The following is a 56,970-nucleotide window of genomic DNA, read 5'->3' on the forward strand; positions in this document are numbered from 1 at the left end:
CCCCCGACCCCTCCCCGCAAGGGGGAGGGGAGCCAGGATCGCGCACTTATCGTCTGCGGCGAGGCACAGTTTCGCTGCAATATCAACCACATCAGCCGCTTCATTGCGAGCGAAGCGAAGCAATCCAGAGCTTCGTGCACTGGACTCTGGATTGCTTCGTCGCGGAGCCTGTGCTCGGACGGCGCGAAGCGCCGATCCGGGGGCTCCTCGCAATGACGGAGGGGTGGCGTCATGACCCCGCACATCCTCACCCGCTCGCTCGATCGCGGAGCGACGATCTTTCTGGTGCTGCTCGCTGCGATCGGAATCCTGCTGCCGCTGCTCAATCTGCTGACGCCGGAGTCGTCGGCGCTGCACGTGCCGACCTATCTGATCTCGCTGTTCGGCAAATACGTCTGCTACGCGCTGCTCGCGCTGTCGATCGACCTGATCTGGGGCTATTGCGGCATCCTCTCGCTCGGCCACGGCGCGTTCTTCGCGCTCGGCGGTTACGCGATGGGCATGTATCTGATGCGCCAGATCGGCACCCGCGGCGTCTATGCCAATCCGACCTTGCCGGACTTCATGGTGTTCCTGAACTGGAAGGAGCTGCCCTGGTACTGGTACGGCTTCGATATGTTCTGGTTCGCGGCGGTGATGGTGCTGCTGGTGCCGGGCCTGCTCGCCTTCTGCTTCGGGTGGCTGGCGTTCCGCTCCCGCGTCACCGGCGTGTATCTGTCGATCATCACCCAGGCGATGACCTATGCGCTGCTGCTGGCGTTCTTCCGCAACGATTTCGGTTTCGGCGGCAACAACGGCCTGACCGATTTCAAGGACATTCTCGGCTTCAACGTCCAGGCCGACGGCACCCGCGCGGCGCTGTTCATGCTGAGCTGTCTGGCGCTGGCGGTCGGATTCCTGATCTGCCGGGCGGTTGTCACCTCCAAGCTCGGCAAGGTGCTGATTGCGATCCGCGATGCCGAAAGCCGCACCCGGTTCCTCGGCTACCGCGTCGAGTCCTACAAGCTGTTCGTGTTCACGCTGTCGGCGTGCATGGCCGGCGTCGCGGGCGCGCTGTACGTCCCGCAGGTCGGCATCATCAACCCGAGCGAATTCGCCCCCGGCAATTCGATCGAGGCGGTGATCTGGGTCGCAGTCGGCGGTCGCGGCACGCTGGTGGGTGCCGCGCTGGGTGCGATCGTCGTCAACTACGCCAAGACGGTGTTCACCTCCGGGCCGCTGGCGCCGTATTGGCTGTTCATGCTCGGCGCCCTGTTCGTGGCGGTGACGCTGTTGCTGCCGAAGGGCATCGTCGGCACCGTCAATGCGTGGCTGGCCTCGCGCAAGCTGCCGCCGACCGACATCGCGGACAGCGCTGCGCGGGAAGACGGCGTGATCCAACCGAAGCCGGCGGAGTGACGTCATGAGCATGCTCGAAACCCGATCGACCTCGGCGATGCTGTATCTCGACGGCGTCCACGTCTCGTTCGATGGCTTCCACGCCATCAACAACCTGTCGCTGACGCTGGAGCCCGGCGAGATGCGGGCGATCATCGGCCCGAACGGCGCCGGCAAGACCACGATGATGGATATCATCACCGGCAAGACCAAGCCGGACAAAGGCGAGGTGGTGTTCGACGGCACCGTCGACCTCACCAAGCTCGACGAGACCGAGATCGCCAAGCTCGGCATCGGCCGCAAATTCCAGAAGCCGACGGTGTTCGAAAGCCAGACCATCGAAGACAATCTGCTTCTGGCCCTCAACGTCGATCACAGCGTCCGCGGCACGCTGTTCTGGCGGCGGAGCAGGGACGAGAGCGAGCGGATCGAGCGCGTGCTCGACATCATCCGCTTGCGCGACGCCCGCGACCGGCTGGCCGGCTCGCTGTCGCATGGCCAGAAGCAGTGGCTGGAGATCGGCATGCTGCTGGCGCAGGACCCCAAGGTGTTGCTGGTCGACGAACCGGTCGCCGGCATGACCGACGTCGAGACCCAGCAGACCGCGGAGCTGCTGCGCGAGATCAACAGCCACGACAAGACCGTGATGGTGGTCGAGCACGACATGACCTTCGTGCGCGAACTCGGCGTCAAGGTGACGTGCCTGCACGAAGGCACGGTGCTGGCCGAGGGCACGATCGACGACGTGTCCGCGAACGAGCGGGTCGTGGAAGTGTATCTGGGGCGGTGATGATGATTCTTGCTGGGTTGTTTCTCGCGCCGTCTCCCCACGCTGCACCGTCATCGCCCGCGCAGGCGGGCGACCCAGTATCCCAGGGAGTCGCGTGTTCACCGCAGCGCTGCGGCGTACTGGATCCCCCGCATGCGCGGGGGATGACGTCCGTGGGCGGGATGACGGCCGGGTAAAGTACGCCGGCTCTTGCTGAAGCTACATATTGAGGACGAGCCCATGCTCACCGTCGACAATATCAATTTGTACTACGGCGCCGCGCAGGCGCTCCGCGGGGTGTCGATCGCGGCGGAGCCGGGGAAGGTCACCTGCGTGCTCGGCCGCAACGGCGTCGGCAAGACTAGCCTGCTGCGTGCGCTGGTGGGGCAGCAGCCGATCTCGTCCGGCGCGATCACCTTCGACGGCACCGACATCTCGCATTTGAAGCCGTATGAGCGGGCGCGGCGTGGCATCTCGCTGGTGCCGCAGGGCCGCGAGATCTTTCCGCTGCTCACGGTCGAAGAAAACCTCAAGACCGGCTACGCGCCGCTGAAGCGCGCCGACAAGTCGATCCCCGACGATGTGTTCTCGCTGTTTCCGGTGCTGAACTCGATGCTCGGCCGCCGCGGCGGAGACCTTTCGGGCGGTCAGCAGCAGCAACTCGCGATCGGCCGCGCGCTGGTGATGCGGCCGAAGCTGCTGCTGCTCGACGAGCCGACCGAAGGCATCCAGCCGTCGATTATCAAGGACATCGGCCGGGCGATTTCGTATTTGCGCAATCTCGGCAACATCGCCATTGTGCTGGTCGAACAGTATCTCGATTTCGCCTGCGAACTCGGCGACAATTTCGCGGTGATGGATCGCGGCGCAGTTAAATACACCTGCGACCGCGCCAGCCTCGACCCCGCAGAGATCAGCCGGCAGATGGCGCTGTAGGACGGCTTTGAACAGACTTCGTCAGCAACGACCGGAGCGCATCTTCACCTCTCCCCGCCTGCGGGGAGAGGTCGGATCGTCGCGCAGTGGCGATCCGGGTGAGGGGGCGTCTCCGCATAGCCGAGGGGCCGTGACTCGCGTCGCCCCTCACCCCACCCCTCTCCCCGCGAGAGCGGGGCGAGGGAGCTCGCCGTGCTCGTGGCGAGGGAGTGAGTCCGGGGCGGGGCGAGGGAGCGCGCGGCCGGTGTGGCAGCGCCGCGGATACTCGGCATGATCGCGACCGATACCAGCCTCATCACCTCGCAGACCTTCGCCGCCAATCGGGCGGTCGGAGAAGTCGCCGTCGAGGTGCGGGCGGACGGCGGCGTCACCCGGCGTGGGCCGGTGCATGAAGCCGGATCGCTCCGGGTTCGCTTTCCATCGCCGGAACAGCAGGGGCTGTCGGCTGTGCTGGTGAACACCGCGGGCGGCGTCGCCGGTGGGGATCGCTTCAGCATCAGCCTCGACGTTCAGGCCGATGCGCGGCTGACGCTGACCACGGCGGCGGCCGAGAAGGTGTATCGCTCGCACGGCCCCGCCGCGCAGCTCGATATCACCCTCAAGGTCGCGAGTGGCGGCCATCTGGCGTGGCTGCCGCAGGAGACCATCCTGTTCGATCAGGCCCGCGCCGAGCGACGGATCGATATCGAGCTGGCGGACGATGCTTCGCTGCTGCTGTCCGAGATGGTGATCTTCGGCCGTTCGGCGATGGGCGAGACCATGCAGCACGGCCGCTTCGTCGACCGCTGGCGGATGCGGCGCGGCGGCAGATTGCTGTTCGCCGAAACCGTGCGGCTCGATGGCGAGATCGGTGCCCTCTTGGCACGCCCTGCAGTGGCCAAAGCCGGTGTCGCGATCGGCACCGCGCTGATCGTGCCGGGCGATGCGGCGCTGGTCGAACGGCTGCATGAGGCGGCCGATACGTTCGGCGCCGAGGTTGGGATTTCGGCGTGGAATGGGTTTGCAATGGCCCGGTTCTGCGCCCAAAATGCCGCGAAGCTGCGCGCCGACATGATGACCGTTCTCGGCCGCGCCGCCGGCCGCGCGCTGCCGCGGCTGTGGCTGAGTTGATCCCGCGTCACGTCCGAATTTCAGGCTCATTCGATCGAGTGCCTTCATGAACCTCTCCCCCCGCGAAAAGGACAAGCTGCTGGTTTCGATGGCAGCGATGGTCGCCCGCCGCCGGCTCGAGCGCGGCGTCAAGCTCAACCATCCCGAGGCCGTGGCGCTGATCACCGATTTCATCGTCGAGGGTGCGCGCGACGGCCGCAGCGTCGCCGAACTGATGCACGCCGGCGCGGAGGTGATCACCCGCGACCAGTGCATGGACGGCATAGCCGAAATGATTCACGACATCCAGGTTGAAGCCACATTCCCCGACGGCACCAAGCTCGTCACCGTGCACCAGCCGATCAGGTAGTGGCGATGTGCCGTCGTTTCGAAGGCTCTTTCGTTCGTCATTGCGAGGAGCGCAGCGACGAAGCAATCTAGGCCACGCGTGCGGCTCTGGATTGCTTCGCTTCGCTCGCAATGACGCCTGTTGTGGAGAATGACCATGATCCCCGGTGAACTGTTCATCGAAGACGGCGAGATCGAGCTCAACGCCGGGCGCGCCACGGTGACGCTGACGGTGGCCAACAGCGGCGACCGTCCGATCCAGGTCGGCTCGCACTATCATTTCTTCGAAACCAACCCGGCGCTGCAATTCGACCGCGACAAGGCCCGCGGCATGCGGCTCGACATCGCCGCCGGCACCGCGGTGCGCTTCGAACCCGGCCAGAGCCGCGACGTCCAGCTCGTCGCGCTCGCCGGCAGCCGCACGATCTACGGCTTCCGCGGCGACGTGATGGGCAAGCTGGACAAGGCTTGAGGCGACGGTCGGTAAGGACTACCTTCAATGTAAGGAGTTCGGGTGATGTCTTACAAGGCTTCGGCGATCGTCACTTCGAAGGGGCAGGTCACTTTGCCGGCCCCCATCCGCGAGCGGCTCGGCGTCACCGCCGGCGATCGCCTCGACTTTGATCTGTCGGCATCCGGCAAGCTGACCGTCACGGCGGTGAAGCGGCGCAGCATCTTCGAGAATTTCGACGAGGTGAAGCTGCCGCCGCGTCAGCGCCCGTACGCGCGCAAGGACCTCGACGACGCGATCACCGCGACGATCACTGAGAAGTTCCCTCGAAGGGGCAAGCGGCGATGATCGCGGTCGACACCAATGTCTTGCTGCGATTCTTCGAGGCGGATGACAACGTCGCCCAGACCGCGGCCGCGCGGGATGTAGTGCGGTCGCAAGGCAGTGTCTTCATCAACCCGGTGGTGCTGGTCGAGTTCGTCTGGGCGCTGCGTGCCTCGTTCGGGCTTGATCGCAAAGCAATCCATTCCCGGCTGCAGCGCATCCTGGCGGCCCCGGAGTTCGTGTTGCCGTTCGCCGCGTCCATCGAGCGCGCGGTCGAGCAATACGGAAAGGGACTTGCCGATTTCGCCGACTGCATGATCGGCGAGCTCAACCTCGCCTTCGGCTGCGATGCGACCATGACGTTCGACAAGAAAGCGGCCAGAACGCCGTCGTTCCGGCCGCTGAGGGCGGGGGCATGACCGATCTCGTGCTGGTGTCTCGCGCTGCCGACTTCGCCGCGCGAAAACATGCCGGGACGCGGCGCAAGGGCGCCGACAAGGAGCCTTACGTCAATCACCTCGCCGAGGTTGCGCTGCTGCTGACGGGTGCGACGGACGGCGCCGACGCGGCGCTGGTGGCCGCCGGCTGGCTGCACGACACCATCGAGGATACCGGCGTCACGCGCGACGATCTCGCCGAGCTGTTCAGCGAAGACGTCGCCGAGCTGGTCGTCGCCTGCACCGACGACAAGACGCTGCCGAAGGCCGAGCGCAAGCGGCTGCAGATCGAGCACGCGCCGCATCTGGCGCCGCGCGCCAAGATGATCAAGCTCGCGGACAAGATCAGCAATCTTCGCTCGCTGATCCTGTCGCCGCCGGACGATTGGGAACGCGACCGGCTGCTCGACTATCTCGATTGGGCCGAAAAGGTCGCGGCCGGCTGCCGCGGCGTCAACGATCACCTCGAACGTTTATTCGACGAAACCGCCGCGCGCGGGAGGGCCGTGTTGTGAGCACCAAGATTGCACGTTCCGTCTATGCCGACATGTTCGGCCCGACCACCGGCGACCGCGTTCGGCTCGCCGACACCGATCTGATCATCGAGGTCGAGAAAGACCTCACCACCTATGGCGAGGAGGTGAAGTTCGGTGGCGGCAAGGTGATCCGTGACGGCATGGGCCAGTCGCAGGTGACCAACGCAGAGGGCGCCGCCGACACCGTGATCACCAACGCGCTGATCGTCGACCATTGGGGCATCGTCAAAGCCGACGTCGCCATCACGGCCGGCCTGATCACCGCGATCGGCAAGGCCGGCAATCCGGACATTCAGCCGAATGTCGACATCATCATCGGTCCCGGCACCGACGTGATCGCCGGCGAAGGCAAGATCCTCACCGCCGGCGGCTTCGATAGCCACATCCATTTCATCTGCCCGCAGCAGATCGAACATGCGCTGATGAGCGGCGTCACCACGATGCTGGGCGGCGGCACCGGCCCGTCGCACGGCACCTTCGCGACGACCTGCACCCCGGGGCCGTGGCACATCGGCCGGATGATTCAGTCGTTCGATGCGTTTCCGGTCAATCTCGGCATCTCCGGCAAGGGCAACGCCGCGCTGCCCGGGCCGCTGAAGGAAATGATCGAAGGCGGGGCCTGCGCGCTCAAGCTGCACGAGGACTGGGGCACGACGCCGGCGGCGATCGACAATTGCCTCACTGTCGCGGACGAATACGACATCCAGGTGATGATCCACACCGACACGCTCAACGAGTCGGGTTTCGTGGAAGACACCGTGAAGGCGTTCAAGGGCCGCACCATTCACGCCTTCCACACCGAAGGCGCCGGCGGCGGCCACGCGCCGGACATCATCAAGGTCGCTTCGCTGCCCAACGTACTGCCGTCGTCGACCAATCCGACGCGGCCGTTCACGAAGAACACCATCGACGAGCATCTCGACATGCTGATGGTGTGCCACCATCTCGATCCATCGATCGCCGAGGATCTCGCCTTCGCCGAGAGCCGCATCCGCAAGGAGACGATCGCGGCCGAGGACATCCTGCACGACCTCGGCGCGCTGTCGATGATGTCGTCGGACAGTCAGGCGATGGGCCGGCTCGGCGAAGTGATCATCCGCACCTGGCAGACCGCCGACAAGATGAAGAAACAGCGCGGCGCGCTGCCGCAGGACAGCGCACGCAACGACAATTTTCGCGTCAAGCGCTACATCGCCAAGTACACGATCAATCCGGCGATCGCGCATGGCGTGTCGAAGCTGATCGGCTCGGTCGAAAAGGGCAAGATGGCAGACCTCGTGCTGTGGTCGCCGGCTTTCTTCGGCGTCAAGCCGGACTGCATCATCAAGGGCGGCAGCATCGTCGCGGCGCCGATGGGGGATCCCAACGCCTCGATCCCGACGCCGCAGCCGGTGCACTATCAGCCGATGTTCGGCGCCTTCGGCAAGGCGCTGACCGCGTCGTCGGTGGTGTTTACCTCGCAGGCCGCCGCTGCCGGCAATCTCGCCCGCGACCTCGGCATCGCCAAGAAGCTGGTCCCGATCAGCAACGTCCGCGGCGGCATCTCCAAAAAGAGCATGATCCACAACGACGCCACGCCGAAGCTCGAAGTCGATCCCGAGACCTACGAAGTCCGCGCCGACGGCGAACTCCTCACTTGCGCGCCCGCCGACGTGCTGCCGCTGGCGCAGCGCTACTTCATGTTCTGAGGGGCTTCTCGTTCGTCAACACCAGCCTGTTACGCGCAACCTCTCCGCCGGTCATTCCGGGGCGCCGCGAAGCGGCGAACCCGGAATCTCGATCCGCACAAACTTCGGGATTCCGGGTCTGCGCGCGTTCGCGCGCATCCCGGAATGACCGTCGCGTGGTGGCGCGTCGACGCGGTTGAGCCACCCCTTTGCATCCCCGACGCATCCGCCTAATGTCCCGCGCGCCGGCGCATGTCCGGCCTTGCAGATACAAACCGCCGGGAGGAATATTCGTGATCTATGTCGTCGCCACTTTGACCGTGAAGCCCGAAATGCGTGCCGAACTGATCGCCGCTGCCAAAGCCTGCATCGCCGAGACGCGCAAGGAGCCCGGCAACATCGCCTACGACCTGCACGAGAGCGTCACCGAACCTTCCAAGATGGTGTTCGTCGAGCAGTGGGAAAACGCCGAAGCGCTGGAGCCGCATCGCAAGGCCGAGCACATGAAGACGTTCGGTCGCGTCGCCGTCACCTGCTTCGCCGCGCCGCCCAAGATCGAGATCATCACGCCGGCGAACGTCGTGACCAGATAGGAGACACCATGATCCGCGCCACCGCCGTCCGCGGCCAGCATCGCTGGACCGACACCCCGGCCGACACCGTCGTGCTCGATTTCGACGATCGGCATCGCCGCCGCATGGCGATGACCGGGACGCGGGGACTGTCGTTCCTGCTCGATCTGGAGCAGGCGGTGGCGCTGCGCGGCGGCGACGCCCTGGTGCTGGAAGACGGGCGGCTGGTGGAAGTGGTCGCGGCTCCGGAGCCGCTGCTCGAGATCCGCGGTCATGATTCCTTGCACCTGGTGCGGCTCGCCTGGCATCTCGGCAACCGCCATTTGCCGACGCAGCTGATGGCCAAGGCGCTGCGCATCCGCCGCGACCACGTCATCGCCGACATGGTCCGCGGCCTCGGCGGCAAGGTGGTGGAGATCGAAGCGCCGTTCGATCCGGAAGGCGGCGCCTACGCACCGCCGCACGACAGCGGCGAGGCGGCGCACGCTCATAAAGATCATGGGCACCACCACGGTCACGGCCACCATGATCATGGCCATCATGGTCACGCGCATCACGACCACGATCATGCTGATGGCGGCTGCTGTGGGCATGATCATCATGGCCACGACCATCATGTCCATGACGAGCATTGCGGCCACTCGCACAAGCATGAGCACTGAGCCGGAGGCGTCGGCGCAGCCGCTGCCGCCGGAGCAGAGCGCCGCGCTGTTCCGGCTGATGACCTGGCTGTCGCCGGCGTTTCCGGTCGGCGCGTTCTCGTATTCCAGCGGCATCGAATGGGCGGTGGAGGCGGGCGACATCACCGACGCTGCGAGCTTGCGCGATTGGCTGAACGCGATGCTGCAGCATGGCGCCGGGTTCTGTGACGCGGTGCTGCTCAGCCACGCCTATCGCGCCACCGAGCGCAGCGACGATGCCGGCCTGTCCGCTGTCGCCGAACTCGCCGCGGCGTTCGTCACCTCGGCTGAGCGCCAGCTCGAGACGCTGTCGCAGGGCCGCGCCTTCATCGAGATCGCCCGCAAGGCCTGGGACAGCGACGGCCTCGGCCGTGCGGTGGCGGCATGCGGCGAGGCAATCGCCTATCCGGTCGCGGTCGGTCTCGTCAGCGCCTCGCATGGCGTGCCACTGCCGGCGACGCTGCACGGCTTCCTGCATGCGGTGACGTCGAACTGGATCTCGGCCGGCGCGCGGCTGATCCCGCTCGGCCAGACCGACAGCCAGCGCGTGCTCGCAGCATTGGAGCCCTCGGTGATCGCCACCGGCAGCCGCGCGCTTGCCGCTTCACTCGACGACCTCGGCAGCGCCACCTTCCGCGCCGACCTTGCCAGCCTCCGCCACGAGACGCAGTACACGCGGCTGTTTCGGTCGTAGGACCACGCTGTCATTCCGGGGCGCTTGCACAGCAAGCGAACCCGGAATCTCGAGGTTGTTTGCGTGTCATATTCCGGGTTCGCGCCTGGCGGCGCGCCCCGGAATGATGACGGACGGCGAGTGATCGGAACTACCCAACCATCCGGTCGCGTCCCGCCCAGAAGCCGGCGCGCAGGACTTTCTTGTCGATCTTGCCGACGCCGGTCATCGGCAACTCGGTGACGAACTGCACCTGTTTCGGCGCATGCGCCGAGCCCTTGCGGGTCTTGACCAGTTCGATCAGTTCACGCTCGTCGGGCTTGGTGCCGGGCTTGGCGACCACCACCGCGGTGACGGCTTCGCCCCATTTGTCGTCGGGCACGCCGACCACCGCGACCATCGCGACGTCCTGATGCGTCGACAACACGTCCTCGACCTCGCGCGGGAAGATGTTGAAGCCGCCGGACACGATCATGTCCTTCTTGCGGTCGAGAATATACATGTAGCCGCGGTCGTCCTGCTTGGCGATATCGCCGGTGTGCAGCCAGCCACTTTTCAGCGTTTCAGCGGTCTGCTCCGGGCGCTTCCAATATTCCGCCATCACATGGGGCGCGCGCACGCAGATCTCGCCGGCCTCGCCGAGCGGCACTTCCTGATCGTTCTCGTCGAGAATCCGGGCATCGCAGGCCGCGATCGGGAAGCCGCACGACAGGAACAGCTCCGGCTGCTTCGGATCATGATCGGCCTTGCGCAGCACCGACACCGGATAGCACTCGGTCTGGCCGTAGAGCTGCGAGAACACCGGGCCGATCCGCTCGATGCCTTCCACCAGCCGCGTCGGCGACATCGGCGAGGCGCCGTACAGCACCAGATCGAGCGACGACAGATCGGTCTTGGCGAGCGACGGATGATCGAGCAGCACATAGACCATCGTCGGCACGAACAGCGTGAAGTTGATCTTCTCGCGCTCGATCGTCTGCAGCACCGCTTCGGGATCGAACCCCTTCATCATGTGGATGGTGCCGCCGCGGATCAGCGACGGCAGCACCTTGGTGCCGGCGACGTGGCTGATCGGCGCGACGGTGAGATAGCGCGGATCGAACGGGATCTCGAAATCGGCCAGGATCGCATTGGCGAAACCGGCGTTCTCGCGATGGTGGCGCAGCGCACCCTTGGACTTGCCGGTGGTGCCGCCGGTGTAGTTCAGCACCGCGACGTCATCGAGCCGCGCAAAGTCGCGCGCCGTGGCGCTGCCGGCCTGATCCAGCGCGATCAGCAGATCAAGCCCGTAGTCGGCACGGCCGATGGTGAAGACGTGGCGCAGGCCGGTCGCCTCGGTGGCAAGCTGGCCGCCGCGCTCCAGGAAGGCCGCGGCGTCGACGATCAGCACCGCGGCTTCGGAGTCCTCGATCTGATCGAGCTGATCCTGGCGCGAGCCCAGCGGATGCAGCCAGGTGATAGCGAAGCGGCAGAGCTGCGCCGCGACGCCGGCGCACCAGGTCTCGGCACGATTGGCGGTGAGCAGCGCGACCCGCGTGCCGGGCTGCAGGTCGAGCCCCATGAACACCTTCTGGATGCTGCCGATCATGTCGGTGGCGCCGCGATAGCTCAAGCTGCCGCCGGGCCAGGCGAACGCGGTGCGCGACGGATAGCGCGCCAGCGCCCGCAACGTTTGCGTGCCTGCGGTCGGAAAAGCGTTGAGCTCGGCAGTCATGGCGTCGTGTCTCCCTTGTCTTTGTCATCGGCTGTTGGGCGTGCCAATGTTAGGCAACGACACTAGCACGGCAGACCAGTGCCGATGCAAACAGAGCAGGAGGAAACTGCCGTGAAATCATCCGACCGTCTGGCGCGCTTCGGCGATCGTCTCAGTTTGCCGCTGATTGCGGCACCAATGTTTCTAGTGTCGGGCGTCGATCTGGTGGCTGCGGCGTGTAGTAGCGGCGTGATCGGTTCGTTTCCCACGGTGAATTGCCGTACGACGGAACAACTCGGTGACTGGCTCGGCGAGATCAACCGCCGAATCGCGGCGCACGAGCAGGCGAGCGGCCGGCGCGCCGCACCGTGGTGCCCCAACCTGATCGTGCATCGCTCCAACGCGCGGCTCGGAGACGACCTGAAGCTGCTGCTGCAGCATCGGCCGGAGGTGGTGATCACCAGCGTCGGCTCGCCGCAACCGGTGATCGCACCGCTGCACGATGTCGGCGCGATGGTGCTGGCCGACGTTGCGAGCATTCGTCATGCCGAACGCGCGGCCGCCGCCGGCGTCGACGGCCTGGTGCTGCTCACCGCCGGCGCCGGCGGCCAGACCGGGTGGCTCAATCCGTTCGCCTTCGTGCGTGCGGTGCGGCAATTCTTCGACGGCGTGATCGTGCTCGCCGGCGGCATCAGCGACGGCGTCGCGCTGCGTGCCGCGACGACGCTCGGTTGCGATCTCGGCTACATGGGCACCAAGTTCATCGCCACCGAGGAGAGCCTCGCCGATCCGCGCTACAAGGCGATGCTGGTGGAGGCGAGCGCCGACGACATCCTGCTCACCAAAGCGTTCACCGGGCTGCAGACCAACATGCTGCGGCCCTCGATCGTCGCCGCCGGGCTCGATCCAGACGATCTGCCGGAGCGCGGCGGCATCGATATCGGCAAGGACATCGACGTCGGCGCACGCGAGGATCGGCCGAAGCGGTGGCGCGACATCTGGAGTGCAGGCCATTCGGCGTCGGGCATCGGCGCCATCGTGCCGATCGCCGAGCTGGTGGCGCAGACCAGGGCCGAATTCCGCAGCGCGGCGTAAGCTGCGCCGGCCATCGACGGTCGTGCGCCGCCGTGGCATGCTTCGGCGATAAACAAAAACACTCTCGGGAGACTACGCCATGAGGAGCTTTCGCGTCACCGATTTCGGCAAACCGCTGAGCGAAGACAACCGGCCGACGCCGGAATTGACCGGCACGCAGGTGCTGGTGCGCGTCAAGGCCGCTGGCATCTGCCACAGCGATCTGCACATCTGGGAAGGCGGCTACGAACTCGGTCACGGCCGCAAGCGGCTGTCGCTGCAGGATCGCGGCGTCGCGCTGCCGCTGACGATGGGGCACGAGACCGTCGGCGAAATCGTCGCCGCCGGTCCTGATGCCAAGGACGCCAAGATCGGCGAGGTCGCGCTGGTGTATCCGTGGATCGGCTGCGGCGAATGCGACGTCTGCAAGGCCGGCGACGAGAACATGTGCCTGAAACCGCGGTTTCTCGGCGTGTATTGCGACGGCGGCTATTCGGACGAACTGATCGTGCCGCATCCGCGCTATCTGCTCAGCCTCGATGGTCTCGATCCGGTCACCGCGGCGCCCTATGCATGCTCCGGCATCACCACCTACAGCGCGCTGAAGAAGCTCGACTTCTGCCTCGACAGCCCGATCGTGATCTTCGGCGCCGGCGGACTCGGACTGATGGCGCTAGAGCTGCTCAAAGCAATGGGCGGCAAGGGCGCCATCATGGTCGATATCGACGCAGCCAAGCGCGACGCGGCGCAGAAGGCCGGCGCGCTCGGCACCGTCGATGCTGCGGCCCCCGAGGCGCTGGCGCAGATCGCCGCCATCGCCAAAGGCCCGGTGCGCGGCGCGCTCGATCTGGTCGGCAATCCGCAGACCGCGCAGCTCGGCTTCGATTGTCTCACCAAGGGCGGCAAGCTGGTGATCGTCGGCCTGTTCGGCGGCGGCGCACCATGGGCGCTGCCTTTCATCCCGATGCGTGCTATCACCATCCAGGGCAGCTACGTCGGCAATCTTGCCGAGACGCAGGAATTGCTCGACCTTGTCCGCGCCAAGAAAGTGTCGCCGATCCCGGTCACCAAGGTGGCCTTGCCGCAAGCCTACGACGCGCTGCTCGATCTGCAGAAGGGCAAGCTGGTCGGCCGCGCGGTGCTGACGCCGTAGGCTCGAACATCGCCTCCGTCATTGCGAGGAGGCGAAGCCGACGAAGCAATCCAGTTCGGTGCACGCGGCTGGATTGCTTCGCTCCGCTCGCAATGACGGGGAGATGGCCTGCTATTTGTCGCCCGCCGCGATCCGCTCGGCTTCCGCGACATCCTCCGGCGTATTGGCGTTGAAGAACGGATCGAATGGCATCACCGGCCACTCCACCTCGGCGCGCCGATAGCGCGCGGTGAAGCGTTCGACCTTGCGAATGTCCTCGTCGACCAAGGCGGTTCGCAGCGCCTCGCGCAGTGCCACCGGCCACAGTGCGATCACCGGATGCAGGTGGCCGCCGGATGCCGCCACGGCAATCTCGGCATTCTGAGCGAGTCGGGCCTGATCGAGCCGGGCCACCAGATCGCGTGGCAGAAACGGACAATCACCCGGCACGGTCAACACGTGGTGCGCGTCCGGCTGCGCCTTCGCCGCCCAATCCATCGCTGCCAGCACACCGGCGAGCGGGCCGGGGAAGTCGTGCACCGTATCGGCGATCACCGGCAGGGCGAAGCGGCCAAACCGGCTCGGATCGCCATTGGCATTGAGCGCCAGCGCGCCGCACTGCGGCTGCAGGCGTTCGATCACATGAGCCAGCAGCGGCCGGCCGGCGATCGACCGCAGTGGTTTGTCGCCGCCGCCCATCCGGCGGGCAAGGCCGCCGGCCAGGATGACGGCGGGTGGTCGAACATCAGCCATTGCGCACTCCGCCACGTCGTCACTCGGCAATGCCCGTGGTTAGCTCACCATGGCGTGGCTCGGCAATAAGAACGAGGCCGAAGGCAATTGACCGCGCGCCGCGGCTTCGTCATCGTCCGCCACCATGGCCAAGACAGTTCTCGATCTCACCGGGCTGAAATGCCCGCTGCCGGTGCTCAAGACCCGCAAGGCGCTGGCGCGTTTGCAGCCCGGCGATGTGTTGGAAGTCCGCTGCACCGATCCGATGGCGCTGATCGATATTCCGGTGCTGATCGGCGAGACCGGCGATCGCATCACCTCGAGTGAACGCCGCGACGAGATGATCGTGTTCGTCATCGAAAAGCTGGCCAGTGCACCGGCTGTGGACGGCGAGCAGGACTGATAGCTCAGCCAAGGAACCATCACCGACCGGCATCATTGATCATCGTTCCATAGGGAGGAGATCATGGCCCGGAAATATTCCAAGAAGGCGTCCGCCAAGGTCGGCCGCGCGATGAAGAAGCGCAAGGCCGGCACGCTGAAGAGCGGCGGCTCCGGCAGGAAGGTCAAGAGCCGCAAACAAGCGATCGCGATCGGTCTGTCCGAAGCCCGCGCCGAAGGGGCGAAGGTGCCAAAGAAGAAAACCGGCAAGAAGGCTGCAAAGGCGTCGAGCAAGAAGGCCACTAAGTCCGGTCGTAAGACGACGAAGAAGACGACCAAGAGGACGACGAAGTCCAGCAGCACGCGGGCCGGGACGAAGAAGTCATCAGGCCGCAAGTCGTCGAAGTCATCCAGTACGCGAAAAACATCCAGCGCGCGAAAATCGTCCAGCCGCAGATCGTCGTCGCGCAAGTCTGCCAGGAAGAAGTCGTCGGACTGAACACGTACCACTCAAGCACGAGTCATTCCGGGGCGCCGCGCAGCGGCGAACCCGGAATCTGGAGATTCAGGGTACTGACGGTTCGGCAGCGCAGCTGCAAAATAACTTCGAGATTCCGGGTTCGCGAGCTGGCGCTCGCGCCCCGGAATGACGTGCGTGGGGCAAAGCTTCAAGGCGTCCTAAGCTATCAGAGCAGCATGACGCGCCGCTCGATCTAAGCCAACTCACCCCGCCTTGCGCTGCCTTGCGTTGGAGCGGCGGGCTTTGGTGGTGGTGCGGGAGGAGCGGGAGGCTTTGCGGCGGCTATGGGCCTTGCCGGTTTTGGTGCCGGATTTGCCGCCTTCGAGACTCTGCTTCAGCGCATCCATCAGGCTGACCACGTTGCTCTCTTTCTCCTCGGGTTCGGGGAGCTTGATCGACTTGCCGGAGGCCTTGCGCTTGACCAGCGCCTTCAGCGCGGTTTCGTATTCGTCCTTGAATGTCTTGGGATCGAAATGCGCCGCCTTGGTTTCGAGGATGTGGCCGGCGAGCTCGATCATGTCCTTGGAGATTTTCGGCGACTTGATGCCGTCGAAATACTCGCCCGCATCGCGCAGCTCGTAAGGGTAGCGCAGCGTGGTCGCCAGCAGGCCCTTGCCGAACGGCTCGATCGCCAGCACATGCTCGCGATTGGTGAGCACGATGCGGCCGAGCGCGACGCGGCCTTTGTCCTTCATCGCGTCGCGGATCACCGCGAAGGCATCGACGCCGGCCTTGCCGTCCGGAACGATGTAATACGGATGATTGAGGAAGCGTTGGTCGATTTCGTCGGCCGGCACGAAGCTGTCGATGTCGATGGTGTGGGTGCTCTCGATCTGCACCGCTTCGAGTTCGTCCTTTTCGATCTCGATGTACTTGCCCTTGCGCACCTCGTAGCCGCGGGCCTTCTGATCCTTTTCGACCACCTCGCCGGTGTCTTCGTCGATCATCTGCTGCTTCAGCCGATTGCCGGTTTCCGCATTGATCATGTGGAAGCGGGTCTTCTCGACGCTGGTCGTCGCCGGATACAGCGCCACCGGGCAGGTGACGAGGGACAGCTTCAGCGTGCCCTTCCAATAGGCGCGAGGCATGGGAATTCTCCGAGGGCTCGAGCAGTCGCGACCGGGCGGTCACGTCGATGCTATCATGGGTGGAACTTGAACGGGCATCCCGGGTTTTGGTTCCGACCAAGCCCAGCCTGTCGGCGGTGAGTAAGGAGCGACGGTGGCCAGCAACAAGCTCAGCATCTACCGCAAGAAACGCGACTTCGAGCAGACCGCGGAGCCGCGCGGCGACGCCAAGGTGGCGCCTTCGAAGCAGCGTCGGTTCGTGATCCAGAAGCACGATGCCACGCGTCTGCACTACGACCTGCGCCTGGAATATGGCGGCGTGTTCAAGTCATGGGCGGTGACCAAGGGACCGTCGCTCGATCCGCACGATAAGCGCCTCGCTGTCGAGGTCGAAGATCATCCGCTGGACTATGGTGACTTCGAAGGCACGATCCCGAAGGGCCAGTATGGCGGCGGCACCGTGCAGCTCTGGGATCGCGGCTATTGGGAGTGCGACGATCCCGAGCGAGGCTTCAAGACCGGCGACCTGAAGTTCACCCTGCATGGCGAGAAGCTGCATGGCAGCTGGGTGCTGGTGCGGATGCGGCACGACCGCAATGGCGGCAAGCGCACCAATTGGCTGCTGATCAAGCACCGCGATGATGACGCCCGCGAGGGCGACGCCAACACCGTGCTCGACGACGACCGCTCGGTCGCCTCGGGCCGCGCCATGGAGACGATCGCGGCGGGCAAGGGGAAGGCACCGAAGCCGTTCATGCTGCGCAAGGCGGCCGCGAAGGTGACGGCGGATGCGGTGTGGGATTCCAACACCGGGCTCGCGGCGGATCAGCGGGCGGAAGCCGGCGGTGCGAAGAAGGCGACGAAAGCCAAGCCGAAGACGCCTGCCAAAGCGAAACCTGCTAAGGCCGCAAAGCCGGCGGCGCGGAATAAGTCGGTCAGTCGTGGCAAGCGCGCGGCGATGCCGGATTTTGTGCCGCCGCAGCTTTGCACCTCGGTGGAACGGCCGCCCAGCGGCGAAGGCTGGGGCCACGAGATCAAGTTCGACGGCTACCGGATGCAGCTCCGGATCGAGCAGGGACAAGCCAAGCTGCTGACACGCAAGGGCCTCGACTGGACTGGCAAATTCAGCGCGATCGCGGAAGAAGCGGCGTCGCTGCCGGACGCGATCATCGACACCGAGGTGGTGGCGCTGGATTCGCACGGCCAGCCGGATTTCGCCGCGCTGCAGGCGGCGCTCTCCGACGGCGATACCGACAACCTGATCTGCTTCGCGTTCGATCTGCTGTATGCGGAGGGCGAGGATCTGCGCCGACTGCCGCTGTCGGAGCGCAAAGAGCGGCTCGCCGCTTTGCTGAAGGCCGCACGTGGCCGTCGCAAGGAAGGCCTGATCCGCTACGTCGAGCATTTTGAAACCGGCGGCGACGCCATTCTGCAGTCGGCCTGCAAGCTGTCGCTCGAAGGCATCGTCTCGAAGAAGCTCGATGCGCCGTATCGCTCCGGCCGCAGCGGCGGCTGGACCAAGGCGAAGTGCCGCGCCGGCCACGAGGTGGTGATCGGCGGCTGGAAGACCACAAACGGCAAATTCCGTTCGTTGCTGGTCGGCGTTCACCGCGGCGATGACCTCGCCTATGTGGGCATCGTCGGCACCGGGTTCGGCCAGGACGTCGTCAAGCGCATCCTGCCCGAGCTGAAGGCGCATGAAACGGGTAGCAATCCGTTCAGCGGCGCCAATGCGCCGAAGAAGACGCGCGAGATGCATTGGGTGACGCCGGAGCTGGTCGCGGAGATCGAGTTCGCCGGCTTCACCGGCGGCGGCATGGTGCGTCAGGCGGCTTTCAAGGGGCTGCGCGCCGACAAGCCGGCTGCGGAGGTCGAAGCCGAGGAGCCGCAGCAGGTCGAGCTCGCCGAGCCGAAGCCGAAGCGCGGCGCCCGCAAGGCCGCCAAGAAGCCTGCGAAGAAGACCGCCAAGAAGGCGGCTACCAAAGCCGCGGCGCCGCGGAAGGCCGATGCGGCACGGTCGGAAGTGATGGGCGTGGTGATCTCCAAGCCCGACAAGGAGCTGTGGCCGGAGAACGAGATCAGCGGCACCGTCACCAAGCGCGATCTGGCCGATTACTTCGCCGAAGTGGGCGACTGGCTGATCCCGCACATCAAGGGGCGGCCGTGTTCGATCGTGCGCGCGCCTGACGGTATCGGCGGCGAGCTGTTCTTTCAGCGGCACGCCATGCCGGGAATGTCGAACCTGATCGAACTGGCGAAGGTTTCCGGCGATCGCAAGCCCTATGTGCAGATCGATCGCCTCGAAGGCCTGATCGCCGTGGCGCAGATCGGCGGCGTCGAGTTGCATCCTTGGAACTGCGCGCCGAACCGCTACGACGTGCCGGGACGGCTGGTATTCGATCTCGATCCGGCGCCCGAGGTCGGGTTCGACGAGGTGATCATCGCCGCCAAGGAAATGAAGCAGCGCCTCGAAGCATTGGGGCTCGCGACGTTCTGCAAGACCACCGGCGGCAAGGGCTTGCACGTCGTGGTGCCGCTGAAGCCCGACGACAATGTCGACTGGAAGGCGGCCAAGACGTTTGCCCAGACGGTGTGTGCGCAGATGGCCGAGGACAGTCCCGAGCAATATCTGCTCAACATGTCGAAGCAGAAGCGCACGGGAAAGATATTCCTCGACTACTTGCGCAACGACCGGATGTCGACGGCGGTCGCTGTACTGTCGCCCCGAGCCCGCACCGGCGCCACCGTGTCGATGCCGGTGACGTGGTCGCAAGTGAAGGCCGGCCTCGACCCCAAGCGCTACACCATCGAGACAGTGCCCGCGTTGATGAAGCGAACCAAGGCGTGGGCCGACTACGACGAGGCGGCAGCCCCGCTGAAGCCGGCGATCAAGACGCTGACGTCGGGCGCATCATGAGCCCGGCGTGACGCGAGTCCGTACCGCTGACTCTGTGCCGCATACGTGGATGCCCGGGACGAGCCCGGGCATGACAGCGTCGATCGGCAGATCGAGGACAGGTTACGTCAGATCTTGCCGAGCAGCAGCAGGATCAGCAGGATCACGATCACCAGACCGAGGCCGCCGCCGCCGTAATATCCGGTGCCGTAGAACGGTCCGCCGCCCACGCCGGTGAAGCCGCCCAGCAAGGCGATGATCAGAATGATGAGGATGATTGTGCCGATGGACATTTCCGCTCTCCTTGTCGCGGCGGGTCGCCCGAGTGCTCCGCCTGCTGGGAGTGAGAACACGGCGTAACAACGAAGGTTCCGAAGCGGAAACTTGAGATATGGCGCGCCGCCCTGTTGTTTTCGCAATGCTCACTTAGATAGGGGAGTAATCAACCCACGCAGTGACGAGGACGCCCCAATGTCAGCTCCGCTTGTCGTATCGATCCCTCATCGCCTCGGCCGCGACGAAGCGCGCCGCCGGCTGCAGACCGGCCTCAGCCGCGCAGCGATCAACGTGCCGATCCTGAAGGTGGATGAGGAGACCTGGCGCGGCGACCAGATGCTGTTCCGCGTCCGTGCGCTGGGCCAGGTCGCGGCGGGTCATGTCGATGTCGCCGAAGATCACGTCCGGCTCGAAGTGCGTCTGCCGTGGCTGTTGCAGAAATTCGCCGATGCGGCGCGCGTCGTGATCCAGAAGCGCGGACACCTGATGCTCGAGAAGAAGTAACAAGTTTCGTGCGTCGCACCAAATTATGGCGCTGCAGCAAGTAGTTATCGGTAAATTGCATTAAGTTGTAAGTAACCGAATCTTGGAATGCTGGTCGTGCGGGTGAGGGAACCGATTTCCTGATCGGCACAAACCCCGTCAGGCCGTCCGGCTCCAGCTCCCGGGCGGCCTCGGTGTTTGTGGGAGGGCACGATTGTTCGCCGCTGCCGATGCCCGGATTCTTGCACAGTCTCTCCCCGAGTCATTCCGGGGCGCGCGCAGCGCGAACCCGGAATCTCGCAGCGAGCAGGGCTTTGCGGGCGTCGGTGCCCGCGGCAGATTCCGGGTTCGCTCGCTACGCGAGCGCCCCGGAATGACGAGGCAGGGCTGCGCTGACAGTCTGCAGACCACGCGGCCTGCTCAGCCGCGTCGGATTCGCTTCGTGCCTGTCAGGCGCGCACGATGCACGGCGACGGGGAGGTGGCGGAACAGGTCGCGGAGCTGCAGTTCGCCCGACGCGTTCTCGCCATCGCCGGTTTCGACCGCGTAGCCTTTGGTATCGATCGCGCCATCATACGCATCGGCGGTCGGCCAGTGCCGGCCATCATCGGACACCGCAGCGAGGCCCTTCGCCACGACGACGATCACTGCGTCGCTGCCGCGGGTGCGGGCGAACGCGACGATGCGGTCGCGGTGGGCGCCTTTCACGGCAAGCGGCCGATAGTCGCCGTCGGCGAACAGCTCGGCGTGGTCGCGTCGTAGCCGCAGCAGCCGATGCGTCCAGGCCAGCTTGACGCGGCCGTCGCTCCAATTTGTGGTGAGGGTTTCCCAGTCGGGCTGGTCGTGCAGTGACTCCAGCGCCGCAGAACGCGCGTCGAAATCCACCGGACGGCGGTTGTCGGGATCGACCAGCGAGAAATCCCAGAACTCGGTGCCCTGATAGAAATCCGGCACGCCGGGCATCATCGCCTTCAGCGACACCTGACCGAGCCCATTGAGTGCGCCGAGCAGCGACAGCCGGCGGTGCAGGGTCTCGACCGACTCCAGGAATGCACCCGACAGCGCCGGGTCGAGGATGCGGTCGATGAAGGTGCGCACGCCTTCCTCGTAAGCGAGGTTCGGATTGAGCCAGTTGGTTTCCTGCTTGCCCTCGCGAGCAGCCTTCAGCGCGAAACCCTGGAAGCGGTCGGCGAAATCCGGATCGGGCGTCAGCGGCCAGGCGCCGAGCAGCGCCTGATACAGCATGTATTCGAACGCGGGCGAGGGCGCGCGCATCTCGCCGTCGACGACGAGGTGCGGCGCGTTGAGCAGCTTCCATTTGCCGACGGCGCTGGCCCATTCGCCGGGGATTTCGGCGAGGGATAGCAGCCGCGCACGGGCGTCCTCGCCGCGCTTGGCGTCGTGCGTCATCGTCGCGGTCATGCCGTGCGGCCAATCCTGGGCGCGGCTCTGCATCGCGGCGTGGAATGCGGCGGTCGGCATCTCCGGCGCGGCCGGATCGCCGCCGACCTCGTTCAGCGCCAGCAGCCGGTGATAGCGATAGAACGCGGTGTCCTCGAGCGACTTCGCCATTGTCGGCCCGGTGAACTGCTGCACCTTGAGGGCGAAGCGGCGCACCCGCGGCTTGGAGTGTGGCGCGCGGCCCGGTTTCACCATGTCCATCGTCAGCACATCTTTGAGGAATTCGAAGATGCCGTCGTCGGCACCGAACCAGTCGGCCCGCGCCTTCGCGATGGTGTCTTCGATCAGCCGGCGGTCGAGCTGGGTTGGGCTGTTGCCGGTCAGATAGGTGCGATACACTGGGAAGTGCAGCACGTAGAGCTCGAACGCCTGTCGCAGATTGTCGGCGGAAAAATCGCGGGTCGAGTAGTGACCTGATGCGATCCGCGCCAGCAGCCGGGTGAGCACGGTGAACTCGCTCAGCAGCAACGTCTCCAGCACGCGGCGCTTGGCGGCCTTGAGCACTGGATCGAACGCCGGCGACAGATTGCTGGCCTGTCGCCAGGTCTCGTCGAGCGGCTTCAGGCCATTGCCGTCGAGCAGCACGCGGGTGATGACGTTGAGCCATTCATAGCCGGTGGTGCCGTGGACGCCGGCAAAATGATGCAGCGCTTCGCCTTCGCCGAGGATCTTCTCGATCACCGTGTAAAGCGGCGGGGCGCCAGCGCCTTGCGCCTCGCGGGCCAGCCGGCGGAGCCGCTGGAAGTACTGCGCCGGGTCGCGCAGGCCGTCGATGTGATCGAGCCGCAGACCCTGCAGCTGGCCGTCGGCCAGCAGCTTCTTCACCCGGCTGTGGATCGCCTCGAAGGTGCCGGCGTCTTCGACCCGCAAGCCGGCGAGGGTGTTGACGTCGAAGAACCGCCGGTAGTTGATCTCGCTCGACGCCAGTTGCCAATGGCCGAGCTTGTAGTGCTGGCGCTCCAGAAGGTTGTGCAGCGTCTGGATCTGCTGGGTGCGGCCTTCGCCGGCGCGGTAGGCATCGAGCCCGCGCGCGATCACGTCCGCGGCGCCGGAGATCGTCTGCAGCGCCGCCTTGAATTCGGGTGCTTCCTTGCGCGTCGGACGGCGCAATCCGGTGTAGCGCGCGGCAAGCTCGAGGATCGCGCGGCCGGCGTCGGTCTCGGCGGCGTCCGCCTCGCGCACGATGGTGCGCAGGATCTCGCTGTAGCGCTGCGGCGCGATCGGCAGCCGGTGTTCGTAGTACCAGGCCGAGAAGCTGCCGTCGGCAGGGTCATAGCGCAGCTCGATCTCGCCGCCTTCCAGCGCTTTGCCGTAGGACGAGCCGATGATCGGCAGCAGCACGCCGCCGCGGGCGCGGAACGGCAGCATCTCCCAATCGATGTCGAACGAGGCCGCATGCGGCGAGGCCGGGCCCCATTCCAGGACGTCGAGCCACCACGGGTTGTCGGCATAGTGCACGCCGACATGGTTGGGGACGAAGTCGAGGATCAAACCGATGTCATGCTGCTTCAGTGCCGCGCTGAGCCGGGCGAAGCCTTCTTCGCCGCCGAGCTCGGGATTGAGTTGGGTGTGATCGACGATGTCATAGCCGTGGGTCGATCCCTTGCGCGCCTTCATGAACGGCGACGCGTAGAGATGCGAAATCCCGAGGCGCTTCAGATAGGGGACGATTGCGGCGGCGTGGTGGAAACCGAAATCGGCGGTGAGTTGCAGACGGTAGGTGGCAGTCGGAATGACAGGAGGCATTTAGGATTGCTCGAGGCGCCAGGTCACCGCCCACGGCGGAATGATCCGGTTCCAATCGTCGCCCCACAGAATCGTTCCAACGTCTGCGCCGGCGGCGCCGGCCTCGCGCTCGCTGTCCGCCAGATTTGCCGCGAGCCGCAACGTCGATCCATCGCCGAGCCGCCACGTTGCGGTCAGCATCCCATCATCGGCAACCGCCGCTGTGCCGAACCGCGCACCCGCGAGCCGCGGCACGATCATGTTGCGGCGAATCTGCAGCAGCCGAGACACCAGAGCCAGCCGCTGCGCGCCGCCGCCGCCGTCGCGCTCCCGCCAATCGAGCACGGCGCTTTTGAACGTGTCCTCGCTCAGCGGATCGGGGACGTCATCGCCATACTTCTCGTAGGCGCCGGCGAACTCCTTGCGGCGGCCGGCACGAACCGCTTCGGCGAGTTCGCCGTGGAAGTCGCAGAAGAACGGGAACGGCGCTTGCGAGCCCCATTCCTCGCCCATGAAAAGCATCGGCACCATCGGCGCCAGCAGCGTAATCGCCAATGCTGCTTCGATCGCCGCGGGCTTGGCGAGGCTCTCCAGCCGGTCGCCGAGCGCGCGATTGCCGATCTGGTCGTGGTTCTGCAGGAAATTGACGAAGGCCAGCGGTGGCAGTTCGCCGCTCGGCTCGCCGCGCGGAGTGCCGCCGCGATGCGCCGAGGGTTCGCCCTGATACGCAAACCCGGAGCCGAGCGCGCGGCACAGATGATCGAGCGGCGCATCGGCATAATCGGAATAGTAGCCCTGGCGCTCACCGCTCAGCGCGACGTGCCAGGCGTGGTGATAATCGTCGTTCCACTGCGCCCGATACTGCCCGCGCGGCGGATCGGTGACGGGATCGAGCACGGCGGCGATATTGTCGTCGTTCTCCAGCACCAGATGGATGTGCCGGCCGGTCTCCGCCGCGAGCTTACCTGCCTCGCGGGACAATTCGTGCAGCATCGGAATCTCGCCCTGATCCGGGATCGCATGCACGGCGTCGAGCCGCAGCCCGTCGAACCTGTAGTCGCGCAGCCAGTGCAGCGCGTTCTCGATCGCGAACGTGCGGACTTCGGGAGCGTAGTAGTTGATCGCGTTACCCCAGGGCGTGTGCGAGTCCGAGAAGAAGCCCGGGGCATAGCCGCCGAGGTAATTCCCTTCCGGTCCGAAGTGGTTGTAGACCACATCGAGAAACACCATCAGGCCGCGCAGATGCGCTTCGTCGATCAGCGCCTTGAGATCCTCGGGGCGTCCGTAGGCGCTGTCGGGCGCGTACCACAGCACGCCGTCATAGCCCCAATTGCGCCGGCCCGGGAAATCCGCCAGCGGCATCAATTCCAGCGCGGTGATTCCGGTCGCGACCAGATGATCGAGCTTGTCGATCATGGCACGGAAGCTGCCCTCCGGCGTGAAGGTGCCGACATGGGTCTCTAGCAGCACGGTCTCGGCCCACGGCCTGCCGCGCCAATCGGCGGCGCGCCAGGCGTAGGCGCCGTGGTCGATCACTTCGCTGGGCCCGGCGATATCCTCGGGCTGAAACAGCGAGCCGGGATCAGGAACCTGGAGATCGCCGTCAAGCCGGAAGCGATAGCGCGCGCCCGCGCCGATTCCGCCAATCTCGGTTTTGTGCCAGCCCTTGTCGTCGCGCTGCATCGGATGCGGCGCGCCGTCCAGCATCACTTCCACTTTTTTCGCGTTGGGCGCCCACAGCCGGAATTCGGCGCCGTTCGCAGTGAGACGCGGACCGAAGCTGCGTCCGGTCATGCGATCGTCCCGGCGAAGGCGAGCACCGAGCGAGGCGGCGCCGCACTCGCACTGCCGCACTTCAGCGGCGCGACTTGCACGGTGTCCTTGGTAGTATCGAACAGCTGGTGCCAGACCGGATAGTCGCTGGTCTTCGGCAGGTGGAAATCGATCGCCTCAACGCCGGAGTTCAGCACGATGAAAATCGCATCGCCGCCGGGCTCGCTCGGGCTCAGCATGTAGGCGAGGAAGCGGCCGTCGGGAAACGCCCAGTCCTGCTCGGTCATCTCGGCGGCCGATGGCGTCAGCCACAACACGCCGTAGGAGCCGTCGGCGCGGCGACCGTCGAGCCAGCGCCGCGAGCGCAATTGCGGGAAGCGGCGGCGGATGTCGGTCATCAGGCCGACGAACTCCACCATGTCGTCTTCGGTGTTGGCGCCGTCCCAGCCGACCCAGCCGATGTCGTTGTCCTGGCAATAGGCGTTGTTGTTGCCGGATTGCGAATTGCCGACCTCGTCGCCGGCGAGCAGCAGCGGCACGCCCTGCGCCAGGAACAGACAGGCGAGCTGGTTCTTGCGGAGCTGGCGGCGCATGCCGAGAATCTTCGGATCGTCGGTCGGACCTTCGACGCCGCAGTTGATGCTGTGATTGTCGTTGGAGCCGTCGCGATTGTCTTCGCCGTTGGCGATGTTGTGCTTGTGCTCGTAGCTGAACAGGTCGGCGAGCGTGAAGCCGTCGTGCACCGTGACGTGGTTGATGCTGGCGCGCGGCATCCGGCCATCGCGGTTGAACATGTCGGACGAGCCGGTCATCCGCCGCGAGACTTCGCCGATCAGGCTGCCTTCGCCGCTCCAGTAGCGCCGCATCACGCTGCGATAGCGGTCGTTCCACTCCGACCATTGCGACGGAAACGCGCCGACCTGATAGCCGCCCATGCCGAGATCCCACGGCTCGGCGACCAGCTTGACGCCTGCCAGGATCGGATCCTGCCTGATCGCGGTGAAGAAGCCGGAGTTGCGATCGAAGCCGTTCGGGCCGCGCGCCAGCGTGGTGGCGAGATCGAACCGGAAGCCGTCGACGTGGCAGACTTCAACCCAGTAGCGCAGGCTGTCCATCACCATCTGCAGCACCCGCGGATGGGTCAGGTTCATCGAATTGCCGCAGCCGGTGAAGTCGTCGTAGTAGCGCGGATTGTCCGGCTTCAGCCAGTAGTATGAGGCATTGTCGATGCCGCGAAACGACAGCGTCGGACCGAGATGATTGCCCTCCGCGGTGTGGTTGTAGACGACGTCGAGCAGCACCTCGATCCCGGCATCGTGCAACCGCGCCACGGTGGTGCGGAATGAGTCCAGCGGATTGTCCTTGTCCGGCGCGTAGCGGACCTCGGGCGCGAAGAACGAGATCGTGTTGTAGCCCCAGTAATTCACCAGCTTCTTCTCGACCAGGATGCGGTCATCGACAAAGCCGTGAACTGGCAAAAGTTCAATTGTGGTGACGCCCAGCCGCTTGAAATGCGCGATCATCGACGGGCAGGCGAGGCCGCCGAATGTGCCGCGCAGCCCGGGCGGCACATCTTCGCGCTGCTGGGTCAGGCCTTTGACGTGAGCCTCGTACACGATGGTGTCTTCCCAGCGCACGCCGGGCCGGGTCTCGCGCCGGCCGCTGCCGACGGTCTCGTCGACCACCACTGCCTTCGGCATGCCGCGCGCGTTGTCGCGGCGGTCGAACGACAGGTCCTCGCGGGGCGAACCGGTGCGATAGGCGAAGTGCGCCTCGCTCCACACCAGCCGGCCGTTCAGCCGCTTGGCGTAAGGGTCGAGCAGTAGCTTATGGGCGTTGAAGCGGTGGCCGCGATCGGGATCGTAGGGACCATGCACCCGATAGCCGTAGAGCTGGCCGGGCGAGACGTCGTTCAGGTAGCCGTGCCAGACGTCCTCGGTGCGTTCCGGCAGTTCGATCCGTTCCAACTCGCGGCGGCCCTGGGCATCGAACAGGCAGAGCTCGACCTTGTGGGCGTTGGCGGAGAACAGCGCGAAGTTCGTGCCGCGCCCGTCCCAGGTCGCTCCGAGACGGGAGTCGGTTCCGGCGGTGAGGCGCATAGCGAGTGTCCCGATCACGAAGTTCGCATAGCCTGCGACTGTCTTTGTTAGCGAACTTCGAAATCGAAGAACACTAGTAAATCTGCCATTCTGACGTGGCTTTGTGCAAAACGATGCCCGATCGCACGGGCATCGCCAAACCATCACACTCGCGCGTGCGGGATTTCACGTAACGGATACTCGCCGATCGTCGCCGGACCGCGCGCGAGCTTGGCGCTGCGCGCGGCACAGGCGTCAATCCTCCGGCGTCAGGAAGATCGCGGCCAGCGGCGGGATCGTCAGGCTGAGCTCCGGCACCAGACCTTCGAGGGTGCGGACCTCGCCGCCATTGCCGACATTGCTGCCGCCGTAGCCGGCCGCATCCGAATTGAACACCTCGCGCCAGCGACCGGGGAACGGCACCCGCACGCGATAGTCCTGGTAGACGTTCGGAGAGAAGTTGACGATCACCAGGCAGCGCGAGCGGGTATCGTTGCCCTTGCGCATCCAGGCGAACACGTTGCGATTGGCGTCTTCGGTGATCAGCCATTCGAAGCCGAACGGATCGCAATCGAGCTGATGCAGCGCCGGCAGCGACCGGTACAGCTGGTTGAGGTCACGCAGCAGCGCCTGGATGCCGGCGTATTTCGGATATTCGAGCAGGTGCCAGTCGAGCGAGCGATCGTGGCTCCATTCGCGTTCCTGGCCGAACTCGCAGCCCATGAACAGCAGCTTCTTGCCGGGATGACCGAACATGAAGGCGTAATACGCGCGCAAATTTGCAAAGCGCTGCCACTCGTCGCCCGGCATCCGGCCGAGGATCGAGCGTTTGCCGTGCACCACCTCGTCATGGGACAGTGGCAGAATGAAATTCTCCGAGAAGGCGTAATGCAAGCCGAACAGGATCTGGCCGTGGTGATATTTGCGGTGGATCGGATCCTTGCTGATGTAGTTCAGCGTGTCGTGCATCCACCCCATGTTCCACTTGTAGCCGAAGCCGAGCCCGCCGAATTCGACCGGGCGTGACACCTGCGGCCAGGCGGTGGATTCTTCCGCAGCGGTTGTGGCGTGCGGGAAATTGGCGAACACCTGGCTGTTGAAGCGGCGGATGAAGTCGATCGCCTCGATGTTCTCGCGGCCACCGAATTTGTTCGGAATCCAGCCGCCGGCGGGGCGGCTGTAATCGAGATACAGCATCGACGCCACCGCATCGACGCGGAGGCCGTCGATCCCGTAACGCTCCAGCCAGAACAGCGCGTTGGCGGTGAGGAAATTGACGACTTCGGTGCGGCCGTAATTGTAGATCAGCGTGCCCCAATCGAGATGCCGGCCCTGCATCGGGTTGGCGTGCTCGTACAGTGCGGTGCCGTCAAAATTGCCGAGGCCGTGCGGATCGTCCGGGAAGTGGCCCGGCACCCAGTCGAGGATCACGCCGATGCCGGCGGCATGGCAGGCGTCGACCAGCGCGCAGAAATCTTCCGGCGAGCCGAACCGCGAGGTCGGGGCATACAGACCGGTGGGCTGATAGCCCCACGAGCCGTCGAACGGATGTTCGCTGACGGGGAGGAATTCGACGTGAGTGAAGCCCATGTCGCGAACGTAGGCCGGCAGCTGCTCGGCGAGTTCGCGGTAGGTCAGCCACTGATCCCCGTCTTTGCGGCGCCACGAGCCGAGATGCACCTCGTAGATCGACATCGGCGCCGACAGCGCGTTGATATTCTCCGGGGCCGGCCGCGGCTTCGGCAGCTGGGTGGCATCAACCACGATCGAAGCGGTCTTCGGCCGAATCTCGGCGGCGAAGGCGAGGGGATCGGACTTCTGCGGCAGCTGCTCGCCATGCGGGCCGGAGAGGTCGAACTTGTAGTGATCGCCGGCACGGGCGCCGGGGATGAACAGCTCCCAATAGCCGTTGCCGCGCACCCGCATCTGGTGGCGGAGCGGATTCCAGTAGTTGAAGTCTCCGACCACGCTGACGCGGCGCGCGTTCGGCGCCAGCACCACGAAGCCGACGCCGGCGACGCCTTCCAGCTCCATCGGATGGGCGCCGAGCTTGTCGTATAGCCGCTGGTCCGTGCCCTCACCGAGCAGGTAAAGATCGAAGTCGGTCAGGATCGGCGGGAAGCGGTAGGGGTCCTGCAGCTCGATCGTCGCGTCGCCGAACCTGGCACGCAACGTGTAGCGCGGCGAGCCGCCGGGCAGCTTGCCGGTGAACAGTCCGGCCGGATGCGCCTGCTCGAGCGGGGCGGATTCGCCGTTGTCGTTGACAACGTCCACCGCCGCGGCGTCGGGCAACAGCACGCGGACCACGGTGCCGCCATCCTCCGGGTGTGCGCCGAGATAGCGAAACGGATCGGCGTGACGGCCTTCGAGAACTGCGTAGGCTTCGTCGCTCAGTTGCACGGTCATGGAAGCTCCTCGGGAGGCGGCGACAGGATGCGCAGGAGGCCGGCAAGCGGCACGCGCACCCAGTCGGGACGATGTGCGATCTCGTAGTCGATCTCGTACAGCGCCTTTTCAATCAGGAAGAAGTCGAGCACGCGGTCCGCGGCTGCGGTATCCGCCGGCCACACCGGGCTGTCGCCCATGGTTCGGCGATAGCCATCGAGGAATGCCGCGGTGGCGCGAATCCGCCATAGATCCAGGGCCTCGGTGAGCCGGCCGGACTCTTCGGATGCGGCCTTCAGTGCGCGATCGAGCGCCGCGGTGGTCGAATAGTCGATCGAGCGCACCAGGCCGGCGACGTCGCGCGCGGCCGGCGCCTTGGCGCGGCGCTCGGCCATGGTCCGGCGCGGCTCGCCTTCGAAGTCGATGATGTAGATGTCGTCCTTGACGATCAGCATCTGACCCAGATGGAAGTCACCGTGATGGCGGATGTTGAGCCCGCCGTCGTCGCCAAGCAAGCCATGGATGCGCGACATCAGCGTCTCGCGGGCTGCCAGCAGTTCATCGACCAGCGGCCGGTCGGCCTCTTTCAGCGCGTCCCGACGCCGGCGGAGTTCATCGAGCACGCGCTCGGCCGACGCCGCCACGATCTCGGCCCAGCCGCGCGAGGCTTCGGCGTTGATCGGCTCCGGTGCGAAGTCGGCCACTTCCGGATGGCTGGCGAGCGCGATGTGCATCTCCGCCACCCGCTGGCCGGTCCGCTCCATGAAGTGCAGATACGGCGTGAGCTGATCGCCCTCGGCCTTCTCTTCGCTTCTGACCAGCACCCGCTGCTCGTCGATGTAGCGATCGAGATAGGCGGAGGTCACGGTCCAACCGTCGCCCTGATTGCGGGCGAATTCGTGCACCACCGCCACCGCACTGGTCTTGTCGCCTTCGATCAGCTCGACGCTGCCGAGCAACGCAGGCGTGTTGGTATAGCCGGCGACTTCAGTGAGGAAGCGCCCCATCTCCAGCTCCGGATTGATGCCGGTCTGCAGGCGCCGGTACAGCTTGACCACGTAGTCACCGTCGACCAGCGCGGTTGAATTCGACTGTTCGGTCTCGACGGCGCGGATGTTCTGGAACGGACCGGCCGGCCTTTCCGCCAGCTTGGAGCCGGGCCGGAATTCCAGCCGGTCGCCATTGTCGCCGGTCACGGTGAGGGAGGCGCGGACGTTCTCCAGCAGGAGAGCGATGAACGACGGATCGGCCGCGACATCGAGCAGGGTCCCCTCGCGGGCGCCCTGACGGACCGCGGCGTAAGCCCGCGGATTGTAGCGCTCGCGGTCGAACCGCACCCAGTCGATCTGCATCGGCAACAGATAGCGCGAGGTGGCGCCGCGTAGCGTCGCCTCGAAGAAGGCGAGCCACGGCCGGTTGTCGCCGTCATTGGCGAACGGGATCGCCGAGGTGAGCCGCGGATGGATCGCACGTGGATTGCGCTCCGGAAACCAGCGGGTGCGGGACAGGAAGGTCGGCAGCACCTCGTGCTCGAACATCGAGCGGGTGCGGCCGAGCGTCATCCAGGTCGAGCCGAGCGGCACCACCAGGGTCACGAATTCCGGCACGGCCGACACCGGTGCGACGTGCGGCGCGGTGCCGGGCTCCTGGAGCTTGAACCAATAGAAACCGAACGGCGCCAGCGTGATCATGTAGGGCAGTTCGCCGATCGGCGGGAATTTGGTGCGGCCGAGCATTTCCTGCGGCACGCGCTCCTTCCATGGCGACAGATCGAGCTCGGTCGCCTGCGCGGCGCGCGACAGGTTGGCGACGCAGAGAATGACTTCGTCCTCATACTGCCGGACATAGGCCAGCACCGCGCGGTTGCTCGGGCGGATGAACGTCATGCTGCCGCGGCCGAAGGCCAGCGTCGACTTGCGCACCGCGATCAGGCGTTTCATTGCGCTGAGCAGCGACGACAGGCTGCGCTGTTGCGCCTCGACATTGACCGAGGCGTAGCCGTACACCGGGTCCATGATCGGCGGCGCATACAGCCGCGCCGGATCGGCGCGCGAGAATCCGCCGTTGCGGTCGGGCGACCACTGCATCGGGGTGCGGACGCCGTTGCGGTCACCGAGATAGATGTTGTCGCCCATCCCGATCTCGTCGCCATAATAGATGATCGGCGTGCCGGGGAACGACAGCAGCAGCGAGTTCATCAGCTCGATCTTGCGGCGATCATTGTCCATCAGCGGCGCGAGGCGGCGGCGGATGCCGACGTTGATCCGCGCCCGCGGATCGGCCGCATAGGTCTTCCAGAGATAGTCCCGCTCCACGTCGGTGACCATTTCGAGCGTCAGCTCGTCGTGGTTGCGCAGGAACATCGCCCACTGGCAGTTCGCTGGAATCTCCGGCGTCTGTCGCATGATGTCGGTGATCGGGAAGCGGTCTTCCTGCGCGATCGCCATGTAGATCCGCGGCATCAGCGGGAAGTGGTAGGCCATGTGGCATTCGTCGCTGTCGCCGAAATATTGCTGGACGTCCTCCGGCCACTGGTTGGCCTCGGCGAGCAGCAGCTTGCCCTTGGCATAGGCGTCGAGTTCGGCGCGCAGCTGCTTGATGACCGCGTGGGTCTCGGGAAGATTCTCGTTGTTGGTGCCGTCGCGCTCGCACAGATACGGAATGGCGTCGAGCCGAAAACCGTCGACGCCGGTGTCGAGCCAGCGCTTCATCACCTTGACGACGGCGCCGACCACGCGCGGATTGTCGAAGTTGAGATCCGGCTGGTGCGAGAAGAAGCGGTGCCAGTAATACTGGCCGGCTTCCGGATCCCAGGTCCAGTTCGACTTCTCGGTGTCGGTGAAGATGATCCGGGTGCCAAGATATTTCTGGTCGGTGTCGCTCCAGACGTACCAGTCGCGCGCGCTGGAATTCTTCGGGCTGCGCCGGGCCCGCTTGAACCAGGCGTGCTGATCCGAGGTGTGGTTGATGACCAGCTCGGTGATGACGCGCAGATTGCGCTTCTTGGCTTCGACGATGAAGCGGCGGAAGTCCTTCATCGTGCCGAAGTCGGGATTGATCGAGCCGTAGTCAGCAATGTCGTAGCCGTCGTCGCGCTGCGGCGACGGATAGAATGGCAGCAGCCACAGCGTGTTGACGCCGAGCTCCTGCAGATAATCGAGCTTTTCGGTGAGGCCGGCGAAGTCGCCGATGCCGTCATTGTTGCTGTCGGCGAATGCCTTGACGTGCAACTGATAGATGATGGCGTCCTTGTACCAGAGCTCGTCGGAGGTTTCCGCGTCAGATCCGTCGATCGTCGTGATCGGTGTCATTTCATTCATGGCTTCCGCACTCACGCCAGGCAACGGAACAGCAGCGCCGGGTCCCGATGCGGATCCATCCGCAGGTTGATCCCGCCCCAATCGAGCGCGTGGCGTTCTCCCGTCAGCAGGTTCTCGACGGCAACGACCGGCCGGCGCTCGCCGGCGACCTCGATCTGAACGTCGCCGAGCGGCAGCCAGAATTCATGGTAGTCGCTGCTGAGCGCGATCGCGACCGCGACCGCATTGGTGCCGTCGACGGACGTCTTGACGAAGCCGGTCACATTCGGGTCCTGTACGTCGAGGAAGCGGAGATTGCTGGTCTGCTGCAGCGCTGGGTTCGCGCTGCGGATGCGGTTGATGTCGCGAATGTAGGGCTTGATGTTGCCCGGCTTGTCCCAATCGCGCACCTTGATCTCGTATTTTTCGGAATCGAGATACTCCTCCTTGCCCGGGATCGGTTCGTGCTCGAGCAACTCGAAGCCGTTGTAGATGCCATAGGTCGATGACAACGTTGCGGCGAGAACGAGGCGCGACTTGAACATCCAGGGCTCGCCACCCTGCAGATGGAAGGGCAGGATGTCCGGCGTGTTGGTGAAGAAGTTCGGCCGATAGAAGTCGCGCTCCGGATAGTCGGTGAGTTCGCGCAAATATTGCTCGATCTCCCACTTCTGGGTGCGCCAGGTGAAGTAAGTGTAGGACTGCGTGAAGCCGAGCTTGGCCAGCCCCTTCATCAGTTTCGGCCGCGTGAAGGCTTCGGCCAGGAAGATGACGTCGGGGTGACGAAGCTGCACCTCGCGGATCAGCCATTCCCAGAACCGCAGCGGCTTGGTGTGGGGATTGTCGACCCGGAAGATCTTCACGCCATGATCGGCCCAGAACAGGATCACGTCGCGCAGCGCATTCCACAGCGAGCCGGCGTCTTCGCAGGAGAAATCCGGGTTGACGATGTCCTCGTATTTCTTCGGCGGGTTTTCGGCGTATTTCATCGAGCCGTCCGGTCGGCGCTTGAACCAGTCCGGATGCTGCTTTAGCCACGGATGATCCGGCGAACACTGCACGGCGATGTCGAGTGCGACTTCGATGCCGACCACCTCGCAGGCGTCGACGAAGGCGCGGAAATCCGCCAGCGTGCCGAGCTCCGGATGCACCGCGTCGTGTCCACCTTCCTCGGCGCCGATCGCATACGGGCTGCCGGGATCACCGGGCTCGGCCTTCAGCGCGTTGTTGCGGCCCTTGCGGTTGGTGTGGCCGATCGGATGGATCGGGGTGAAGTACACCACGTCGAAGCCCATCGCGGCGACGTCGGGCAGCCGCGCGATGCAGTCGCGGAAAGTGCCGTGGCGGCCAGGCTCGGTGCTCTGGCTGCGCGGCACCATTTCGTACCACGCGCCGTAGCGGGCGCGCGGCCGGTCGATCATCAGCGGCAGCGGTTCGGTGCGGGTGAGGTCGTGCCGCGCCTGGCTGGTTGCCATGGCGTCGCGCAGGTCCGGCGACAGCAGCGGCGTGATATCGCCGGTCCGTAGATATTCTTCGCAGCGCTGCTGGATCAGCCGCAGCACCTCAGGATCGTCGGTCTGCGCTTTGGTGAGCAGGCCCGCGCCTTCCAGAGCGTCAAGCGACAGATCCTGGCCGGCTTTCAGCTTGAGTTCGGCGCCATGACGCCAAGTCGCAAACTCGTCGGTCCAGGCTTCGATCGCATAAACGTGACGGCCGAGCTGCTGCGGCGTGAACGTCGCCGACCAGCGGTCATTGACGGCGTGCACCATCGGCACCCGCTGCCATGTGCCGTCCTGCTCACGCCGCCAGACCAACGCCGCGGCAATGACTTCGTGGCCGTCGCGGTAGATGTCGGCCCACACCTCGATCGGCTCGCCGACAATGCGTTTCACCGGGAATCGTCCGCCGTCGATCAGCGGATAGATGTCTTCGATGTGAAAGGCGCCGCGAGTTGCGGCGGTTTGAAGCGCTTGTGTCGACTTGTTCACAATAGCCCACGATCGATTGAGTAAGGTGATGCCCACGATCTAGGACGCACGTCCCATAGTGAACCGGGCGGTTCTCGATTACAAAGCTTCCAGGACGCGCTGGTTCCAATGGAACTCACCCTACGCAATCGCGTTCGATATGACTATCCTGTCGGCGGACAGGCGGATTCGCAGCGCACCCCGCGCGGCGTTTAGACAGCGTGCCTTATGGATTTATTCACTAAAGCTGCCGAGCTGGGCATCCAGACCGAGTTTTATGACGGTCAGGGCCGCCGCCACGTCACGCCGCCAGAAGCCCTGGGGCTGATCATCGACGCGATCCCGGAGGCGGCAGAGCGGCGATTGCTCGATCGGATCGTGGTGATCCGGCAGGGCGAGCAGAACCGTTCCGAGCTGGGGGCAGATGCGGCCCTCCCGGTGCGCTGGGTGATCACGGCCGAGGCGGCGACGCTGGCCGAAGGCACCGCCGAAGATCGATCCATCGCATGGCCGCAAGAATTGCCGAGCGGCAGCCATCGGGTGCGGCTGACGGACGCATCCGGCCACGCCGAAGAGGTGCCGCTTTTAGTCGCGCCGCCGCAGGCGTTTGGCGGCGCCTTCGATCGCTCCTGGCTGGTCGCCGTGCAGCTCTACAGCCTGCGATCGGCACGCAACTGGGGCATCGGTGACTTCACCGATCTGGCCGATCTGATCGAGCTCGCCGCCAGCCTCGGCGCCGGCGGCATCGGCCTCAATCCGCTACATGCGCTGTTCGACGATCGGCCGGGCGATTGCAGCCCGTATTCGCCGAACAGCCGGCTGTTTTTCAATCCGCTCTATGTCGACGTCGAAAGCCTGCCGGAGTTTTCCGGAAAAGATCGGCCGGTCGATGCCCAGACGCTGGCGTCGCTGCGCGATGGCGAACTGATCGACTATGCGGCCGTGGCGGCAGTGAAGTGGCGCGGGCTGCGCGCCGCTTACGAGACGTTCCGCACTTCGGCGTCGGCCGCCCGGCGCGACGCGTTCGAGGTGTTTCGCCGCGAGCGCGCGCCGCTGTTGACCCGGTTCGCGTGTTTCGAAGTGCTAAGGCACAAATTCGGCCACCCGTGGTGGGAATGGCCGGAGGAGTGGCGACAGCCGGATGATACGCGCTGCGCGCAGTTGCGCGCCGGGCCAGACGGTCCGGAGGTCGAATTCTTCGAATTCGCGCAGTGGTGCGCCGACGATCAGTTGCGCGGCTGCCGCGATCTCGCGGCCGCCCGCGGCATGAACGTCGGTCTTTATCTCGACGTCGCGGTCGGCGTGCAGAGCGACGGCTTCGATGCCTGGAACGAGCCGGCCGCGATCTCGCGGCTACTATCGGTCGGCGCGCCGCCCGATCCACTCAACACCGCGGGCCAGAATTGGGGCCTTGCCGGGTTCAACGCGCCGGGGCTGGAGCTGACCGGCTTCGCGCCGTTCCGCGACATGCTGCGCGCCTCGATGCGCTACGCGGGTGCGATCCGGCTCGATCATGTGCTCGGGCTGAACCGGCTGTATCTGGTCCCGCACGGCTTTGCCGCCAATCAGGGCGTCTATGTGCGGATGCCGCTCGAGGCTCTGCTGGCGGTCACTGCGCAGGAAAGCGTTGCGCATCGCTGCGTGGTGATCGGCGAAGATCTCGGCACGGTGCCGGACGGCTTCCGCGACCGGTTGGCTGCGTGGGGGATCTGGTCGTATCGCGTGATGATGTTCGAGCGCGACTTCCACCAGGGCTGGTTCTTCGGGCTCGATCACTATCTGCCGAACGCGCTGGTCACCTTCAACACCCACGACCTCGCCACCTATTCGGGCTGGCGTGCTTCGACCGATCTGCATCTGAAGCGTTCGATCGGGGTCGATCCCGGCGAGAGCGACGACAGCCGACGCCACGCGCTGGCGATGCTCGGCGATGCGCTCCGCAATCAGGGGATCGAGCACGACGATATCTACGCTGTGCTGACGTTCCTGGCGCGCACGCCGTCGCGGCTGTTGGCGATCGCGCTGGAAGATCTGCTCGGCGTGCTCGATCAGCCGAACGTGCCGGGCACGGTGTCGGAACATCCGAACTGGCGGCGGCGGCTGCCGAAGGCGATCGAGGACATCGCCGCCGTGATCAATCGCCAAGCGCTGCTCGCGGCGACCGCCGACCGTCGCACCGCGGGGTGACGTTTTGCCGAATCCGATCGAAGACTACGCGCTGATCGGCGATTGCGAGACCGCGGCGCTGGTCGGCCGCGACGGCTCGATCGACTGGCTGTGCTGGCCGTCGTTCGATTCCGAAGCCTGTTTCGCCGCGCTGCTCGGTACTGAAAACAATGGTCGCTGGAGGATCGCGCCTGCGGATGAGGTCGTGCGCTGCAGCCGGCGCTATCGCGGCGACAGCCTGATCCTGGAAACGACGTTCGAAACCGCGACCGGCAGCATCACGCTGATCGACTTCATGCCGCCGCGCGGCTCGGCCTCCGACGTCGTCCGACTGGTGCGCGGCGATCGCGGCCGGGTCAAAGTGGCGATGCAGCTGGTGATCCGGTTCGGCTACGGCGCGGCGATCCCGTGGGTGCGGCGCGGCGATGACGGCGCGGTGTTGGCGGTCGGCGGTCCCGACATGCTGGTGTTGCGGACGCCGGTGGCGACGCACGGCAAGGATATGACCACGGTCGCCGAATTCGACGTCGGCGAGGGCGATCAGATCCCGTTCGTGATGACCTACGGTCCGTCGCATCTGCCGGTGCCGGACTCGATTGATCCGATCGCGGCGCTAAAGGACACCGAGGATTTCTGGGCCGAATGGTCCGGTCGCTGCACCTATCAGGGCGACCATCGCGACTTGGTGATGCGGTCGCTGATCACCCTGAAGGCGCTGACCTTCGCGCCGTCGGGCGGTATCGTCGCTGCGCCGACCACATCGCTGCCGGAGCAACTCGGCGGCTCGCGCAATTGGGACTACCGGTTCTGCTGGCTGCGCGACGCGACCTTCACGCTGTTCGCGCTGATGAACAACGGCTACAACGAAGAGGCCGCGGCCTGGCATGACTGGCTGCTGCGCGCGGTGGCGGGCGACCCGGCCGGCATGCAGATCATGTACGGCATCTACGGCGAACGCCGGCTGCTGGAATGGCAGGCGGATTGGCTGGCCGGTTATCAGGGCGCACAGCCGGTGCGGATCGGCAACGCCGCGCACGCGCAGCTACAGCTCGACGTTTATGGCGAACTGATCGACGCCTTCCACCAATGGCGCAACGCCGACCTTGCGCTCGACGGCGAGTCCTGGGCGCTGGAATGCAAGGTGCTGCAGCATCTCGCCAAGATCTGGGATCAGCCCGACAGCGGCATCTGGGAACTGCGCGGACCGCGCCAGCACTACGTGTCGTCCAAGGTGATGACCTGGGTGGCGTTCGACCGCGGCATCAAGAGCGCGGAGAAGTTCGGCCTCAAGGCGCCGGTCGCCGAGTGGCGCGCCTTGCGCGAGAGGATTCACGCCGACGTCTGTGCCAACGGCTTCGATGCCGAGCAGAACGCGTTCGTCGAGCATTACGGCGCCAAGGTGCTGGATGCTTCGGTGCTGCTGATTCCGGCGGTCGGCTTCCTGCCGCCGGATGATCCAAGGGTGCTGGGCACGCTGGAGGCGATCGAGCGCCATCTGATGAGCGACGGCTACGTGATGCGTCACGATCCGCGCGCCAGCAAAGATCCGAGCGTGCCGGTCGAGGGCGCGTTCCTCGCTTGCAGCCTGTGGCTCGCCGATGCCTATGTGCTGGCCGGCCAGATCGATCGGGCGAAGGCGCTGTTCGATCGTGTCGCCGGCATCGCCAATGATCTCGGCCTGCTCGCCGAGGAATACGACACGGTCGAAAAGCGTCAGACCGGCAACTTCCCACAGGCGCTGACCCACATCGCGCTGATCAACACCGCCAACAACCTCTCCGCCGCCAAGGCCGCCACCGAGAAGCCGGCGGTGCAGCGCTCGAAGCAGACTTAGCCGCCCAGACGCGAATTGCGCTCCAGGATGAAGTCGATCGCGGCGGCGAAGCCGTCGTCGTCGTTGCGGCCCGTGACGTGCGCGGCCTGCTGCTTGACCTCGTCGGCCGCGTTGCCCATTGCGATCGACAGGCCGCTGACGCCGAACATCGGCAGGTCGTTCTGCATGTCGCCGAGCGTGGCGATGGCGTCTGTCGGGATGCCGAGCCGCTCGGCCATGGCGGCGACGAACGTTCCCTTGCTGCGGCCCGGCGGGGTGACGTCGAGATAGTAATCCTGCGATCGCACCGCCAGCGCCCGGTCGCCGAGCGCAGCCTGCAGCTCCGGCTCGCAGCGCTTGAGCAGTGCGAAGTCTGCGCTGACGCCGACGATTTTGCAGGCCTTGCCGGCGAATGACATCAGGTCCGCCTCCATCGTCGGCGAAAACCGAATGGTGCGCTCCTCATGGGCGACGTATTTGCCGTCGTCGCGGCGGATGTACCAATTGTCGTTGGTGAATAGCCAGATGTCGATGCCGCTGCGCTCGAACAGCTCGATGCTGGTCCTCACCGCGCTATCGGGGATCAGATGCTGTTCGAGCACGTCGAGCGTCGGCGTGACGATCGAGCTGCCGTTGAACGGACCGAGCGGCAGCGTGATGCCGAGCGGATCGCTGTACATTCGCATCCCGACCGGCGGCCGGCTGGAGGTGAGGGTGAAGCCGACGCCGCTGGCTTCCAACCGCGCCACCGCATCACGGGCACGATCGGTGAGCCGCTTGTCGGTGGTGACCAGAGTGCCATCGACGTCGGAGATTACGAGCTGGATGCGGGTCATGGGTTTCCCTATCTAGGCCGTCATTGCGAGCGAAGCGAAGCAATCCAGCGGCTCCGTGTCCTGGACTCTGGATTGCTTCGTCGCTCCGCTCCTCGCAATGACGACTTCAACTGCTGAGCATCGAATTAATCGCGGATCGACGTCGGAAGCTGACCGACGATGTCGTCGACGATCGCCTCAACGGGCGCGTCGATCGAGGCGATGATGGGGCGCTCGCCCGGGCCGGGGCGCTCCAGCGTGGCGAATTGGCTGTCGAGCAGACCGGCCGGCATGAAGTGGTTCTTGCGGGCCGCCATCCGGGAGCCGATCAGCTCGCGGCTGCCGTCGAGAAATACGATCCGAATGTCGTCATGGCCGTGCACCAGCACGTCGCGATAGGCGCGCTTCAGGGCCGAGCAGCCGAACACGATGAAGCCACCGTCCGCGATGACGCGGTCGATCTCGGCAGCGATGGCCTTGAGCCAGGGCCAGCGATCGTCATCGCTGAGCGGATGGCCGGCGCTCATCTTGGCGACGTTGCTTGCAGGGTGATAGGCGTCGGCATCTTCGTAGCGCCAGCCGAGGCGCTGAGCGAGCGCTTCGCCGACCGTGCTCTTGCCGGAGCCGGAGACACCCATCACGATCAGCGCGCGCGGCTGCGGCTCGGAAGTCATCGGCTCAGGCGACACCGGCATTCTCCGGCAGCGCATCCTGAGTCACCAGCCACACCGTCTCGCCCTGCGAGCGGGCGCGGGCGGACGGCAGGTCCTCGCCGGCGAATACGCGGGCGAGGATGTCCCGCTTGGCAGCGCCGTGGACCAGGAACAGCATCTCGGCGCAGGAGGCGAGCGCCGGCAGAGTGAGGGTGACGCGCGGCACCAGCGGCTCGACCGGGGCCGTGTCGACACCCGCGACCCAGCGGTCCTGGATTGCGAGCTGCGGCCGCCCCGGAAACAGCGATGCGGTGTGACCGTCCGGCCCGACGCCGCCGAGCACCAGATCGAACAGCGGCCGGTCGGGTGCAAGGACATTGCTGCCGTAGGATGCTTTCAGCTCGGCCTCGTAGCGGCGTGCGGCCTCGTCCGGTGTGGCCGCATCGGTGGGGATCGCGTGAACGTTCTGCGGCGGTGCGCGGCCGTCCAGAAACGCGCGCTTGGCCGCGCCGATATTGCTGAGCGGATCGCTCTCCGGCACGAACCGTTCGTCGCTGATGAACCAGTGCACGCGTTGCCATGGAATCCGGTTCTCGAACTCGCCGGCGAGCAGCTCGTACATCTTCTGCGGCCCGGAGCCGCCGGTCAGGCAGATCGCCGGACGCTCGTGGTTCAGCTCGATCCGGGCGATCAGGCGCTGCGCGGCGAGGCGGGCCTGTGCATCGGCGTTGGCCGCGACCACGAGGTGATAATCGGTGCCGCGCATCGGCTACCCCGGCTTGCGCCAGTCGCGGCCGTCGCGGGCCAGCAGCTCGTCGGCGTCTTCGGGGCCGTCGCTGCCGGCACGATAGATCTGCAGGCCGTGGGCGCCGGCGTTCTTCCAGGCATCGAGGAACGGCTGCACCACACGCCATCCGGCTTCGACGCCATCGGCGCGCTGGAACAGGATGTTGTCGCCGATCATGCAGTCGTGCAGCAGCGTCTCGTAGCCGTTGCTCGGTGCCACCTTGAAGTAATCCTTGTAGCGGAACGTCATCTCGACGCCGTCGATGGCGATCACCGGGCCGGGCACTTTGGTGTTGAACTGCAGCGAGATGCCTTCGACCGGCTCAATCCCGATCACCAAGTAGTTCTGCGACAATTCCTGCACCGGCGTACAGCGGAACATCGAGAACGGCGCTTCCTTGAATTTGATCGCGACCTCGGTGCGCTTGCCCGACAGCGCCTTGCCGGTGCGCAGATAGAACGGCACGCCGGCCCAGCGCCAGTTATCGATCGACAGCTTCAGCGCCGCGAATGTCTCGGTGGTGCTGTCGGTCGCGACATCCTTAGCGCTGCGATAGTCCGGGATATCGGTGTCGCCGATCCTGCCCGAGGTGTATTGGCCGCGCACCGAATTGCGCAGCGCTTCCTGTTCGGTCTGGATCTGGATCGCCGCGAGCACGTCGGCCTTGGCGGAGCGAACCGCGTGGGCGTTGAAATGCGCCGGCGGCTCCATCGCCACCAGCGACAGCAGTTGAAACAGATGGTTCGGCACCATGTCGCGCAGCGCGCCGGTCTTGTCGTAGAAGTTGCCGCGGTGGCCGACGCCGAGCTTTTCCTCGACCGTAATCTGGATGTGGTCGATGTGCTCCCGGTTCCAGATCGGCTCGAACATGCCATTGGAGAACCGCAGCACCAGGATGTTCTGCACCGTCTCTTTGCCGAGGTAGTGATCGATCCGGTACAGCTCGTGTTCGGAGATGATGCTGAGCAGATGATCGTTCAGCGCCTTGGCCGAGGCGAGGTCGGTGCCGAACGGCTTCTCGACCACCAGCCGGCGCCAGGCACCGCTGGTTTCCTCGAGCAGCCCGGCGCGGCCGAGCTCGCTCGCGATCGGTGCGAACGCATCTGGCGGGGTAGCGAGATAAAACAGCCGGTTGCCGCCGGTGTTGCGGTTGGCTTCGAGCTTCTCCAGCCGCTCGCGCAACTTGTCGAACGATTGGGGCTCGCTGGGATCGGCGCTGACCGCGGTGACGCAATAGAGCAGCTGATCGGCGATTTTATCGTCGACCGGACGGGTGGCGTATTTGCGCAGTCCCTGCATCAGGCTGTCGCGCAGACCGTCGCTGGACATCTCCTTGCGGGTAACGCCGACGACGCAGAACTTCTCGGGGAGCAGCTTGGCTTCGGCGAGATTGTACAGCGCCGGAATCACCAGCCGATGGGTGAGGTCGCCGGTGACGCCGAAGATGACGAACGCGCAGCCCTCGGGGACCTGGTTGCTGTTGGCTTGCGTGGTCACGCGCGCTCCGATTTCGGTTTCAGTTTCTGCTGCGGAGCCGCCTGTTGCGCCGGCTCGGGATGCTGCTGCGGCTCCTTGTGGCCGCCAAAGCCAGCTCGCATCGCCGAGAGAATTTTCTCCGCGAACGTATGTTCCCGGCGCGAACGGAAGCGCGCGAACAGTGCGGCGGTAAGGACTTCAGCCGGCACCGCTTCTTCGATCGCGGCATTGATGGTCCAACGGCCTTCGCCGGAGTCCTCGACGAAGCCAGAGTAGTTGTCGAGCTGATCGTTCTTTGCGAGAGCCGTTGCTGTGAGGTCGAGCAGCCATGACGGGATCACGCTGCCGCGTCGCCAGACTTCTGCGATGTCGGCGATGTCGAGATCGAAGCGGTGAGCGTCGGGCAGGACGTCGCTGTTGGCATTCTTGAGGATGTCGAAGCCCTCGGCATAGGCCTGCATCAGGCCGTATTCGATGCCGTTGTGGACCATCTTGACGAAGTGGCCGGCGCCGACCGGACCGGCGTGGAGATAGCCTTGCTCGACACGCGGATCGCGCTCCTCGCGGCCGGGCGTGCGCGGAATATCGCCGATCCCCGGCGCCAGCGTCGCGAAGATCGGATCGAGCCGGTCGACGACGGCTTTGTCGCCGCCGATCATCATGCAGTAGCCGCGTTCAAAGCCCCAGATGCCGCCGGAGGTGCCGACATCGACGTAATCGATGCTAGTCTCCTTCAGCGTCTTGGCGCGGCGGATATCGTCCTGCCAGAAGGTGTTGCCGCCATCGATGACGACGTCACCGGCGGCGAGCAGCTTGGCGAGCTGTTCGATGGTGGTCTCGGTGATATGGCCCGCCGGAAGCATCACCCATACGGCCCGCGGTGCATCCAGCTTGCGCACCAGCTCCTCGAGCCCGCCGGCCCCAGTCGCGCCTTCGCGCGTCAACGCGTCGACCGCTTGCGGGTCCCGGTCGTACACCACGGCATGATGGCCATCCTTCATCAGGCGCCGGACGATGTTTCCGCCCATCCGGCCAAGGCCGATCATGCCGATCTGCATGCGCAAGTCTCCGTGATTTCTTCTGGGCTGTGCGCGGTGGCGCAGTCCCATTGTCGGTTAATTACTCCTCGATCTCTCCGTCATTGCGAGGAGCGAAGCGACGAAGCAATCCAGATGCCTCGCTCGGAGCCTGGATTGCTTCGCTTCGCTCGCAATAACGGCGAGATGTCGTCTCACTCCAGCGCTTGTTTGATCGCCGCGCCGAGCGACTTCAGCCCGGCGCCGAGATCGCCCTTGAGGTGAACCCGCAGGGCGCGGCGGCCGCGTTCGGTGAGAACGTCGAAATCGCCGCGCGCCTGCGCTGCTTTGATGACGCCGAAGCTGGCGGTCTGGCCCGGCACCGGCAGGTCGGCTGCATCGTCGGCGGTGATCTGCAGGAAGACGCCGCTGTCCGGTCCGCCCTTGTAGGCCTGTCCGGTCGAGTGCAGGAACCGCGGGCCGAATTCGGCACAGGTCGCCACCCGGCGCTGGTCGCGGACGCGCAGCCGCATGTCTTGCAGCGCATCGATATGCGCGGCGTTGCGCTCGATATAGGCGAGCAGGGCGAAATAGTCGCCGGCATTGACGCGCGACAGATGCGCCTTCAGCCAGGACGCGACCGTGCCGTTGGCACCCGCTTTGCGCAGCGCCGCGGCGTTGGCGGCGTCGGTGTAGAGATCGGCTTCGGCGGTCGACAGGGCAGGGGTCTCTGCCGGCAGCGCACCGGACTTCTCGAACGCCGCAGTGAGTTCGCGGGTCTTGATCTTGGCGCTTTCGACGTCGGGTTGATCGAACGGGTTGATACCAAGCACCGCACCCGCGACGGCGGTCGCCAGTTCGAAGCGGAAGAACTCCTGGCCGATCGACTCGGTCGATTTCAGCACGATCCGCACCACCGGATGGCCGGCCGCTTCCAGCGCCGCGAGCTTCGACTCATGGGCCGCATCAGTCTCGGCTTCGGTGCGGAGATCGATGAACAGCCGGTCGCTGCCATAGGCCGACGGATCGGCCAGCGGCTCGCCGTCGATCGGGATCAGACCCTTGCCTTCCTTGCCGGTCGACTCGGCGATCAGCTGCTCGGCCCATGCGCCGAAATCCGCGATCGCTTTCGACGACGTGATTGTCACCTTGTCGCGGCCTGCGAGCCCGGCGCAGCCCATCACCAGACCGAGCTGCACCGCAGGGTTCTGCTGCGGCGGCACGTCGGTGCCGCAGGAGCGGACCATCGCGAGCGTGGTGTCGAGCAGCTTGGCAAGGTCGAGGCCCGCGGCCGCAGCCGGCACCAGGCCGAACGGCGACAGCACCGAGTAGCGTCCGCCGATGGTCGGATCGCCATGGAAGATCTTGGCGAACTTCTGCTCGGTCGCGACCTTCTCCATCGACGAGCCGGGGTCGGTGACGGCGACGAAGTGGCGACCGGCCTGATCGGCGCCGATCGCTTCGGTGACGCGCGCGAAGAAGTACGCCTTCATCACGTTCGGTTCGGTAGTGCCGCCGGACTTCGACGATACGATGAACAGCGTCGAGTCGAGCCTGACGCTGACTTCGAGCGCGCGGACCTGCGCCGGATCGGTCGAGTCCAGCACGTGCAGCTTCGGGAAACCGTCCTGCCGCGGGAAGGTCTCGGCGATCACTTCGGGGCCGAGGCTGGAGCCGCCCATGCCGAGCACCACCGCATCGGTGAAGCCCTGGCTCTTCACCCATTTGGCGAAGTCCTGATATTCGGTGAGCTTGGTCTTGGCGACGGACGGCGCGTGCAGCCAGCCGAGCCACTTGGCTTCGTCGTGATCGGTCCACACGGCTTCATCACGCGCCCAGATCTTGCGGATCTTGCCGGCGCTGCGCCACGCTTCGGTCTGCTGCTTGACGCTGTTTCCGAGTTCGCCGGGCAGCGACAGCGTCTGCTTGCCGACGCGGCCGGCCAGCACGGTCTCGCGCTTGAACGCCACCGCGCCGAGCAGCTTGTCGAACGCATCGGCAAACAGCTGCACGCCCTCGGTGACCAGCTTGTCGGTGATCGCATCGAGCGACACGCCCGCACTGGCGAGGCCCTTGATCACCGCGCGGGCGTCGTCGATGTCTTTCTCCAGGCTGTCCTTCGGCTTGCCGTGATCGCGGAAAGCGTCGAGCGTCGCCGGCGGCACGGTATTGACGGTGTCCGGGCCGATCAGCTCTTCAATGTACAGCACATCGCTATAAGCTTTGTTCTTGGTGCCGGTGGAGGCCCACAGCAGCCGCTGCGGCTTGGCTCCGCAGGCTTCGAGCTTCGCCCAGCGATCACCGCTGAATAGCCGCTTGTAGTCCTGGTAAGCGAGCTTGGCGTTGGCGATCGCCACTTGGCCCTTCAGCTCTTCCAGCCGTTCCTTTTCGGACGGATCGTTCGCCTTGGCGATCTTGTCGTCGAGCGCGGCATCAACCGCGCTGTCGATCCGGCTGATGAAGAAGCTGGCGACGCTGGCGACATGCGCCGGATCACCACCGGAGGCGATCAGCGCTTCGAGGCCGGCGATGTAGGCTTCGGCGACCTGGACATAGACCTTCTGCGAGAACAGCAGCGTGACGTTGACGCTGATGCCCTTGGAGACGAGCTGCTTGATCGCGGGCAGGCCCTCGCGGGTCGCCGGCACCTTGATCATCAGATTCTCGCGGCCGACCGCGCGCCACAGCCGCTCGGCTTCCGCCAGCGTGCCTTTGGTGTCGAGCGCCAGATAGGGCGAGACTTCGAGGCTGACGAAGCCGTCGCGGTGCTCGAGCTTGTCGTAAACCGGACGCAGCACGTCGGCGGCGTTCTGGATGTCTTCGACGGCGAGCGTCTCGTAGAGATCGCCGACCGAGCGGTCGCCCTTCTTCAGCGCCTCGCCGATAGCGCCGTCATATTCGTCGGTCGCACCGATCGCCTTTTCGAAGATCGACGGATTGGATGTGACCCCTTTCACCCCGTCGGTCTCGATCAGTTTCTTCAGGTCGCCCTTGGCGATAAAGCCGCGGGCCAGGAAATCCAGCCAGATCGCCTGGCCGTGTTTTTCGAGCGCTTTGACGGGATTCATGGTGCCTTGTCTGCTGGTTCGGTGCGATGACGGCCTCGCTCGCATTTCCGTCCGGGGATCGAGGCTTGTCAACACGTCCTGACCGGCGCCTTGCACGCCGGCCGATTACCGCCCAATGCGAAGATGACGTCTGAACCGACAAACGGTTCCCTGACGCCAACCTATCGCAGGGATGTGATGCCAGGATTACAGGCAAAACCAGGCGAAATTCGCTCTTAGCGATCGAGATCGGCCTTCGCCAAATCCCACAGCAGCGCATACGTCCCAGCCGCAATCAGCTCTGCGCCGGCGGCGGCTATCGCGGCCTCGAACCGGCCGGCAAGCGCCGCCTGGACAGCCGCAGCGCTGGTGCCGTCGATCAGCACGAACCAGTCGGACGCGCCGGGGCTGGTGACGCCGGGCGGATCGGTCAGCGGCCTCGACAGCGCCGGGTCATTTTCGAGCAGGTGCATCGAAATGATGCCGTCGAGCGGCAGCGGATCGAGCTTGGCCGACAGCCCGGTGCGCAAGGCGTCCTCCCGGCCCGCGATGGGACGGATGCGGACGAGACCAAGCACCGCGCCGCGGCCCTGACCGCGGCTCAGCGTGATCCGTGCGACTCCCCGGATCATGTTCTTGAATTTGGCGATATTGCGTTTCGACCACTCGGTCTGATTGGCGAGCGCCGTTCGGTAGGGATCGCTGCTCAGCACCTCGAACCTCTCGGTCGAATACAGCCCGAGATATTTCGGCGCTGCGTCCAGCGCGACGTAGCGGCGCGCCTCGACGAAGCCCTCGATCGCGACGCGTTCGGCAATGTGTTCTCGGTCGTACCAGCGATTGAAATCGGCCTCGTCCTCCGGCGCAATGTCCATCGAGGTCAGCAGCATGCCTTGTCCGGCAATCGGCATCGGATGTCCCTTGAGTTGCTATTGGGGGAGCTTGCGCCGCTTGCCCGGCTTGACGGCGTCGCGCGGCTTCAACGTGGTCTGGTGGGGCGCGAGCAGACGGCCGTCCTCGGCGTGAAGCTCGAGCTTCTTGACCGGCCGGCCGTGCTCGACGTCGACGAGGACGGTGGCGATGTCGTCGGGATGGGCGTCGAATTCTTCGCTCCATTGCCTGAGCGCGACCAGCACCGGAAACACGCCGCGGCCTTTCGGGGTGAGCACATATTCGTGATACGCGCTGCCGTCCGATGCCGGCGCCAGCTCCAGGATGCCGTGCTCGACCAGCGCGCGCAGCCGCACCGACAGGATGTTCTTGGCGAGGCCGAGTCGCGCCTGAAATTCGTTGAATCGCCGCACGCCGAACAGCGCCTCGCGAATGATCAGCAGCGACCACCAGTCGCCGATCGCGTCCAGCGCGCGTGCCACCGGGCAGGCGTCGTTTTCGAAGCTGGTTCGCTTCACCATGATGAGGCCGTCCCGATCACGCTGTTGTGTGGTTGCATTATAAAACTAGCTAGCGTAGATGCCAATCAGTTTAAAAATGCAACCAGATGAGGCGGGCATGAGACTGAGCGGCAAGACGGCCTTGATCACCGGCGGCAATAGCGGCATCGGTCTTGCGACCGCCAAGCTGTTCGTGGCCGAAGGCGCACGCGTGACGATCACCGGCCGTAATCGGGCGAGGCTGGATGCGGCCGCGCGCGAGCTCGGCGCGCAGGCGCTCGCGGTCGAAGCCGACGTCACCGACATCGCGGCGATCGAGAACGCGGTCGCTCGTGCGGCGGAGCGGTTCGGCAAGCTCGACATCGTGTTCGCCAATGCCGGCATCCCCGGCGCGACGCCGCTCGGTGGCACCTCGCTTTCGGCGTTCGAGCAGGTGATCCGCACCAATCTGACGGCGGTGTTCTTCACCGTGCAGGCGGCGCTGCCGTATCTGAACGACGGCGCCTCGATCATTCTCAACGGTTCGGTGATCTCGGTGCTCGGCAATCCGGGCTTTGCGGCCTACGCGGCGAGCAAGGCCGGGCTGCGCGGAATGGCGCGGGTGATGGCTTCCGAACTGTCGCCGCGCAACATCCGCGTCAATGTGGTGGCGCCGGGCGGCGCGCGGACACCAATCTGGAAGGACGCCGCGCCGACCGATCAGGCGATGGCTGTGCTCGAACAGCGGATCGCGGCGGCGACGCCGCTCGGCCGGATCGCAGAGCCGGAGCACATCGCCAAGACCGTGCTGTTTCTCGCCTCCGACGATGCCGCCCACATCCAGAGCGCCGAAATTTTCGTCGATGGCGGTGCCACCGGATCGCCTGCAGGCGTGCCGGCGTTTCGCGGCTGACGCGCGGCCTCAGCCGGCGATCTTCGCTGCGACGTCGGTGATTCCGGCGATCACCGCGTCGCGGATGCCGGGGTCGTAGAGCAGGTGGCCGGCGGCATCGATGGTACGCAGCTCGGCCTCCGGCCATCGCGCCGCGAGGCGCTGCGCGGTGGACGGTGGGCACAAGAGGTCGTAGCGGCCCTGCACGATCACGCCCGGGATGCCGGCGAGCTTCGGTGCATCGCGCAGCAACTGGTCCGGCTCCAGGAAACAATCATGGGCAAAGTAGTGCGCTTCCATGAACGGCGTCATCGGCAGCGGCCCGTTGCCTGTCAGCGCGGCGCGGTCGAGCCGCGTCCGCCGCGGCGAGATGGTCGAGAGAATGCCTTCGGTCTCTCCCCAGGCGCGCGCCGCGGGCGCATGCACGGCGGGATCGGGATCGAGGATCCGGCGCCAATAGGCGCCGAGCGGATCGGCACGCTCGGCTTCGGGAAGCACGCTCAGGAAGTCGTCATTGAGCGCCGGATAGAACCGCGGCAGCGTCGACAAGAACGCGGTTTCAAGCTCCGCGCGCGTGCCCAGAAACGTCGCGCGCAGCACCAGGCCGGTGACGCGCTCTGGATGCGTCTCGGCATAGGCCAGCGCCAACGTGGCGCCCCACGAGCCGCCGACCACCAGCCAGCGTTCGAAGCCGTAATGGCGGCGGATCGCCTCCATGTCGGCGATCAGATGCGGCAGCGTGTTGGCGTCGCGCCCGCCTTTGGGGCGGCTGCGGCCGGCGCCGCGCTGATCGAACAGCACGGCATGAAAGCGCTGCGGATCGAACAGCCGGCGATGATCGACCTGGCAGCCGCTGCCGGGGCCGCCGTGCAGATACACCGCGGGGATGCCGTCGGCGCGGCCGTTGCTTTCGACATAGAGGTCGTGGCCGTCGCCGACCGCGAGCATCTGCGAGGACAGCGGCGCGTCAGCGCCGGCGCGCTGGCTGGACGGAGCTTCGGCTTCCGGATCGAGCGGCATCCGAACCTGTTAGCGCGAAACCGCGCGGTTTGCGAGCACCGCACAGCGCAGCGCGCGAAGGGCAGGGCTGCGCCACAAGGGTTGCGGATCGGCGTCGTGATGGCCACCTGTCAGAGGTGTTCAATCGGGAGCCGGAATGCCGCGATATTTCTTCAACACCCGGATCGGCGAGGAACTGATTCCGGATCCGGAGGGCGAGGAGCTGCGCGACGCCGACCACGCCTGGGAAGTGGCGCGTGCCACGATCCGCGAAATCGTCAAGACCGAGAGCGCGCAGCTCGATCTGATCCGCGCCAGCCTCGAAGTCACCGACGAGGAGGGCGATGTGCTGCTCGAATTTCCCTTCAGCGAGGCGATGCTCGATCTGCCGGAGTCGCCGCGGAATAGGCATTGAGCGGCTGCTGAATTGGCGGTGGCGCGCCTGATCCTGCCACGCTATCACATCTGTCTCGCAACGGAGTGATCATGCAGGACATCTGGCGCCTTCCCGCGACTGAACTCGCCGATCTCGTCCGCAGCCGCCGCGTCTCGGCGCGCGAAGTGGCGGAGGCTGCGCTGCACCGGCTCGATGCCGTCAATCCTGCGATCAACGCGGTGGTCGATCACAAGGCCGAGGACGCGCTGGCGCAGGCCGATGCAGTCGATGCCGCGCTCGCCAAAGGCGAGACGCTAGGTGTGCTCGCCGGCGTGCCGGTGACCGTGAAGGTCAATGTCGATCAGCAGGGTTTTGCCACCACCAACGGCGTGACGCTGCAGCGCGACTGGATCGCCAAGACCAACAATCCGGTGGTCGATAATCTGCGCAAGGCCGGTGCGGTCATCATCGGCCGCACCAACACGCCGGCGTTCTCCTATCGCTGGTTCACCGCCAACAAGCTGCACGGCGAGACGCTGAACCCGCGCGATTCCTCGATCACGCCTGGCGGCTCCTCCGGCGGCGCCGCCGCTGCGGTTGCAGCCGGGATTGGCGCGATCGCGCACGGCACCGACATCGCCGGCTCGGTGCGTTACCCGGCCTATGCCTGCGGCGTGCACGGACTGCGCCCCACGATCGGCCGCGTCGCCGCCTACAACGCCTCGTCGCCGGAGCGGCCGATCTGCCCGCAGATCAGCGCTGTGTCGGGCCCGCTGGCGCGGACGATCGCTGATGTGCGGCTTGGGCTGCAGGCGCTGGCGCAGCCGGACGCGCGCGATCCGTGGTGGGTGCCGGCGCCGCTCGAGGGCCCGCCGCGCGACAAGCGTGCAGCGCTTTGCATCGCGCCGGACGATCTTGCGGTGGTGCCGGAAGTCCGCGATGCGCTGAAAGACGCCGCGCGCCGGCTCGAAGCCGCCGGTTGGATCGTCGAGGAGATCGCCAACACGCCGCCGCTGCGTGAGGCTGCCGAGCTGCAGGCGCAGTTTTGGCTTGGCGACGGTTATCAGGCGATGCTGGATGCGGCCGAGCGCGAGGGAGACGAAGGCGCGCTGGCGTGTCTGCACGGCAATCGCGACAAGGCGATCGGCGATCTCGCCAGCTACTCGAAGCTACTCACCCGCCGCGCCACGTTGACGCGCGACTGGCAGACCTTCTTCGAGACCTATGCGGTGCTGCTGATGCCGGTGTGCGGCGAACTGCCGTTCCCGCAGCGACTCGATTTGAAGGACGAGGAGTCGTTCAAGCGGGTGTGGGCGGCGCAGATGCCGCAGGTCGGGCTGCCGTTCATGGGACTGCCCGGCCTCACCGTGTCGACCGGGATGGTCGGCCGTGTGCCGGTCGGCGTACAGGTGGTTTCGGGACGCTATCGCGAGGATCTGTGCCTGCTCGCGGGCGAAGCGATCGAGGCCGGCGGCGCGCCGCCGTCGCCAATCGATCCGGTGGCTTGAGACGGAAGCGAGGGGACAATGGCGTCGATCTATGATTTCACCGCCAAATCGCTGGCAGGCAAAGACGTCGCGCTGAAACAGTTCGAAGGAAAGGTGCTGCTGATCGTCAACACCGCCAGCGCCTGCGGCTTTACTCCGCAATATAAGGGCCTCGAAGCGCTGCAGCAGAAATACGGCGCGCGCGGATTCTCGGTGCTCGGCTTTCCCTGCAACCAGTTCGGCGCGCAGGAATCCGGCGACGAGGCGCAGATTGCGCAATTCTGTTCGGTCAATTACGGCGTGACCTTCCCGATGTTCGCCAAGATCGACGTCAATGGCGCCGGCGCGCATCCGCTGTACAAGTTTCTGAAGGACGAAAAGGGCGGCTTGCTCGGCTCGGCGATCAAATGGAATTTCACCAAGTTCCTGGTCGATCGGTCCGGGCGCGTGGTATCGCGGCATGCGCCGACCACCACGCCGGAGGCGCTTTCGAAAGAGATCGAGACCTTGCTATGACCGACACTCAGAACATTGAACTGCCCGATCGTCTGTCGATCGAGCCTTCCAGCCCTTACTACAACGCCGACCTGCTCGAGCTCGACGTCGGCGTCCGCTTCAAGGGGCAGGACAAGACCAACGTGATCGAATACTGCGTCAGCGAGGGCTGGATCCGCGTTGCCGCCGGCACTGCCAAGGATCGCTTCGGCAATCAGCTTGCGATCAAGGTCCACGGCCCGGTCGAGCCGTATATCCGCCCGCGCAGCTGAGCTTCACGTCCCCGGCTGGTGCTCCGCGCGCGGCCGGGACTTTTCTCATCATCTTGCAGCAATGCCGCCCGCTGGTGCTTCCGCGCGCCGGCGTGCATTGGCGCGTCCGGTGTGTGCTTGGACGTTAACGATGAGCAGGCGCGGATGGTCTCTCGCGAGAACACCGCCGCACAGATGTTGCGCGCATCCGTGATGGCGGGTGGCAAGATCTGGTGTCGGCACAGCGCAAGCACCTGATTCGCGCTGATTCGTCGGTGCTTTGTTCCGCCCGCGTTCCAAAGCTTAAGATCGAGCACGGCGAGTGTCGCATCCGGGGACAACGCCGGTGAGGATGCACGTTCGCGCTCGGTGACGATCTCTGCAAAGTCGGCAAGCGACGTTCTCCATGCACCGCTCGGCCGAGAGTTAACGAGTTTTGCCGCGATCAGCGCGGTCGCGTGAACACGCGCGCGCAGGTGTTGTGCTTAATCGTCTCGGAGTCGCCGAGATCTAGGGAGCGCGCGACTGCGAGAGCTGATTCGCAGTGATTCGGGCTGGCTTCGTTCTGGCCGCGTTCGAAACGTTAAGGTTGTGCAGGGGCGGTGTCGCATTCGGGGACATGCGATCCGGCACGATTGCTCGTGCGTCGTCGCGTGCAGCCTCGACGAGGAGGTCGGCCGAGGTCGAGCGCGCGAGCGCGAGTATTAACCCATTCAGCCATGGTCGCGGCTTCGCGCGCTCACAGTCGCAGCAGGTGTTGTGCCGTAGCTGTGCCAGCTCGCACGAGATCTGGTGCGGAGTTCGTGTCGCGAGCTGATTCGCAGTGATTCGGGCCCGCTTCGTTCAGGCCGCGTTCCAAAGGTTAAGATCGGTCACGCGTCTTGTTACGCGCTGGGACAGTGTTGCGGGCTTTCGGCACCTTGGCGACGCAGGCTTGCGCTTCGGCGGCCAGGCGGCGGCGGAAGGCGCGGTCGCGCTTGAGATGCCACTCGCGGCTCATCGCGTCGCGGCGGCAGGTGAAGCGCTCTGAATGGATCAGCACCCAGGCGCGGCCGCGGGTCGATCGCGCGCCGGTGCCGGCATTGTGCTGGGCGAGGCGTCGGTCGAGATCGAGCGTCCAGCCGACATAGGTGAGATAGCGGCCGGCGCTGGCGCAGCCGAGCACATAGACGAAGCACTCTTCTTCGGCGGAAGCCTCCTGCATGGCGCGAACCTCGCACGGCTGGCCTGAGTCCGGCAATCCGCCGCGGGATAGAGCGGTTGACGGCCGGCGCGCCAGCGGCTTCGCTGCCACCTGATGCAACCGAAGGAGACGACGATGGCCGGCAAACCGATGATCCCGCTGGCGCTGCTGGCGCCGCTGCTGTGGAGCCCGGCCGCGACCGCCCAGGACGTGCCGGGCATCGAGATCTGCACCGTGGAGAAAACCATGGAGCGGCGCACCAGCTGCCTGCAGAGCAATGTCGACTTCCTGCACAAGAGCCTCGACAAGGCGCGGCTCGATCAGCAGCAGAAGCTTGATGCAGCTCGCGCGCAGATCGCCGCGCTGAGTGCCGCCGTGGCCGCGCTGCAGAAGCAACTCGCCGAACTACAAGCCGCGCAGAAGCCGGCCAAGAGCGAGCCTGCGCCGGCCAAGGATGCGACGCCGTCCAAGGATGCATCGCCGTCGAAGGACGCTCCGCCGCCGAAGGCCGACGCGAAGTAGTTCCGCGCCGTCTTCTCGGTCGTCTGCCGCTCGGTGGAATTATCGCGCTTGCTTGGCAAGCCGCGACGACATGACTTACAACTCGTTCCCGAGACAATAACCGCGGGAGTCTCATCTCCCGCGCACAACAAACATCTCGGGAGAAAACCATGTCCAACGTCCGCGTTCTTGCCACCGATCTGGCGTTTCCCGAAGGTCCGGTGGTGATGCCGGACGGCTCGGTGGTGCTGGTCGAAATCCGCGCCCAGCAACTGACGCGGGTGTGGCCGGACGGGCGCAAGGAAGTCGTCGCCAAGGTGCCGGGCGGCCCCAATGGCGCGGCACTCGGCCCTGACAGCAAGATGTACATCTGCAACAACGGCGGGTTCGGCTGGTTTCCGTCGCGTGGCACGATGATGCCCGGCGCGCCGGCGCCGCACGAGTATATCGGCGGCTCGATTCAGCGTGTCGATCTGCAGAGCGGCCAGGTCGAGACGCTGTTCGACAAATGCGGCGAGCACCCGCTGAAGGGGCCGAACGATCTGGTGTTCGATCAGCACGGCGGGCTGTGGTTCACCGATCTCGGCAAGCGCCGCGCCCGCGACATGGACGTCGGCGCCGCCTACTACATCAAGCCCGGCATGACCGAGATCACCGAGCAGGTGTTCGGCACGCTGCCGCTGAACGGCATCGGCCTGTCGCCGGACGAGGCGACGATGTATGCGGCCGAAACCCCGACCGGACGGTTGTGGGCGTTCGATCTGTCGGCGCCGGGCGAGGTGAAGCCGCGCGACGTGATCTATCGCGGCGAGAAGGGTAAGCCGATCTGCGGGCTTGGCGGCTATCAGATGTTCGATTCGCTGGCGGTCGAGGCCGGCGGCAACGTCTGCGTCGCCACGCTGGTGTCCGGTTGCATCTCGGTGATCGCACCGGACGGCACGCTGGTCGAGCAGGTGCCGACCGGCGACCGCGTCACCACCAATATCGCGTTCGGCGGCCCCGATCTGAAGACCGCCTACATCACTCTGTCCGGCAAGGGCGAACTGATCGCGATGGATTGGTCGCGGCCCGGTCTGCCGCTGAATTTTCTGAACAAGTGACAATCTCGACCACGAAACGTATCGTCATTGCGAGCCACCGGGTCCGGCCTTCGGCCGGCCCAATGACAGGCTCCGCGAAGCAATCCAGGGCCGCTAGACGAAGCTGGATTGCTTCGTCGCTTCGCTCCTCGCAATGACGGATCGAGGCTTCGTGCCGGTCGGTCGAAAAAGGATAAATCGAATGCCCTGGCTCGAACCGGTTACCCTCAGCGGCCCGCACGCGACCTTGGTGCCGCTGGAGCCGGCGCATTGCGACGGTCTGACCGAGGCGGTGCGAGACGGTGAGCTGTGGAAGCTCTGGTACACGTTCGTGCCTGCTCCCGAGAAGATGGAAGCGGAGATCGCGCGGCGGCTGGCGTTGCAGGCGCAGGGCGCGATGCTGCCGTGGACGGTCAAGGATGCGGCCGGCAACATCGCCGGGATGACCACCTACATGAACGTGGATGCCGGCAATCGCCGCGTCGAGATCGGTTCCACCTGGTACGCGTCCCGCGTGCAGCGGACCGGTCTCAACACGCAATGCAAGTTGCTCCTGCTGCAACATGCCTTCGAGAAACTGGACTGTATCGCGGTCGAGTTCCGTACACACTTCTTCAACCATCAGTCCCGGCGCGGGATCGAGCGGCTCGGCGCCAAGCAGGACGGCATCCTGCGCAATCACCAGATCGCACCGAATGGAACGCTACGTGATACCGTGGTGTACTCGATCATCGCCGCGGAATGGCCGACCGTGAAGGCGCATCTGAACTATCAACTGTTCGACAAGCCCGGCCGCTGAGCCCGCGGGGCGCGGGTTCCCTTGATTTTTATCAAGATTTTGCTTGCTAATCGGCTGATGATCAAAAGAATAGCGCCCCCGACGGGCCTCGTTTGATCTGCGTCATTTTGCGAGGCCTTCGCCGACGCCATTCTACTGCTATGCCGTTCTATCGATTTCATGTCCGCGATCCGATAAACCGCGTCGATGGCCCGGGCCACGACGGCGCGGCGCTCGCTGACGATATCGATGCGACGCTGTTCGCCGCCGGGGTGATCCAGCGGCTGGTCCAGGTGCATCCGGAAGTGCCGCGGACCTGGTCGATCGAAATCATGCAGGATCAGCGCCGCGTCGGACTGCTGCCGTTCGACAAAGGCTGCCAGGTGATGCTGCGACCGGATTGGGTATGCGATCAGCCGATCGACGTCCACGAAGGCTGGCGCTGAGTCTCAGGTTGGCGGTTCTCGTCATTGCGAGCCGAAGGCGAAGCAATCCAGGGGCTCCATGCACGGGGCTCCTGGATTGCTTCGTCGGCTTCGCCTCCTCGCAATGACGCGAGAGATGCGCTGCTACGCAGCCCCCGGCAACTGATCCGGCCGGTACAAGGTGTCGATCGTCACTGTGCCGCGGGCGCGGGAGACGCAGGCGCACATTTTGCCGCTGTCGTGCTTCTGATGCTCGCTGAAGAACACGTCGCGGTGATCGATCTCGCCGTCGACGGCAGTGACATCGACGGCGCAGACGCCGCATTCGCCACGTTCGCAATCGGAGATGACCTCGAAGCCGGCGGCGTTCAGCGCGTCCAGCATCGAGCGATCGCGCGGCACCACGATCTCGCTGCCGGTGGCGGCGATGCGGACGCGGAATTCGCTGGTCGGCAGCCGGCCGCTGGAGCCGAAGGTCTCGAAGCACAGATCGCTCGCCGGGCGGCCGGCCTGATGCCAGGCGTGGCGGGCCGCCTCCAGCATCCGCAGCGGGCCGCACA

Annotated in this window: 51 protein-coding genes (1 of these 51 only partly in view); 30 read left to right on the forward strand and 21 right to left on the reverse strand. The window is 65.5% G+C overall.

What is annotated here, in order from left to right; translation table 11 throughout:
• Positions 1 to 231 precede the first annotated feature (231 nt).
• From urtC to VRZ08_RS19685, 13 genes are all read left to right on the forward strand, one after another.
• The gene (urtC, locus tag VRZ08_RS19625; RefSeq protein ID WP_414533600.1) at positions 232 to 1,398 is read left to right on the forward strand and encodes an urea ABC transporter permease subunit UrtC; all 1,167 of its coding nucleotides are present in this window, start codon (positions 232 to 234) and stop codon (positions 1,396 to 1,398) included.
• 4 nt (positions 1,399 to 1,402) lie between these two features.
• Positions 1,403 to 2,167, forward strand: coding sequence for an urea ABC transporter ATP-binding protein UrtD (gene urtD / locus VRZ08_RS19630; protein WP_107345422.1), 765 nt, complete (start codon positions 1,403 to 1,405; stop codon positions 2,165 to 2,167).
• Positions 2,168 to 2,386: 219 nt separating this feature from the next.
• A complete protein-coding gene (urtE, locus tag VRZ08_RS19635; RefSeq protein ID WP_414533601.1) occupies positions 2,387 to 3,082 on the forward strand; it encodes an urea ABC transporter ATP-binding subunit UrtE in 696 nt (231 codons plus the stop codon).
• Positions 3,083 to 3,352: 270 nt separating this feature from the next.
• Positions 3,353 to 4,192: an urease accessory protein UreD gene (locus VRZ08_RS19640; RefSeq protein WP_414533602.1), complete on the forward strand. Its 840-nt coding sequence runs from the start codon at positions 3,353 to 3,355 to the stop codon at positions 4,190 to 4,192.
• A 46-nt stretch (positions 4,193 to 4,238) separates the two neighbouring features.
• On the forward strand, positions 4,239 to 4,541 hold the full coding sequence (locus VRZ08_RS19645) for an urease subunit gamma (RefSeq protein WP_414533603.1): 303 nt from the start codon (positions 4,239 to 4,241) through the stop codon (positions 4,539 to 4,541).
• A 135-nt stretch (positions 4,542 to 4,676) separates the two neighbouring features.
• On the forward strand, positions 4,677 to 4,991 hold the full coding sequence (locus tag VRZ08_RS19650; protein ID WP_263989218.1) for an urease subunit beta: 315 nt from the start codon (positions 4,677 to 4,679) through the stop codon (positions 4,989 to 4,991).
• Positions 4,992 to 5,036: 45 nt separating this feature from the next.
• The gene (locus tag VRZ08_RS19655) at positions 5,037 to 5,318 is read left to right on the forward strand and encodes an AbrB/MazE/SpoVT family DNA-binding domain-containing protein (protein ID WP_414533604.1); all 282 of its coding nucleotides are present in this window, start codon (positions 5,037 to 5,039) and stop codon (positions 5,316 to 5,318) included.
• Positions 5,315 to 5,713 (forward strand): PIN domain-containing protein, encoded by a 399-nt coding sequence (locus tag VRZ08_RS19660; RefSeq protein ID WP_414533605.1) that lies wholly within the window; start codon positions 5,315 to 5,317, stop codon positions 5,711 to 5,713. Before VRZ08_RS19655 ends, VRZ08_RS19660 begins: the two co-directional genes overlap by 4 nt.
• Entirely contained in the window at positions 5,710 to 6,246 is a 537-nt protein-coding gene (locus tag VRZ08_RS19665) for an HD domain-containing protein (protein WP_414533606.1), read from the forward strand. The genes VRZ08_RS19660 and VRZ08_RS19665 overlap by 4 nt, the downstream gene beginning before the upstream one ends.
• Complete coding sequence (gene ureC, locus VRZ08_RS19670) at positions 6,243 to 7,955, forward strand: urease subunit alpha (RefSeq protein WP_414533607.1); 1,713 nt, start codon at positions 6,243 to 6,245, stop codon at positions 7,953 to 7,955. Before VRZ08_RS19665 ends, ureC begins: the two co-directional genes overlap by 4 nt.
• Before the next feature lie 272 nt (positions 7,956 to 8,227).
• A complete protein-coding gene (locus tag VRZ08_RS19675) occupies positions 8,228 to 8,527 on the forward strand; it encodes a putative quinol monooxygenase (protein ID WP_142883169.1) in 300 nt (99 codons plus the stop codon).
• 8 nt (positions 8,528 to 8,535) lie between these two features.
• Positions 8,536 to 9,168, forward strand: a complete 633-nt coding sequence (locus VRZ08_RS19680; RefSeq protein ID WP_414533608.1) for an urease accessory protein UreE — start codon at positions 8,536 to 8,538, stop codon at positions 9,166 to 9,168.
• Positions 9,158 to 9,880: an urease accessory protein UreF gene (locus tag VRZ08_RS19685; protein WP_414533609.1), complete on the forward strand. Its 723-nt coding sequence runs from the start codon at positions 9,158 to 9,160 to the stop codon at positions 9,878 to 9,880. The genes VRZ08_RS19680 and VRZ08_RS19685 overlap by 11 nt, the downstream gene beginning before the upstream one ends.
• Positions 9,881 to 10,010: 130 nt before the next feature.
• Here VRZ08_RS19685 and VRZ08_RS19690 read toward each other — a convergent pair whose 3' ends face one another.
• Complete coding sequence (locus tag VRZ08_RS19690; protein ID WP_414533610.1) at positions 10,011 to 11,573, reverse strand: AMP-binding protein; 1,563 nt, start codon at positions 11,571 to 11,573, stop codon at positions 10,011 to 10,013.
• An 84-nt stretch (positions 11,574 to 11,657) separates the two neighbouring features.
• On the opposite strand from VRZ08_RS19690, the gene VRZ08_RS19695 reads away from it, so the two are divergent.
• Positions 11,658 to 12,647 (forward strand): NAD(P)H-dependent flavin oxidoreductase, encoded by a 990-nt coding sequence (locus VRZ08_RS19695; protein ID WP_414533671.1) that lies wholly within the window; start codon positions 11,658 to 11,660, stop codon positions 12,645 to 12,647.
• A gap of 79 nt (positions 12,648 to 12,726) precedes the next feature.
• Entirely contained in the window at positions 12,727 to 13,779 is a 1,053-nt protein-coding gene (locus tag VRZ08_RS19700; RefSeq protein ID WP_107356433.1) for an alcohol dehydrogenase, read from the forward strand.
• Positions 13,780 to 13,890: 111 nt separating this feature from the next.
• Here VRZ08_RS19700 and mobA read toward each other — a convergent pair whose 3' ends face one another.
• A complete protein-coding gene (gene mobA, locus VRZ08_RS19705; RefSeq protein WP_408019228.1) occupies positions 13,891 to 14,511 on the reverse strand; it encodes a molybdenum cofactor guanylyltransferase MobA in 621 nt (206 codons plus the stop codon).
• Positions 14,512 to 14,635: 124 nt separating this feature from the next.
• On the opposite strand from mobA, the gene VRZ08_RS19710 reads away from it, so the two are divergent.
• Both VRZ08_RS19710 and VRZ08_RS19715 read left to right on the forward strand, forming a co-directional pair.
• Positions 14,636 to 14,893: a sulfurtransferase TusA family protein gene (locus VRZ08_RS19710; protein WP_414533611.1), complete on the forward strand. Its 258-nt coding sequence runs from the start codon at positions 14,636 to 14,638 to the stop codon at positions 14,891 to 14,893.
• Between the two features lie 111 nt (positions 14,894 to 15,004).
• Complete coding sequence (locus tag VRZ08_RS19715) at positions 15,005 to 15,370, forward strand: DUF6496 domain-containing protein (protein WP_414533612.1); 366 nt, start codon at positions 15,005 to 15,007, stop codon at positions 15,368 to 15,370.
• Between the two features lie 224 nt (positions 15,371 to 15,594).
• On the opposite strand, the gene VRZ08_RS19720 is transcribed toward VRZ08_RS19715, so the two are convergent.
• On the reverse strand, positions 15,595 to 16,479 hold the full coding sequence (locus VRZ08_RS19720; RefSeq protein WP_408019231.1) for a Ku protein: 885 nt from the start codon (positions 16,477 to 16,479) through the stop codon (positions 15,595 to 15,597).
• Between the two features lie 133 nt (positions 16,480 to 16,612).
• Between VRZ08_RS19720 and ligD the strand changes: the two genes are divergently transcribed.
• On the forward strand, positions 16,613 to 19,375 hold the full coding sequence (gene ligD, locus VRZ08_RS19725; RefSeq protein WP_414533613.1) for a DNA ligase D: 2,763 nt from the start codon (positions 16,613 to 16,615) through the stop codon (positions 19,373 to 19,375).
• A gap of 107 nt (positions 19,376 to 19,482) precedes the next feature.
• On the opposite strand, the gene VRZ08_RS19730 is transcribed toward ligD, so the two are convergent.
• Positions 19,483 to 19,647 carry a DUF3309 family protein gene (locus tag VRZ08_RS19730; RefSeq protein ID WP_013501467.1) on the reverse strand — a complete coding sequence of 55 codons (165 nt, stop codon included), beginning with the start codon at positions 19,645 to 19,647 and terminating at the stop codon, positions 19,483 to 19,485.
• A 178-nt stretch (positions 19,648 to 19,825) separates the two neighbouring features.
• Here VRZ08_RS19730 and VRZ08_RS19735 point away from each other — a divergent pair, with 178 nt between their 5' ends.
• Positions 19,826 to 20,134: a polyhydroxyalkanoic acid system family protein gene (locus VRZ08_RS19735; RefSeq protein ID WP_164571258.1), complete on the forward strand. Its 309-nt coding sequence runs from the start codon at positions 19,826 to 19,828 to the stop codon at positions 20,132 to 20,134.
• Between the two features lie 399 nt (positions 20,135 to 20,533).
• Here the strand turns inward: VRZ08_RS19735 and treY are convergent, their stop codons facing one another.
• The 6 genes from treY to VRZ08_RS19765 form a co-directional block, all read right to left on the reverse strand.
• Positions 20,534 to 23,320, reverse strand: a complete 2,787-nt coding sequence (treY, locus tag VRZ08_RS19740; protein WP_414533614.1) for a malto-oligosyltrehalose synthase — start codon at positions 23,318 to 23,320, stop codon at positions 20,534 to 20,536.
• The gene (treZ, locus tag VRZ08_RS19745) at positions 23,321 to 25,093 is read right to left on the reverse strand and encodes a malto-oligosyltrehalose trehalohydrolase (protein ID WP_414533615.1); all 1,773 of its coding nucleotides are present in this window, start codon (positions 25,091 to 25,093) and stop codon (positions 23,321 to 23,323) included.
• Positions 25,090 to 27,171 (reverse strand): glycogen debranching protein GlgX, encoded by a 2,082-nt coding sequence (gene glgX / locus VRZ08_RS19750; RefSeq protein ID WP_414533616.1) that lies wholly within the window; start codon positions 27,169 to 27,171, stop codon positions 25,090 to 25,092. The genes treZ and glgX overlap by 4 nt, the downstream gene beginning before the upstream one ends.
• A 234-nt stretch (positions 27,172 to 27,405) precedes the next feature.
• Complete coding sequence (gene glgB, locus VRZ08_RS19755; protein WP_414533617.1) at positions 27,406 to 29,556, reverse strand: 1,4-alpha-glucan branching protein GlgB; 2,151 nt, start codon at positions 29,554 to 29,556, stop codon at positions 27,406 to 27,408.
• The gene (treS, locus tag VRZ08_RS19760; protein ID WP_414533618.1) at positions 29,553 to 32,855 is read right to left on the reverse strand and encodes a maltose alpha-D-glucosyltransferase; all 3,303 of its coding nucleotides are present in this window, start codon (positions 32,853 to 32,855) and stop codon (positions 29,553 to 29,555) included. Before treS ends, glgB begins: the two co-directional genes overlap by 4 nt.
• Before the next feature lie 11 nt (positions 32,856 to 32,866).
• On the reverse strand, positions 32,867 to 34,822 hold the full coding sequence (locus VRZ08_RS19765; protein WP_414533619.1) for an alpha-1,4-glucan--maltose-1-phosphate maltosyltransferase: 1,956 nt from the start codon (positions 34,820 to 34,822) through the stop codon (positions 32,867 to 32,869).
• Positions 34,823 to 35,029: 207 nt separating this feature from the next.
• On the opposite strand from VRZ08_RS19765, the gene malQ reads away from it, so the two are divergent.
• Positions 35,030 to 36,988 (forward strand): 4-alpha-glucanotransferase, encoded by a 1,959-nt coding sequence (malQ, locus tag VRZ08_RS19770; RefSeq protein WP_414533620.1) that lies wholly within the window; start codon positions 35,030 to 35,032, stop codon positions 36,986 to 36,988.
• Between the two features lie 4 nt (positions 36,989 to 36,992).
• Entirely contained in the window at positions 36,993 to 38,801 is a 1,809-nt protein-coding gene (locus VRZ08_RS19775) for a glycoside hydrolase family 15 protein (protein WP_414533621.1), read from the forward strand.
• Here the strand turns inward: VRZ08_RS19775 and VRZ08_RS19780 are convergent.
• From VRZ08_RS19780 to VRZ08_RS19815, 8 genes are all read right to left on the reverse strand, one after another.
• The gene (locus VRZ08_RS19780) at positions 38,798 to 39,616 is read right to left on the reverse strand and encodes a Cof-type HAD-IIB family hydrolase (protein ID WP_414533622.1); all 819 of its coding nucleotides are present in this window, start codon (positions 39,614 to 39,616) and stop codon (positions 38,798 to 38,800) included. The genes VRZ08_RS19775 and VRZ08_RS19780 overlap by 4 nt on opposite strands.
• A gap of 125 nt (positions 39,617 to 39,741) precedes the next feature.
• Positions 39,742 to 40,290, reverse strand: coding sequence for a gluconokinase (locus VRZ08_RS19785; RefSeq protein ID WP_414533623.1), 549 nt, complete (start codon positions 40,288 to 40,290; stop codon positions 39,742 to 39,744).
• A complete protein-coding gene (gene pgl / locus VRZ08_RS19790) occupies positions 40,274 to 41,014 on the reverse strand; it encodes a 6-phosphogluconolactonase (protein WP_414533624.1) in 741 nt (246 codons plus the stop codon). The genes VRZ08_RS19785 and pgl overlap by 17 nt, the downstream gene beginning before the upstream one ends.
• Before the next feature lie 3 nt (positions 41,015 to 41,017).
• Positions 41,018 to 42,532: a glucose-6-phosphate dehydrogenase gene (zwf, locus tag VRZ08_RS19795; protein WP_414533625.1), complete on the reverse strand. Its 1,515-nt coding sequence runs from the start codon at positions 42,530 to 42,532 to the stop codon at positions 41,018 to 41,020.
• Positions 42,529 to 43,569 (reverse strand): phosphogluconate dehydrogenase (NAD(+)-dependent, decarboxylating), encoded by a 1,041-nt coding sequence (gene gnd / locus VRZ08_RS19800; protein ID WP_414533626.1) that lies wholly within the window; start codon positions 43,567 to 43,569, stop codon positions 42,529 to 42,531. Before gnd ends, zwf begins: the two co-directional genes overlap by 4 nt.
• Before the next feature lie 173 nt (positions 43,570 to 43,742).
• Complete coding sequence (locus tag VRZ08_RS19805; RefSeq protein ID WP_414533627.1) at positions 43,743 to 46,595, reverse strand: bifunctional transaldolase/phosoglucose isomerase; 2,853 nt, start codon at positions 46,593 to 46,595, stop codon at positions 43,743 to 43,745.
• A 215-nt stretch (positions 46,596 to 46,810) separates the two neighbouring features.
• Positions 46,811 to 47,485, reverse strand: coding sequence for a hypothetical protein (locus VRZ08_RS19810; protein WP_414533628.1), 675 nt, complete (start codon positions 47,483 to 47,485; stop codon positions 46,811 to 46,813).
• An 18-nt stretch (positions 47,486 to 47,503) separates the two neighbouring features.
• Positions 47,504 to 47,986, reverse strand: coding sequence for a winged helix-turn-helix transcriptional regulator (locus tag VRZ08_RS19815; RefSeq protein WP_414533629.1), 483 nt, complete (start codon positions 47,984 to 47,986; stop codon positions 47,504 to 47,506).
• Between the two features lie 97 nt (positions 47,987 to 48,083).
• Here VRZ08_RS19815 and VRZ08_RS19820 point away from each other — a divergent pair, with 97 nt between their 5' ends.
• Positions 48,084 to 48,857, forward strand: a complete 774-nt coding sequence (locus tag VRZ08_RS19820) for an SDR family NAD(P)-dependent oxidoreductase (RefSeq protein ID WP_414533630.1) — start codon at positions 48,084 to 48,086, stop codon at positions 48,855 to 48,857.
• Between the two features lie 9 nt (positions 48,858 to 48,866).
• Here VRZ08_RS19820 and pip read toward each other — a convergent pair whose 3' ends face one another.
• Positions 48,867 to 49,856, reverse strand: a complete 990-nt coding sequence (gene pip / locus VRZ08_RS19825) for a prolyl aminopeptidase (protein ID WP_414533631.1) — start codon at positions 49,854 to 49,856, stop codon at positions 48,867 to 48,869.
• A gap of 136 nt (positions 49,857 to 49,992) precedes the next feature.
• Here pip and VRZ08_RS19830 point away from each other — a divergent pair, with 136 nt between their 5' ends.
• The 4 genes from VRZ08_RS19830 (at position 49,993) to VRZ08_RS19845 (ending at position 52,465) form a co-directional block, all read left to right on the forward strand.
• Positions 49,993 to 50,250, forward strand: a complete 258-nt coding sequence (locus VRZ08_RS19830; protein WP_107345387.1) for a DUF6894 family protein — start codon at positions 49,993 to 49,995, stop codon at positions 50,248 to 50,250.
• Positions 50,251 to 50,321: 71 nt separating this feature from the next.
• On the forward strand, positions 50,322 to 51,719 hold the full coding sequence (locus VRZ08_RS19835) for an amidase family protein (protein ID WP_414533632.1): 1,398 nt from the start codon (positions 50,322 to 50,324) through the stop codon (positions 51,717 to 51,719).
• Positions 51,720 to 51,737: 18 nt separating this feature from the next.
• Positions 51,738 to 52,214, forward strand: coding sequence for a glutathione peroxidase (locus tag VRZ08_RS19840; RefSeq protein WP_414533633.1), 477 nt, complete (start codon positions 51,738 to 51,740; stop codon positions 52,212 to 52,214).
• Complete coding sequence (locus VRZ08_RS19845; RefSeq protein WP_012497047.1) at positions 52,211 to 52,465, forward strand: DUF3297 family protein; 255 nt, start codon at positions 52,211 to 52,213, stop codon at positions 52,463 to 52,465. Before VRZ08_RS19840 ends, VRZ08_RS19845 begins: the two co-directional genes overlap by 4 nt.
• Positions 52,466 to 53,306: 841 nt before the next feature.
• Here VRZ08_RS19845 and VRZ08_RS19850 read toward each other — a convergent pair.
• Positions 53,307 to 53,648 carry a GIY-YIG nuclease family protein gene (locus VRZ08_RS19850; protein ID WP_414533634.1) on the reverse strand — a complete coding sequence of 114 codons (342 nt, stop codon included), beginning with the start codon at positions 53,646 to 53,648 and terminating at the stop codon, positions 53,307 to 53,309.
• A 114-nt stretch (positions 53,649 to 53,762) separates the two neighbouring features.
• Between VRZ08_RS19850 and VRZ08_RS19855 the strand changes: the two genes are divergently transcribed.
• The 4 genes from VRZ08_RS19855 to VRZ08_RS19870 all read left to right on the forward strand — a co-directional run bounded on the left by VRZ08_RS19855 (position 53,763) and on the right by VRZ08_RS19870 (position 56,431).
• Positions 53,763 to 54,149, forward strand: a complete 387-nt coding sequence (locus VRZ08_RS19855) for a hypothetical protein (protein ID WP_414533635.1) — start codon at positions 53,763 to 53,765, stop codon at positions 54,147 to 54,149.
• A gap of 149 nt (positions 54,150 to 54,298) precedes the next feature.
• Positions 54,299 to 55,228 (forward strand): SMP-30/gluconolactonase/LRE family protein, encoded by a 930-nt coding sequence (locus VRZ08_RS19860; RefSeq protein ID WP_414533636.1) that lies wholly within the window; start codon positions 54,299 to 54,301, stop codon positions 55,226 to 55,228.
• Between the two features lie 181 nt (positions 55,229 to 55,409).
• On the forward strand, positions 55,410 to 56,006 hold the full coding sequence (locus VRZ08_RS19865; protein ID WP_107356404.1) for a GNAT family N-acetyltransferase: 597 nt from the start codon (positions 55,410 to 55,412) through the stop codon (positions 56,004 to 56,006).
• Positions 56,007 to 56,146: 140 nt separating this feature from the next.
• Complete coding sequence (locus tag VRZ08_RS19870) at positions 56,147 to 56,431, forward strand: hypothetical protein (protein ID WP_107345380.1); 285 nt, start codon at positions 56,147 to 56,149, stop codon at positions 56,429 to 56,431.
• Positions 56,432 to 56,554: 123 nt separating this feature from the next.
• Here the strand turns inward: VRZ08_RS19870 and VRZ08_RS19875 are convergent, their stop codons facing one another.
• Positions 56,555 to 56,970 carry the end of a PDR/VanB family oxidoreductase gene (locus VRZ08_RS19875; protein WP_414533637.1) on the reverse strand. It continues 574 nt past the right edge of the window, so only the last 416 of its 990 coding nucleotides appear in the window; its start codon lies off the right edge, out of view; its stop codon occupies positions 56,555 to 56,557.

It is taken from the genome of Rhodopseudomonas sp. G2_2311 (assembly GCF_047501505.1).
Lineage (GTDB): Bacteria > Pseudomonadota > Alphaproteobacteria > Rhizobiales > Xanthobacteraceae > Rhodopseudomonas > Rhodopseudomonas palustris_H.

Coding starts and splice junctions, on each gene's coding strand:
- VRZ08_RS19780 (WP_414533622.1), bottom strand. CDS start 39,616: ATGACCCGCATCCAGCTCGTAATCTCCGACGTCGATGGCACTCTGGTC.
- treS (WP_414533618.1), bottom strand. CDS start 32,855: ATGAATGAAATGACACCGATCACGACGATCGACGGATCTGACGCGGAA.
- VRZ08_RS19785 (WP_414533623.1), bottom strand. CDS start 40,290: ATGCCGGTGTCGCCTGAGCCGATGACTTCCGAGCCGCAGCCGCGCGCG.
- VRZ08_RS19860 (WP_414533636.1), top strand. CDS start 54,299: ATGTCCAACGTCCGCGTTCTTGCCACCGATCTGGCGTTTCCCGAAGGT.
- pip (WP_414533631.1), bottom strand. CDS start 49,856: ATGCCGCTCGATCCGGAAGCCGAAGCTCCGTCCAGCCAGCGCGCCGGC.
- treZ (WP_414533615.1), bottom strand. CDS start 25,093: ATGACCGGACGCAGCTTCGGTCCGCGTCTCACTGCGAACGGCGCCGAA.
- urtD (WP_107345422.1), top strand. CDS start 1,403: ATGAGCATGCTCGAAACCCGATCGACCTCGGCGATGCTGTATCTCGAC.
- VRZ08_RS19710 (WP_414533611.1), top strand. CDS start 14,636: ATGGCCAAGACAGTTCTCGATCTCACCGGGCTGAAATGCCCGCTGCCG.
- VRZ08_RS19690 (WP_414533610.1), bottom strand. CDS start 11,573: ATGACTGCCGAGCTCAACGCTTTTCCGACCGCAGGCACGCAAACGTTG.
- pgl (WP_414533624.1), bottom strand. CDS start 41,014: ATGCGCGGCACCGATTATCACCTCGTGGTCGCGGCCAACGCCGATGCA.
- VRZ08_RS19845 (WP_012497047.1), top strand. CDS start 52,211: ATGACCGACACTCAGAACATTGAACTGCCCGATCGTCTGTCGATCGAG.
- urtC (WP_414533600.1), top strand. CDS start 232: ATGACCCCGCACATCCTCACCCGCTCGCTCGATCGCGGAGCGACGATC.
- VRZ08_RS19685 (WP_414533609.1), top strand. CDS start 9,158: ATGAGCACTGAGCCGGAGGCGTCGGCGCAGCCGCTGCCGCCGGAGCAG.
- VRZ08_RS19720 (WP_408019231.1), bottom strand. CDS start 16,479: ATGCCTCGCGCCTATTGGAAGGGCACGCTGAAGCTGTCCCTCGTCACC.
- VRZ08_RS19835 (WP_414533632.1), top strand. CDS start 50,322: ATGCAGGACATCTGGCGCCTTCCCGCGACTGAACTCGCCGATCTCGTC.
- VRZ08_RS19700 (WP_107356433.1), top strand. CDS start 12,727: ATGAGGAGCTTTCGCGTCACCGATTTCGGCAAACCGCTGAGCGAAGAC.
- VRZ08_RS19815 (WP_414533629.1), bottom strand. CDS start 47,986: ATGGTGAAGCGAACCAGCTTCGAAAACGACGCCTGCCCGGTGGCACGC.
- glgX (WP_414533616.1), bottom strand. CDS start 27,171: ATGCGCCTCACCGCCGGAACCGACTCCCGTCTCGGAGCGACCTGGGAC.
- gnd (WP_414533626.1), bottom strand. CDS start 43,569: ATGCAGATCGGCATGATCGGCCTTGGCCGGATGGGCGGAAACATCGTC.
- urtE (WP_414533601.1), top strand. CDS start 2,387: ATGCTCACCGTCGACAATATCAATTTGTACTACGGCGCCGCGCAGGCG.
- VRZ08_RS19665 (WP_414533606.1), top strand. CDS start 5,710: ATGACCGATCTCGTGCTGGTGTCTCGCGCTGCCGACTTCGCCGCGCGA.
- VRZ08_RS19735 (WP_164571258.1), top strand. CDS start 19,826: ATGTCAGCTCCGCTTGTCGTATCGATCCCTCATCGCCTCGGCCGCGAC.
- VRZ08_RS19730 (WP_013501467.1), bottom strand. CDS start 19,647: ATGTCCATCGGCACAATCATCCTCATCATTCTGATCATCGCCTTGCTG.
- VRZ08_RS19865 (WP_107356404.1), top strand. CDS start 55,410: ATGCCCTGGCTCGAACCGGTTACCCTCAGCGGCCCGCACGCGACCTTG.
- treY (WP_414533614.1), bottom strand. CDS start 23,320: ATGCCTCCTGTCATTCCGACTGCCACCTACCGTCTGCAACTCACCGCC.
- VRZ08_RS19640 (WP_414533602.1), top strand. CDS start 3,353: ATGATCGCGACCGATACCAGCCTCATCACCTCGCAGACCTTCGCCGCC.
- VRZ08_RS19855 (WP_414533635.1), top strand. CDS start 53,763: ATGGCCGGCAAACCGATGATCCCGCTGGCGCTGCTGGCGCCGCTGCTG.
- VRZ08_RS19695 (WP_414533671.1), top strand. CDS start 11,658: ATGCAAACAGAGCAGGAGGAAACTGCCGTGAAATCATCCGACCGTCTG.
- VRZ08_RS19660 (WP_414533605.1), top strand. CDS start 5,315: ATGATCGCGGTCGACACCAATGTCTTGCTGCGATTCTTCGAGGCGGAT.
- VRZ08_RS19645 (WP_414533603.1), top strand. CDS start 4,239: ATGAACCTCTCCCCCCGCGAAAAGGACAAGCTGCTGGTTTCGATGGCA.
- VRZ08_RS19805 (WP_414533627.1), bottom strand. CDS start 46,595: ATGAATCCCGTCAAAGCGCTCGAAAAACACGGCCAGGCGATCTGGCTG.
- VRZ08_RS19870 (WP_107345380.1), top strand. CDS start 56,147: ATGCCGTTCTATCGATTTCATGTCCGCGATCCGATAAACCGCGTCGAT.
- VRZ08_RS19650 (WP_263989218.1), top strand. CDS start 4,677: ATGATCCCCGGTGAACTGTTCATCGAAGACGGCGAGATCGAGCTCAAC.
- VRZ08_RS19680 (WP_414533608.1), top strand. CDS start 8,536: ATGATCCGCGCCACCGCCGTCCGCGGCCAGCATCGCTGGACCGACACC.
- VRZ08_RS19655 (WP_414533604.1), top strand. CDS start 5,037: ATGTCTTACAAGGCTTCGGCGATCGTCACTTCGAAGGGGCAGGTCACT.
- malQ (WP_414533620.1), top strand. CDS start 35,030: ATGGATTTATTCACTAAAGCTGCCGAGCTGGGCATCCAGACCGAGTTT.
- VRZ08_RS19820 (WP_414533630.1), top strand. CDS start 48,084: ATGAGACTGAGCGGCAAGACGGCCTTGATCACCGGCGGCAATAGCGGC.
- mobA (WP_408019228.1), bottom strand. CDS start 14,511: ATGGCTGATGTTCGACCACCCGCCGTCATCCTGGCCGGCGGCCTTGCC.
- VRZ08_RS19850 (WP_414533634.1), bottom strand. CDS start 53,648: ATGCAGGAGGCTTCCGCCGAAGAAGAGTGCTTCGTCTATGTGCTCGGC.
- VRZ08_RS19830 (WP_107345387.1), top strand. CDS start 49,993: ATGCCGCGATATTTCTTCAACACCCGGATCGGCGAGGAACTGATTCCG.
- VRZ08_RS19810 (WP_414533628.1), bottom strand. CDS start 47,485: ATGCCGATTGCCGGACAAGGCATGCTGCTGACCTCGATGGACATTGCG.
- VRZ08_RS19715 (WP_414533612.1), top strand. CDS start 15,005: ATGAAGAAGCGCAAGGCCGGCACGCTGAAGAGCGGCGGCTCCGGCAGG.
- glgB (WP_414533617.1), bottom strand. CDS start 29,556: ATGACCGTGCAACTGAGCGACGAAGCCTACGCAGTTCTCGAAGGCCGT.
- VRZ08_RS19840 (WP_414533633.1), top strand. CDS start 51,738: ATGGCGTCGATCTATGATTTCACCGCCAAATCGCTGGCAGGCAAAGAC.